The organism is Streptomyces curacoi (genome assembly GCF_001513975.1).
GTDB lineage: Bacteria > Actinomycetota > Actinomycetes > Streptomycetales > Streptomycetaceae > Streptomyces > Streptomyces curacoi.
In genome coordinates, this window is sequence record NZ_KQ947985.1 from 744,018 (window position 1) to 801,688 (window position 57,671).

Annotated in this window: 45 protein-coding genes, 1 tRNA gene and 3 pseudogenes (2 of these 49 cut by a window edge); 23 read left to right on the forward strand and 26 right to left on the reverse strand. The window is 71.0% G+C overall.

The genetic code is table 11. The features are described 5' to 3' along the window. The 4 genes from AQI70_RS08935 to AQI70_RS08950 form a co-directional block, all read left to right on the forward strand. On the forward strand, positions 1 to 958 hold the 3' portion of the coding sequence (locus AQI70_RS08935) for a permease (RefSeq protein WP_374195760.1). It extends 62 nt beyond the left edge of the window; only the last 958 of its 1,020 coding nucleotides appear in the window; its start codon lies off the left edge, out of view; the stop codon is at positions 956 to 958. Beyond that, positions 955 to 1,704, forward strand: coding sequence for a TIGR03943 family putative permease subunit (locus AQI70_RS08940; RefSeq protein ID WP_062146196.1), 750 nt, complete (start codon positions 955 to 957; stop codon positions 1,702 to 1,704). The genes AQI70_RS08935 and AQI70_RS08940 overlap by 4 nt, the downstream gene beginning before the upstream one ends. 148 nt (positions 1,705 to 1,852) lie before the next feature. Further along, on the forward strand, positions 1,853 to 3,073 hold the full coding sequence (locus tag AQI70_RS08945; protein WP_062146197.1) for an amidohydrolase family protein: 1,221 nt from the start codon (positions 1,853 to 1,855) through the stop codon (positions 3,071 to 3,073). Between the two features lie 68 nt (positions 3,074 to 3,141). Next, a complete protein-coding gene (locus AQI70_RS08950; RefSeq protein ID WP_062146199.1) occupies positions 3,142 to 3,330 on the forward strand; it encodes a ferredoxin in 189 nt (62 codons plus the stop codon). Between the two features lie 3 nt (positions 3,331 to 3,333). On the opposite strand, the gene AQI70_RS08955 is transcribed toward AQI70_RS08950, so the two are convergent. The 3 genes from AQI70_RS08955 to AQI70_RS08965 all read right to left on the reverse strand — a co-directional run bounded on the left by AQI70_RS08955 (position 3,334) and on the right by AQI70_RS08965 (position 9,177). Then, positions 3,334 to 4,104 carry a glycosyltransferase family 2 protein gene (locus AQI70_RS08955; RefSeq protein WP_208607315.1) on the reverse strand — a complete coding sequence of 257 codons (771 nt, stop codon included), beginning with the start codon at positions 4,102 to 4,104 and terminating at the stop codon, positions 3,334 to 3,336. Beyond that, on the reverse strand, positions 4,101 to 4,706 hold the full coding sequence (locus AQI70_RS08960; RefSeq protein ID WP_425264608.1) for a UTRA domain-containing protein: 606 nt from the start codon (positions 4,704 to 4,706) through the stop codon (positions 4,101 to 4,103). The genes AQI70_RS08955 and AQI70_RS08960 overlap by 4 nt, the downstream gene beginning before the upstream one ends. A 349-nt stretch (positions 4,707 to 5,055) precedes the next feature. Next, positions 5,056 to 9,177: a WD40 repeat domain-containing protein gene (locus tag AQI70_RS08965; protein WP_062146203.1), complete on the reverse strand. Its 4,122-nt coding sequence runs from the start codon at positions 9,175 to 9,177 to the stop codon at positions 5,056 to 5,058. Positions 9,178 to 10,012: 835 nt separating this feature from the next. On the opposite strand from AQI70_RS08965, the gene AQI70_RS08970 reads away from it, so the two are divergent. Further along, positions 10,013 to 10,303, forward strand: coding sequence for a DUF3040 domain-containing protein (locus AQI70_RS08970; RefSeq protein WP_062146205.1), 291 nt, complete (start codon positions 10,013 to 10,015; stop codon positions 10,301 to 10,303). 786 nt (positions 10,304 to 11,089) lie between these two features. After that, a complete protein-coding gene (locus tag AQI70_RS08975) occupies positions 11,090 to 12,307 on the forward strand; it encodes a cation:proton antiporter (RefSeq protein ID WP_062146207.1) in 1,218 nt (405 codons plus the stop codon). Between the two features lie 355 nt (positions 12,308 to 12,662). Here the strand turns inward: AQI70_RS08975 and AQI70_RS08980 are convergent, their stop codons facing one another. Together AQI70_RS08980 and AQI70_RS08985 are read right to left on the reverse strand one after the other, a co-directional pair. Beyond that, entirely contained in the window at positions 12,663 to 13,922 is a 1,260-nt protein-coding gene (locus AQI70_RS08980; RefSeq protein WP_062146209.1) for a cation:proton antiporter, read from the reverse strand. A gap of 6 nt (positions 13,923 to 13,928) precedes the next feature. Beyond that, positions 13,929 to 14,414: a cation:proton antiporter regulatory subunit gene (locus AQI70_RS08985; RefSeq protein WP_107116935.1), complete on the reverse strand. Its 486-nt coding sequence runs from the start codon at positions 14,412 to 14,414 to the stop codon at positions 13,929 to 13,931. 176 nt (positions 14,415 to 14,590) lie between these two features. Between AQI70_RS08985 and AQI70_RS08990 the strand changes: the two genes are divergently transcribed. After that, complete coding sequence (locus AQI70_RS08990; RefSeq protein WP_062146211.1) at positions 14,591 to 15,034, forward strand: hypothetical protein; 444 nt, start codon at positions 14,591 to 14,593, stop codon at positions 15,032 to 15,034. 39 nt (positions 15,035 to 15,073) lie between these two features. Here the strand turns inward: AQI70_RS08990 and AQI70_RS08995 are convergent, their stop codons facing one another. From AQI70_RS08995 to AQI70_RS39065, 3 genes are all read right to left on the reverse strand, one after another. After that, positions 15,074 to 15,325, reverse strand: coding sequence for a hypothetical protein (locus tag AQI70_RS08995; protein WP_062146213.1), 252 nt, complete (start codon positions 15,323 to 15,325; stop codon positions 15,074 to 15,076). A 383-nt stretch (positions 15,326 to 15,708) separates the two neighbouring features. Continuing rightward, the gene (locus AQI70_RS09000) at positions 15,709 to 16,677 is read right to left on the reverse strand and encodes a hypothetical protein (protein WP_062146215.1); all 969 of its coding nucleotides are present in this window, start codon (positions 16,675 to 16,677) and stop codon (positions 15,709 to 15,711) included. A gap of 193 nt (positions 16,678 to 16,870) precedes the next feature. Then, positions 16,871 to 17,353, reverse strand: coding sequence for a hypothetical protein (locus AQI70_RS39065; RefSeq protein ID WP_159042638.1), 483 nt, complete (start codon positions 17,351 to 17,353; stop codon positions 16,871 to 16,873). A 74-nt stretch (positions 17,354 to 17,427) separates the two neighbouring features. On the opposite strand from AQI70_RS39065, the gene AQI70_RS40615 reads away from it, so the two are divergent. Together AQI70_RS40615 and AQI70_RS09015 are read left to right on the forward strand one after the other, a co-directional pair. Beyond that, complete coding sequence (locus AQI70_RS40615) at positions 17,428 to 20,130, forward strand: AAA family ATPase (protein ID WP_279616748.1); 2,703 nt, start codon at positions 17,428 to 17,430, stop codon at positions 20,128 to 20,130. A 55-nt stretch (positions 20,131 to 20,185) separates the two neighbouring features. After that, positions 20,186 to 20,559: pseudogene (locus AQI70_RS09015) on the forward strand (6-pyruvoyl trahydropterin synthase family protein). A gap of 412 nt (positions 20,560 to 20,971) precedes the next feature. Here AQI70_RS09015 and AQI70_RS37175 read toward each other — a convergent pair. The 4 genes and pseudogenes from AQI70_RS37175 to AQI70_RS09030 form a co-directional block, all read right to left on the reverse strand. Continuing rightward, positions 20,972 to 21,600, reverse strand: a pseudogene (locus AQI70_RS37175) (serine hydrolase domain-containing protein); the annotation flags it as partial. 863 nt (positions 21,601 to 22,463) lie between these two features. Beyond that, positions 22,464 to 22,537, reverse strand: a tRNA-Pro gene (locus AQI70_RS09020). A 33-nt stretch (positions 22,538 to 22,570) separates the two neighbouring features. After that, positions 22,571 to 23,380 (reverse strand): Pr6Pr family membrane protein, encoded by an 810-nt coding sequence (locus AQI70_RS09025; protein ID WP_062146220.1) that lies wholly within the window; start codon positions 23,378 to 23,380, stop codon positions 22,571 to 22,573. 232 nt (positions 23,381 to 23,612) lie between these two features. Next, on the reverse strand, positions 23,613 to 24,539 hold the full coding sequence (locus AQI70_RS09030; RefSeq protein WP_062146222.1) for a metallophosphoesterase: 927 nt from the start codon (positions 24,537 to 24,539) through the stop codon (positions 23,613 to 23,615). 155 nt (positions 24,540 to 24,694) lie between these two features. Here AQI70_RS09030 and AQI70_RS09035 point away from each other — a divergent pair, with 155 nt between their 5' ends. Then, entirely contained in the window at positions 24,695 to 25,159 is a 465-nt protein-coding gene (locus AQI70_RS09035) for a GatB/YqeY domain-containing protein (RefSeq protein WP_062146224.1), read from the forward strand. Between the two features lie 187 nt (positions 25,160 to 25,346). Here AQI70_RS09035 and AQI70_RS09040 read toward each other — a convergent pair whose 3' ends face one another. Continuing rightward, positions 25,347 to 27,620, reverse strand: a complete 2,274-nt coding sequence (locus tag AQI70_RS09040) for a transglycosylase domain-containing protein (protein ID WP_062146226.1) — start codon at positions 27,618 to 27,620, stop codon at positions 25,347 to 25,349. 499 nt (positions 27,621 to 28,119) lie between these two features. Here AQI70_RS09040 and wblA point away from each other — a divergent pair, with 499 nt between their 5' ends. Continuing rightward, positions 28,120 to 28,458, forward strand: a complete 339-nt coding sequence (gene wblA, locus AQI70_RS39585) for a transcriptional regulator WblA (protein WP_063608098.1) — start codon at positions 28,120 to 28,122, stop codon at positions 28,456 to 28,458. Positions 28,459 to 28,479: 21 nt separating this feature from the next. Here the strand turns inward: wblA and bagB are convergent, their stop codons facing one another. After that, a complete protein-coding gene (gene bagB / locus AQI70_RS09050) occupies positions 28,480 to 29,883 on the reverse strand; it encodes an ATPase BagB (RefSeq protein WP_062146228.1) in 1,404 nt (467 codons plus the stop codon). Between the two features lie 52 nt (positions 29,884 to 29,935). Beyond that, on the reverse strand, positions 29,936 to 30,913 hold the full coding sequence (gene bagA, locus AQI70_RS09055; protein ID WP_062146230.1) for an ATPase BagA: 978 nt from the start codon (positions 30,911 to 30,913) through the stop codon (positions 29,936 to 29,938). Positions 30,914 to 31,030: 117 nt separating this feature from the next. Between bagA and sp36 the strand changes: the two genes are divergently transcribed. From sp36 to AQI70_RS09065, 3 genes and pseudogenes are all read left to right on the forward strand, one after another. Continuing rightward, positions 31,031 to 31,192 carry a Sp36 family protein gene (sp36, locus tag AQI70_RS38425; protein ID WP_003975360.1) on the forward strand — a complete coding sequence of 54 codons (162 nt, stop codon included), beginning with the start codon at positions 31,031 to 31,033 and terminating at the stop codon, positions 31,190 to 31,192. Next, a complete protein-coding gene (locus AQI70_RS09060; protein WP_003999198.1) occupies positions 31,189 to 31,656 on the forward strand; it encodes a RidA family protein in 468 nt (155 codons plus the stop codon). Before sp36 ends, AQI70_RS09060 begins: the two co-directional genes overlap by 4 nt. Before the next feature lie 221 nt (positions 31,657 to 31,877). Beyond that, a pseudogene (locus AQI70_RS09065) lies at positions 31,878 to 32,743 on the forward strand (nucleotidyltransferase domain-containing protein). Positions 32,744 to 32,777: 34 nt separating this feature from the next. Here the strand turns inward: AQI70_RS09065 and AQI70_RS09070 are convergent. From AQI70_RS09070 to AQI70_RS09080, 3 genes are all read right to left on the reverse strand, one after another. Further along, the gene (locus AQI70_RS09070) at positions 32,778 to 33,608 is read right to left on the reverse strand and encodes an MBL fold metallo-hydrolase (protein WP_062146232.1); all 831 of its coding nucleotides are present in this window, start codon (positions 33,606 to 33,608) and stop codon (positions 32,778 to 32,780) included. A 49-nt stretch (positions 33,609 to 33,657) separates the two neighbouring features. Continuing rightward, the gene (locus AQI70_RS09075; RefSeq protein ID WP_062146234.1) at positions 33,658 to 34,524 is read right to left on the reverse strand and encodes an NUDIX hydrolase; all 867 of its coding nucleotides are present in this window, start codon (positions 34,522 to 34,524) and stop codon (positions 33,658 to 33,660) included. Between the two features lie 515 nt (positions 34,525 to 35,039). Next, a complete protein-coding gene (locus tag AQI70_RS09080; protein WP_030668030.1) occupies positions 35,040 to 35,714 on the reverse strand; it encodes a Crp/Fnr family transcriptional regulator in 675 nt (224 codons plus the stop codon). Positions 35,715 to 36,055: 341 nt separating this feature from the next. Between AQI70_RS09080 and nth the strand changes: the two genes are divergently transcribed. From nth to AQI70_RS09095, 3 genes are all read left to right on the forward strand, one after another. Beyond that, the gene (gene nth / locus AQI70_RS09085; protein ID WP_279616749.1) at positions 36,056 to 37,096 is read left to right on the forward strand and encodes an endonuclease III; all 1,041 of its coding nucleotides are present in this window, start codon (positions 36,056 to 36,058) and stop codon (positions 37,094 to 37,096) included. 241 nt (positions 37,097 to 37,337) lie between these two features. Then, positions 37,338 to 38,033, forward strand: coding sequence for an NUDIX hydrolase (locus AQI70_RS09090; protein WP_062146576.1), 696 nt, complete (start codon positions 37,338 to 37,340; stop codon positions 38,031 to 38,033). 99 nt (positions 38,034 to 38,132) lie between these two features. Beyond that, the gene (locus AQI70_RS09095) at positions 38,133 to 39,332 is read left to right on the forward strand and encodes a MarP family serine protease (protein ID WP_062146236.1); all 1,200 of its coding nucleotides are present in this window, start codon (positions 38,133 to 38,135) and stop codon (positions 39,330 to 39,332) included. Between the two features lie 69 nt (positions 39,333 to 39,401). On the opposite strand, the gene AQI70_RS40080 is transcribed toward AQI70_RS09095, so the two are convergent. The 6 genes from AQI70_RS40080 to AQI70_RS09120 all read right to left on the reverse strand — a co-directional run bounded on the left by AQI70_RS40080 (position 39,402) and on the right by AQI70_RS09120 (position 47,912). Continuing rightward, the gene (locus AQI70_RS40080) at positions 39,402 to 39,584 is read right to left on the reverse strand and encodes a hypothetical protein (protein WP_078504115.1); all 183 of its coding nucleotides are present in this window, start codon (positions 39,582 to 39,584) and stop codon (positions 39,402 to 39,404) included. Between the two features lie 203 nt (positions 39,585 to 39,787). Continuing rightward, positions 39,788 to 40,726 carry an alpha/beta fold hydrolase gene (locus AQI70_RS09100; protein ID WP_062146238.1) on the reverse strand — a complete coding sequence of 313 codons (939 nt, stop codon included), beginning with the start codon at positions 40,724 to 40,726 and terminating at the stop codon, positions 39,788 to 39,790. Then, positions 40,723 to 41,220, reverse strand: coding sequence for a phage holin family protein (locus tag AQI70_RS09105; RefSeq protein WP_062146240.1), 498 nt, complete (start codon positions 41,218 to 41,220; stop codon positions 40,723 to 40,725). Before AQI70_RS09105 ends, AQI70_RS09100 begins: the two co-directional genes overlap by 4 nt. 77 nt (positions 41,221 to 41,297) lie before the next feature. After that, positions 41,298 to 42,737, reverse strand: coding sequence for a Na+/H+ antiporter NhaA (gene nhaA / locus AQI70_RS09110; protein ID WP_062146242.1), 1,440 nt, complete (start codon positions 42,735 to 42,737; stop codon positions 41,298 to 41,300). Positions 42,738 to 43,036: 299 nt separating this feature from the next. Then, entirely contained in the window at positions 43,037 to 44,992 is a 1,956-nt protein-coding gene (gene acs / locus AQI70_RS09115; RefSeq protein WP_062146245.1) for an acetate--CoA ligase, read from the reverse strand. A gap of 370 nt (positions 44,993 to 45,362) precedes the next feature. Then, the gene (locus AQI70_RS09120; protein WP_062146247.1) at positions 45,363 to 47,912 is read right to left on the reverse strand and encodes a bifunctional SulP family inorganic anion transporter/carbonic anhydrase; all 2,550 of its coding nucleotides are present in this window, start codon (positions 47,910 to 47,912) and stop codon (positions 45,363 to 45,365) included. A 297-nt stretch (positions 47,913 to 48,209) separates the two neighbouring features. On the opposite strand from AQI70_RS09120, the gene AQI70_RS09125 reads away from it, so the two are divergent. After that, on the forward strand, positions 48,210 to 49,490 hold the full coding sequence (locus tag AQI70_RS09125) for a polysaccharide deacetylase family protein (RefSeq protein WP_062146248.1): 1,281 nt from the start codon (positions 48,210 to 48,212) through the stop codon (positions 49,488 to 49,490). Here AQI70_RS09125 and AQI70_RS09130 read toward each other — a convergent pair. After that, a complete protein-coding gene (locus AQI70_RS09130) occupies positions 49,480 to 50,490 on the reverse strand; it encodes an ATP-binding protein (protein WP_062146250.1) in 1,011 nt (336 codons plus the stop codon). The genes AQI70_RS09125 and AQI70_RS09130 overlap by 11 nt on opposite strands. Before the next feature lie 101 nt (positions 50,491 to 50,591). Here AQI70_RS09130 and AQI70_RS09135 point away from each other — a divergent pair, with 101 nt between their 5' ends. Then, a complete protein-coding gene (locus AQI70_RS09135) occupies positions 50,592 to 51,416 on the forward strand; it encodes a Fic family protein (RefSeq protein WP_062146251.1) in 825 nt (274 codons plus the stop codon). A 405-nt stretch (positions 51,417 to 51,821) separates the two neighbouring features. Here AQI70_RS09135 and AQI70_RS09140 read toward each other — a convergent pair whose 3' ends face one another. Then, positions 51,822 to 52,655 carry an HAD family hydrolase gene (locus tag AQI70_RS09140; RefSeq protein WP_062146253.1) on the reverse strand — a complete coding sequence of 278 codons (834 nt, stop codon included), beginning with the start codon at positions 52,653 to 52,655 and terminating at the stop codon, positions 51,822 to 51,824. 583 nt (positions 52,656 to 53,238) lie between these two features. Here AQI70_RS09140 and ssd point away from each other — a divergent pair. From ssd to AQI70_RS09160, 4 genes are all read left to right on the forward strand, one after another. After that, positions 53,239 to 54,342 carry a septum site-determining protein Ssd gene (gene ssd / locus AQI70_RS09145; RefSeq protein WP_208607317.1) on the forward strand — a complete coding sequence of 368 codons (1,104 nt, stop codon included), beginning with the start codon at positions 53,239 to 53,241 and terminating at the stop codon, positions 54,340 to 54,342. A gap of 590 nt (positions 54,343 to 54,932) precedes the next feature. Next, a complete protein-coding gene (locus AQI70_RS09150) occupies positions 54,933 to 56,090 on the forward strand; it encodes a TadA family conjugal transfer-associated ATPase (protein ID WP_062146255.1) in 1,158 nt (385 codons plus the stop codon). Between the two features lie 145 nt (positions 56,091 to 56,235). Next, positions 56,236 to 57,096 carry a type II secretion system F family protein gene (locus tag AQI70_RS09155; RefSeq protein ID WP_062146257.1) on the forward strand — a complete coding sequence of 287 codons (861 nt, stop codon included), beginning with the start codon at positions 56,236 to 56,238 and terminating at the stop codon, positions 57,094 to 57,096. Between the two features lie 40 nt (positions 57,097 to 57,136). Beyond that, positions 57,137 to 57,671, forward strand: the 5' portion of a protein-coding gene (locus AQI70_RS09160) for a type II secretion system F family protein (RefSeq protein WP_062146259.1). The gene runs 254 nt beyond the window's last position; the window shows 535 of its 789 coding nt (coding positions 1-535); it begins with the start codon at positions 57,137 to 57,139; its stop codon lies beyond the right edge, outside the window.

The following is a 57,671-nucleotide window of genomic DNA, read 5'->3' on the forward strand; positions in this document are numbered from 1 at the left end:
GGAGGAGGGCCGGCACCTCAACTCCCCTCTGCTGCTGACCATGCTGCTGCTGACGCTGGTGCTGCTGCAGAGCCCGATCCGCCGCGCGCTGTCCGCTCCGGTGATGCAGAGCTGGACGACGGTGTTCGTCGCGGTGATGGTCCAGGCGCTGCCCTTCCTGGTCCTGGGCGTGCTGCTCTCGGCGGCGATCGCGGTGTTCGTGCCGCCGTCCTTCTTCGCCCGCGCCCTGCCCCGTCGCCCTGCCCTCGCCGTCCCGGTCGCCGGGGCGGCGGGCGCGGTGCTGCCCGGCTGTGAGTGCGCGTCCGTGCCGGTGGCCGGGGCGCTGGTCCGGCGGGGCGTCACTCCGGCGGCGGCGCTGGCGTTCCTGCTGTCCGCCCCGGCGATCAACCCGATCGTGCTGACGGCGACGGCAGTGGCCTTCCCCGGCGACCCGGAGATGGTGCTGGCCCGCCTGGTCGCCAGCCTGCTGGTGGCGTGCGCGATGGGCTGGCTGTGGCTGCGCCTCGGCCGTACCGAATGGCTGCGCCCCCAGTCCCGCGCGTCCCACGACGGCCAGAGCAAGGGCGAGGCCTTCTGGGGCTCGGTTCGGCACGACGTGATGCACGCGGGCGGCTTCCTGGTGGTCGGCGCGATGGCGGCGGCGACCCTCAAGGCGGTGGCCCCGGAGAGCTGGCTGAGCGCGGCGGCCGACAACCCGGTGCTGTCGGTGCTCGCCCTGGCGATCCTCGCCGTGGTGCTGTCGATCTGCTCGGAGGCGGACGCGTTCGTGGCGGCGTCGCTCACACAGTTCTCGCTCACGGCCCGCCTCACCTTCCTCGTCGTGGGCCCGATGATCGACCTGAAGCTGTTCGCGATGCAGGCGGGCACCTTCGGCCGCGCCTTCGCCCTGCGCTTCGCCCCCGCGACCTTCGCGCTGGCCGTGGTCGTGTCGGTGCTCACCGGGACGGTGATCCTGTGAACCGCCAGGCCCAGGCGGCCGTCCTGTTCCTGCTCGGCGCGTCCCTGCTGCACGCCGCCACCACCGACCTCTACCTGCGGTACGTCAAGCAGGGCCTGCGCCCGCTGGTGCTGCTCTCCGGCGCGGTGCTGATCGCGGCGGCGGTGGCGACGGTGTGGTACGAGCGGAAGCGGGCGCGGGGACGGGGGCGGGGGCGGAAGCACGATGACGAACCGGGTGACGGGCCAGGCCACGCCCACCACGAACCCCGTGTCTCCTGGCTCCTCGTCCTGCCCCTGTTCGCGCTGATCCTGGTCGCCCCGCCGGCCCTCGGTTCCTACAGCGCGACCCGCGCCGGTACCGCCCTCCAGGAACCCCTCGCCTACCCCGCCCTCCCGTCCGCCGACCCCCTGCGGCTCGGCGTCGTCGACTACGCGGGCCGCGCCGTCTACGACCACGGCCGCACCCTCCAGGGCCGCCGCGTGCAGCTCACCGGCTTCCTGGCCCTGGACCGCGACGGCACCCCCTACCTCGTCCGCATGGCCCTCAACTGCTGTGCCGCCGACGCCCAGCCGGTCAAGGTCGCCCTCGCCGGCCGGATCCCGCCCGTCCTCCAGCCGGACACCTGGCTGCGGATCACCGGCACCTACAGCCCGCGCCGCGCGAAGGACCCGGTCAACGGCGGCCCGATCCCGTTCATCGAGGTCACGGAGGCGAAACCGGTGGCGGCGCCGAAGGACCCGTACGACGAGAGCTGGAACGGCTGACGCCGAACGCCGACCCCGGTGAGCCCTTGGCGCAACTCCGGCCGGAGCACTACCCTGAACCCGAACCCAAATCTGATGGACCGTCAGATACTGCGACTCAGCGCTTCAAGGCACCGGCAGGCAGCAGCGCAGCAGCCAGGAGGTAGGCGTGGCCAGTACCGAGAGCGGCATCAAGGACCTGCCCAAGGTCATCAGCGTGGACGATCACGTGATCGAGCCCGCGCACCTCTTCGAGACCTGGCTCCCGGCCAAGTACCGGGACCGGGGCCCGAAGCCCCTCACCGCCGGGATCGGTGAACTGGAGTACGTCGGCGGGAGGTACCGCTTCACCACGGACCCGGAGGGCCAGCTCACCGACTGGTGGGAGTACGAGGGCGACCTCTTCCCGTACAAGCGCATCATCGCGGCCGTCGGCTTCTCCCGGGACGAGATGACGCTCGACGGCATCACCCGCGAGCAGATGCGGCGCGGCTGCTGGGACCCGAAGGCCCGGCTGGCGGACATGGACATCAACCATGTCGAGGCCTCGCTCTGCTTCCCGACCTTCCCGCGCTTCTGCGGCCAGACCTTCGCGGAGGCCAAGGACAAGGAGGTCGGGCTGGCCTGTGTGCGCGCCTACAACGACTGGATGGTCGAGGAGTGGTGCGGCGACAGCGGCGGCCGGCTGATCCCGCTGTGCCTCATCCCGCTGTGGGACATCGACCTCGCGGTCGCGGAGATCCACCGCAACGCGGCGCGCGGGGTGCGCGCGGTGACGTTCAGCGAGATCCCGACGTATCTGGGGCTGCCGTCGATCCACTCCGGCTACTGGGACCCGTTCTTCGCGGCCTGCGAGGAGACCGGCACGGTCGTCAACATGCACATCGGGTCCTCCTCCCAGATGCCGGCCGCGTCCCCCGACGCCCCGCCCGCCGTCCAGGCCTCGCTCAGCTTCAACAACGCCATGGCGTCGATGATGGACTTCCTCTTCTCCGGGGTCCTGGTGAAGTTCCCGCGCCTGAAACTCGCCTACAGCGAGGGCCAGATGGGCTGGATCCCGTACGCCCTGGAGCGCGCGGACGACGTCTGGGAGGAGCACCGGGCCTGGGGCGGGGTGAAGGACCTGATCCCTGAGCCGCCGTCGACGTACTACTACCGGCAGATCTTCTGCTGCTTCTTCCGCGACAAGCACGGTATCGAGGCGATCGAGACGGTCGGCGTCGACAACGCGACCTTCGAGACGGACTATCCGCACGTCGACTCCACATGGCCGGAGACCAGGCGGGTCGCCGAGGAGCACGTCGGGGGACTCTCCGACGAGGTGGCCTACAAGCTGCTGCGCGGGAACGCGATCCGGATGCTTGAACTCCCCTTTGATCAGGAGGGTTGAGCGGGCTCACCGGCTGGGCAGTCCAGTCATGAAGGTCCATGGCGGGAGTGCGTGCGACGGGAGCGCGGATGAGGGTGTCGATCGACCAGAACCTGTGTTACGGCTCCGCCGAGTGTGTCCACCGCGCCCCGTCGGTCTTCGAGTTCGTGGACGACTTCGGCGTCGTGCGACCGGGACGGGAGGACAGCGGCGACGACCCAGAGGTGCGGGAGGCCGTCGAGAAGTGCCCGTCCCAGGCCATCACCCTCACCGAGTAGCGGTCACCGGCCGGACGGATACCGCCACCCGAAGGCGGCCAGCGCACGCGCCCTCGCCTCCACCACAGCCATCCGCGCGGCCCGCTCCACCGGGTCGACATGGGCCGGCTGACCCGTCACCTGCCCCTCCCACTTCCGGTAGTAGAGCCCCACCTCCGCCGAGAACCAGCCCCGGCTCACGGAGTTGAGCGCGAGCAGCAGGCCCGTGTCCTCGGACGCCGGGAGCGCCATCCAGCCGCCGAGGGCGTGCAGCAGCTCCCGGCGGACGCAGAGGGTCGCCGGGTGGACCTGGGCGCGGAAGTCGTTCGCCGCCCAGAAGTCGAGGACGGCACCCCGCTCGATCGGCCCGTCGTCGGGGTCGCCGGGGAACCCGGCCGTGGAGCCGTCCGGCAGGAGGTCCAGGACCCGGGAGGTCGTCCAGCCGATGGTGCGGTCGGCTTCCAGAACGGCCAGGTCACGGGCGAGCGCCCCCGGGGTGAGCTGGTCGTCGGCATCGAGGATCTTCACGTACTCGCCCTCGGCGTGCGCGAGCGCGATGGTGCGGGCCACGCCCGGGCCACCTGGGCGGCCCTGACCGAAGGTCACGCGCGCGTCGTCGGGGACGTAGGGGGCGACCTCGTCCGTCCTGCCGTCCTCCTGGATCACCCAGTGCCACTCCCAGCCCGCCGGCAACTCCTGTGCGCGCAGCGACTTGTGGGCCTGGGGCAGGAAGGCCGCCGAAGGGCCGTGGACAGCGGTGACGACGAGGACGCGCCGGGGCACGGCGGCACTCACCACCTTTCCAGTGACGTGGTGAAGAGCAGTTCCGTACGGTCGCCGGGCAGCGTGACCTCGCAGATCTCCACGGCGCGGTCGGTGATGTCGTACGACGTCTTGCGCAGCAGGATCACCGACGCTCCCGGCGGCAGGTCCAGCTCCCGCGTCTCCTCGGGCGTCGGCGGCCGTGCGGTGATCCGCTCCTCGACCCGGTCCACCTCGATGCCGACCGTGTAGAGCTGGTTCTGGGTGCCGCCCGGCCAGGGCTCCCGGCTGTCGTCCAGGAGTTCGGGGTTCGCGGCGATCATGTAGCGGACCAGGTAGGACGTCACGAGGCTGAACGGGGCGCTCTCGGTGGAGCAGCGCGTCCGGTAGGTGCGCTCCAGCAGCGGGGTCCCGTCCGGCACGCGGAAGCGGGCCGCGAGCTCCGGGGGCGCGGCGACCTCGCGATAGCGCGCGTGGAAGACGAGGTCCCGCGGCTCCAGGCCGGTCTCGTGCTCCGTGGCCCCGGTCGCGGCCCGGGTCGCGAGCGGGCGGCGCGCCCGGTCCTTCTCCCACTGGTGCCGGTGGTTGTCGCGGACCATCGGGGTGCGGGGGCGGCGCAAATCGTCCGCGATCACTTCGTACGCCTTCGGCACTGGCGGTCACCGGTCCGTCGTCCGGGGTCAGACACGATCAGCGTACGACTCCTCAAGGGGATCTGCCGGTTCGTGCCCCCACCGGAGGGCCGCCCCGGACATGCGAACGCCCGATCGCTGGCGACGGGGGATGCACCAGCGATCGGGCTGTGCCCACAGTAACAAGGCTGCCTGCCTGGCGGGAGCCGCCTCATCGGCTGCGGGGACGGGTTGTGATCGGGATCACGGAAACCGCTGTCCGCCGAGCCCCCGTCATATCACTTGCGTCTCCGCTCCGTCACTGAGCGCAGGGAGCCCCTGTCGCGCCCCCGGCCACCGCTCGCGCACCGGGCTACTGCCCGCACGGCGGCTCGTACGAAAGCCGGGGCAGATACTCGTGCCACTTCTCCCGCGTCAGGACGCCCCGCGTGGTCGAGCAGACGCGGCGGATGGCCTCCTCGACGTCCAGGTTCCACAGCCGGACCGTGTCGGTGCCGCTGGAGACGCCGAGCATGTGGCCGACGGGGCTGAACGACAGGAAGTTGCCCGTCGTGGCGTTGGGGCTCATCGCCTGGCCGATGGGCGAGGCGTCGGAGGGGCGGGTGACGTTCCACAGCCGGACGGTGTTGTCGTTGCCACCGCTGGCCAGATAGTGCCCGTCCGCGCCGAACGTCAGTGACACGACCGCCTCGGTGTGGCCGGTGAGGGGAGAGCCCAGCGGGGTCGCCCGGCCGGGGTCGGTGACGTCCCACAGCCGTACGGTGTCGTCGTCGCTGCCGCTGGTCAGCGTATGGCCGTCCGGGCTGTACTCCAGCGCGTTGACGGGGCCGGTGTGACCGGTGAGCGCGCCGAGCCGGGTGGCGCGGCGCCGGTCGGTCACGTTCCACAGCCGGATCGTGCTGTCCGCGCTGCCGCTGGCGAGTGTGCGGCCGTCCGGGCTGAACGCCAGGGAGTTGATGTAACCGGCGTGCCCGGTGATCGGTGCGCCGAGCGGGACGACATGGGCGGGGTCGCCGACGTTCCAGAGCTGGATGGTGCGGTCGTCGTAGGCGGTGGCCAGGGTGCGCCCGTCCGGGCTGAACGCCAGCGCGTCGGGTCCCATGAACCGGGTGCGCAGGGTGAGGGGCGCCCCGAGGGCGACCGGCCGGGCCGGGTCGCGGACGTCCCACAGGTACACCGCGCGGCTGCCGGTCAGCACCGCGAGGGTACGGCCATCGGGCGAGAACAGCAGAGAGCGCTCGCCACCGTCGCCGGGCATGAACGGTTCGTTCAGCAGCACGGGCCGGGCGGGCTCCGCCACGTTCCACAGCCGCACGCTCCCGTCGCGCGCGGCCGTGGCCAGCACCCGCCCGTCCGGCCGGAACGCCCCGCTGCGGCCGATCATGTCCGACGTCGGGATCGACCACAGCCGGACCTTGCTGTCGCCGCTGCCGGTGGCGAGCGTACGGCCGTCGGGGCTGAACCCCAGCGCGTACATCTCCCCGCTGGCGCCCGCGAGCGGCTCGCCGACCTGCGAGGGATACGCCGGATCGCTGACGTTCCACAGGCTCGCGGTGCTGTCCGCGCTGGCGGCGGCGAGCATGTTGCCGTCCGGGTTGAAGGCCACCGACCAGATGGGGCCGGTGTGCCCCGTGAGCGGTGCGCCGAGGGAGGTGGCGTGGCGCGGGTCGGAGACGTTCCACAGCCGGATGCTGTCGTCCGCGCTGCCGCTGGCGAGGGTGCGGCCGTCCGGGCTGAAGGCCACGGAGTGCACCAGGTCGGTGTGCCCGGTCAGCGTGGCCAGTGCCTTCGGCCGGCCCGGTGCGGTCACGTTCCACAGCCGGATGGTGTCGTCGTCGCCCCCGGCCGCCAGCGTGCGCCCGTCCGGGCTGAACGCCACCGACCGCACGGCGGCCTTGGCACCGGTCAGCGTGGCGAGCGCCTTCGGCCGCTCGGGATCGGCCACGTCCCACAGCCGTACGGTCCGGTCCTCGCTGACGGAGGCGAGCGTACGGCCGTCCGGGCTGAAGGCGACCAGGTAGATCGTGCCCTCGTGCCCGGTCAGGGGCGCCCCGAGCGGACGCGGCCGGCTCGGGTGCCGTACGTCCCACAGCCGGACCGTGCCGTCGTCCGCGGCGCTGGCCAGGGTGCGGCCGTCCGGGCTGAAGACCGCGCTGCTCACCCAGCTCGTGTGACCGGACAGGGGCTTGCCCAAGGGCCTGGGCCGCTCGGGGTCGGCCACGTCCCACAGGCGTACGGTCCGGTCGTAGCTGGCGGTGGCCAGGAGCCGTCCGTTCGGGCTGAAGGTGGTGAGGTAGACGGCGCCGGTGTGGCCGAGCAGGGGGGTGGCCAGCGGGGCGTTCACGATCGAGATCAGCCGGCTGTTGGTGTCCTCGTCGTCCGGGCGCAGCCGGTGCGCCACCAGGTCGAGCTGGGCGGACAGCGACGGGTCGCTGTACTGGAAGCGGTCGGCCTCGGCGAGCACCTGCGCGAACACGGCGTCGTCCCGCTGCTGCCAGGCCACCACCGCCGAACCCACGGCCAGCAACGCCAGCGCGACCAGCGCCGCCACCGCACCCCGGCTGATCCAGACCGTGCGCCGGCGCAGCCGCACCGAGGCGGCGAGGAACTGCACCGCGCTGCGGGTCAGCGCCGTGTCCCCGACGGACCGCGCCCAGCTGTGGGCCTGCTCCAGCCGGGAGCCCCGGTACAGCAGCGACGAGTCCCGGCCTGACCCCTCCCAGGCCCGGCCGTCCTCCTCCAGCCGCTGGCGCAGCAGATGGCCCTGCCGGTCGTCGTCGATCCAGTCCCGCAGCCGGGGCCAGGCATGCAGCAGCGCCTCGTGCGTGATCTCCACGGTCTCCGAGTCCAGCGTCACCAGCCGGGCCCGCACCAGCGCCTCCAGCGACTCCTCCGTCTTGCCGGGGTCCGTCGACTCCGCCGCCAGCTGCCGCCGCGTCCCGCGCCGCCGGGTCGCCTGCGTGTCCTCGCCCAGCCGGACCAGCCTGAGCAGCAGCAGTCGCGCGGCCGTACGCGCCGCCGGATCCAGGCCGGACCAGGCCCGCTCGGCGGTGGCCGCCACGGCGCCCTGAATCCCGCCGGCCGCCCGGTACCCCGCCACCGTCAGCCGCCCCGCCTTGCGCCGCTGCCAGGTGGCGAGCAGCGCGTGCGACAGCAGCGGCAGCGCCCCCGCGTCATGCGTCCCGCGGGGCCCGTCCGCGCTCACCTCCCGCACGATCAGCTCCGCCAGCCCCGGCTCCAGCTCCAGCCCCACGGCCTTGGCCGGCCCGGTCACCGCCTCCCGCAGCTCCGAGGTCGTCAACGGCCCGAGCACCATGTGCCGGTGCTGCAGCGCGTCGGCCAGCTCCGGGTGGGCCAGGCACTGCTCGTAGAAGTCGGCGCGGATACCGAGGACGACGACCGCGGGGGCCGGGGCGCCGGGCTCGGGGGGTGTGCAGGCGGCGTGGAGGAGCTGGACGAAGGTACGGCGGTCCGCTTCGTCGGGGCAGAGGGTGAAGGTCTCCTCGAACTGGTCGACGATCAGGACGGGAGGGGCGGTGGTGGTGGGAGGGGCGGTGGTGGACGGAGGGGCGGTGGTGGATGGAGGGGCGCCGGTGAATGGAGGGGCGGGGGCGACGGAGGACGCTTCGCGTTCGGCCCAGGCGCGGAAGGCGTGGCGTGCGCCGTGCCCGAAGCCTGCGCCGCCCGCCGCTGTCTGCTCGTCCGCCGCCTCTTGAGCCGCCTCTTCCGGAGTCCCTCCCGAGCCCTCCGGCTCTCCTTCCGGCTCTCCTTCCGACTCTCCTGAGGAAGAGACGAGGTCCGCGAGTTCCGGAATGCTGCGGGTCAGCTCGCCGAGCGGATCGCTGCCCGGCACGAGCTGTACGACCGCACTCGCGTGGCCGCTTTCGCCCCCCAGGGCGCCGTTGCGCAGGGCGGGCACGAGACCGGCGTTCAACAGGGAGGACTTCCCGGCCCCCGACGCACCCACGAGCATGACCAGGCCCCCGGTCTTCGCCGCCGCGCGAAGCTGGGCGACGAGGGCGTCGGTACTCCGCTCCCGGCCGAAGAACCACCGGGCGTCCTGCTGCCGGTACGAGGCCAGCCCCCGATACGGACACACCCCGCCGGACATCGCGGGGGCCTCGACCGGAGCCTGCTCCTCCTCTTCCCCGGCCGTCGCCCGCTCCCACAGCCGCTGCCAGTGGCCGACGTCGTACAGCCCAGCGGACACCGGGGTGGGCCGCGCGCGCCGTGCCTGGGGGATGAGGACGTGCAGTACGGCGGACAGGGCGGCGAACTGGGCTGGCACGTTCTTCGCCCGCCGCCAGTCACTGATCCGCTGAGCGGACACGCGTACGGGGCGCCCGCGCTCATCGACCCGCTGAAGCCGGACGACCGCGTCGGCGACGCTCTTGAGCGGAGGGTTGCCGGCCTCCTTGTAGAGCAGCGCGAGCCGTTCCGCGAAGGCTGTGCGTGCCCCCGAGTCGGAACTCAAGCCTCCACTCCCTTACTCCCCCCGCCGCCAGGACGTCCGGACCGGAAAACTCACTTTATATGGCTGACCTGCGGTAAAGGCGCCGTCCGCAGACCGGAAGCTCCTCGCCGGCGCGCTGCGACTGGCAGGATCACGACGCAAATGCGCAGCCCTCGCGCGTCGCCCAGGCAGGCCACCAGCCAAGAGCTCGGAGAGACCACTCATGGCGCCGCATGTTCTCGGTCACCGTTCGCAGGATCCAAATCCGCAGGATCAACGTCCGCGGGATCAACATCCACTGGTTCTACGTCCGCAGGATCAACATTCGCTGGTTCTACGTCCGCAGGAGCTATGAGCACCTAGCGCCGCTCTCGCCCTGGCTCCGGCCTCGGCCCTCGACTCGCTCGATCCTCACTGACCCGCCGCCCCACCACAACGGCACGTCACGGATCGACCCCGCCCCCGCCGTCCGGCACCGGTCCCCACGAGGGGAGGGACCGGTGCCGGACGGCGCGGTATTCACCCGTATTCACCCGTATTCACCCGGCCCGTCGGCAGGGTTTGTGGAGGTCCACCCGGCAAGCGTTTGTGCGGGTCCGCCACCAGGAAAGATGACTGTGGGGCCTGCAGTGGGGCGCGAGTTCCGGGCTGTGCGCGGAACCAGCGGTACGCCCTCGCCTCCCAGAAGTGTCGTACGCCGACGGACTGCCGGACTGCTGTACTGCCGGCCTGCCGCGGCTGTTCTCACCGCCCTTTTCGTGCACGACGCCTGCCCAAGAGGACCACCCATGGCGCCGGCCGCCCACCGTCTCATCCCGTTCCGGGACGGCGACAGGGTTTCCGGGAAGGAGGAGCCATGCCCCAGTCCGACGATGAACGTCTGGTCGCTCTCGAAGCACGTATGAGGCGTGATGACCCCCGCTTCGCCCGGGCACTCGGCGCAGGACGCCCCGCCCGGCCCAGGGAGTACCGGCGCAGCGGCGTCTGGTGCATGCTGGCGGTCGCCGTGGCCGTGCTGGTCACCGGCATCGTTCTCGCCGACGGACTGCTCATCGCCACGGGCCTGGTCCTCGCCGGTATCGCCGTGGAACTGTGCGACCCGCATCGCGTGCGGAGGGCTGGGCGCCGCGGACCTCCCTTACCCTGACGCCCCGAGGGCGGCGGCTGAGTGCCTGTCAGGAGAGCGGGCCGAGCCGCCGGTACGGCCGGTACGGCCCTGTCGCTCGGGCGACGATGGAACGACTGTGCGCCCGCTTCGTATCGATACGTCAATTTCCGTATGATTTTCGGCCTTTGGGGTGCGCTAGAATTCTTTACCGAGCCCTTACGCTCTACTGAGCGAGGGTTCGCTCAGTCGTTGGGGTGGTGGTCGCTGAATTTCGGGCCGTACGGGATGGGGGCGTGACATGGGTCGAGTCATCCGCGTACGCAACAGCATCCCCGCGCGCGTCGAGAACGCCGCCCGCGACGGCGTCCCTGATACCGACAGCGCCACCGGCTCGAACGGCCGTTCGGCGCGCTGACGTAGCGCCCCGCCCGAGGGGACAAGAGGCCACGGCACGGTCGGCTGTATGCCGCCGCGCGGTCGGGGTCTCTGGCCGGCGGGACCTCTCGGCCGGCCGCAGGTCACGCCGCGGTCCGGATCTCCGGATCTCCGGATCTCCGGCCCGCCAGCCGGCCGGCCCGAGCCCGCTACCCGTACACGGCCTCGCCTCGCTTCTCGCTGAGCGTGCCGTGCGTGCCGCGCCGCTCAGCCCCGCACACGATGCTCAGCGCCCCCGCCCGGGACACGGCACGAAGCCGACCGGCCCGAGCGATCACCCGTTTCAGCGACAGCACCCAAGGCCGTCCCGTCCGGAGCTCAAGCCCGACCGCCGGCACCCGCCAAGGCACAGACGCCGCCACCGAACCGATCCACGGAGGTCAGACGCCCGTGCACGACACCACCGCCATGCTCATCGAGCTCGGGGCGATCATCCTCGCCCTCGGGTTGCTGGGGCGCCTCGCCGGACGGGTGGGCTTCTCACCCATACCCCTGTACCTGCTCGCCGGGCTGGCCTTCGGCCAGGGCGGCATCCTGCCCCTGCAGGCCAGTGAGGAGTTCGTCGCCACCGGGGCCGAGATCGGCGTCATACTCCTGTTGCTCCTGCTCGGGCTGGAGTACAGCGCCTCCGAGCTCGTCACCACTCTCAAGACCCAGTACCCCTCCGGCGCGGTCGACTTCGTCCTCAACGCCGCGCCCGGCGCCGCCATGGCCCTGCTGCTCGGCTGGGGCCCGGTGGCCGCCGTCGCACTGGCCGGTGTCACCTGGATCTCCTCCTCCGGCGTCATCGCCAAGGTGCTCGGCGACCTGCGCCGGCTCGGCAACCGGGAGACGCCGGTCGTGCTCGGCGTGCTGGTCCTGGAGGACCTCGCCATGGCCGTCTACCTGCCGATCCTCACCGCCCTGCTGGCCGGGGTGAGCCTGGCCGGCGGCGCGGTCACCCTGGTGATCGCGCTGGGCACCGTCGGCGCCGTGCTGTATGTGGCGCTGCGCCACGGCCGCCTGGTCAGCCGTGCGGTCTCCTCGGACAGCGCGGAGATGCTGCTGTTGGTCGTCTTCGGCCTCACCCTGCTCGTCGCGGGCATCGCCCAGCAGCTCCAGGTGTCGGCGGCGGTCGGCGCGTTCCTGGTCGGCATCGCCCTGTCCGGCGAGGTCGCCGAGGGCGCCGGAAACCTCCTCACCCCGCTGCGGGACCTGTTCGCCGCGGTGTTCTTCGTCTTCTTCGGCCTGCACACCGACCCCGCGGACATCCCGCCCGTACTGGCGCCCGCTCTCGCGCTGGCCGCCGTCACCGTCCTGACGAAGATCGCCACCGGCTACTGGGCGGCCCGTCGGGCCGGGATCTCGGTCAAGGGCCGCTGGCGCGCGGGCGGAACCCTGGTGGCGCGGGGCGAGTTCTCCATCGTCATCGCCGGACTCGCGGTCGGCGTCGAACCTCGCATCGGCCCCCTGGCCACCGCCTACGTGCTGATCCTGGTCGTCCTCGGCCCGCTCGCCGCCCGCTGGACCGAGCCCCTGGCCCGCCGCCTCACCCGCCGCCGCGCACACGAGTCGACGGCCCCGACGGCGGTGACCGAGCCGGCCGAGGCCGCCCATGCGAACAGCTGAGCACGGCGGGACCGGTCAGGCGGGCGCGGCATCGGACGTATCCGGGCCGCCGGTGGGACGGCGCCGGAACGCGGGGCCGACGGCGACGGCCGTTCGGAAGAGGGGGACTTGACCACCGCAACGCCCCCGAGGTGTTCCTCGACGGTGTCGAACAGATCCTGGCCACCGCCACCGCCACCGCCACCGCCACTGCCACGACCCCCACCATCGGCGCCCGCCTGCTCAAGTGGCCCGCCAGACCCCTGTTCTGCCCGCCAGACAGACGGTCGGAGCGGGGACCAGCGGCACCCGTCCCGCGGCACCCGCCCCGGCACCCGTCCCGCTTCGCCGACGCGCCCCCGGCCGCCGGCATCGGTCATGACCGCCCGAGCGCGTCGCGATCGTCCAGCGCGTCCTGGGGCTCCGAGCCCCGACTCCCGGCCGGCACCGGGGCCGCGGCCTGCGCGGTCTTCCGCACGCCGCCGCCCGTGAGACGCATGGCCACGGGCTCGGTCCAGCGGGCGGTGAGTGGGCCGAGGATGACCAGGATCAGCACATACGCGGTGGCCAGGGGGCCAAGCGACGGCTCGATTCCGGCGGTCACGGCGAGTCCGGCGATGACGATGGAGAACTCGCCGCGGGCGACCAGGGTTCCACCGGCCCGCCAGCGGCCCTTGGCGGATATGCCTGCTCGCCGGGCGGCCCAGTAGCCGGTGGCGATCTTCGTGCCGGCGGTGACGACCGCCAGGACGAGCGCCGGGAGGAGCACCGGCGGGATGCTGGCCGGGTCGGTGTGCAGGCCGAAGAAGACGAAGAAGACGGCGGCGAACAGGTCCCGCAGCGGAGCGAGCAGATTGTGCGCGCCCTCGGCCACCTCGCCGGAGAGCGCGATGCCGACCAGGAAGGCGCCGACGGCGGCGGAGACCTGGAGCTGCTGGGCGAGTCCGGCGACGAGGAGGGTGAGGCCGAGCACGACCAGCAACAGCTTCTCGGGATCGTCACTGGAGACGAACCGCGAGATGTGGCGGCCGTAACGCACCGCCAGCAGGAGGACCAGCCCGGCGACGCCGAGCGCGACGGCCAGGGTGACACTGCCCGCCGCCAGACCCGTCCCGGCCAGCAAGGCGGTGATGATCGGCAGGTAGACGGCCATGGAGAGGTCCTCCAGGACCAGGATGCTCAGAATGACCGGGGTCTCCCGGTTGCCGAGCCGCCCGAGGTCGCCGAGCACCTTCGCGATGACGCCGGAGGAGGAGATCCAGGTGACCCCGGCGAGTACGACGGCGGCCACCGGACCCCAGCCGAGCAGCAGCGCCATCGCGGCGCCGGGCAGGGCGTTGAGCGCCGCGTCCACCAGTCCGGCCGGGTACTGGGTCTTGAGGTTGGTGACCAGGTCGCTGGCCGTGTACTCCAGGCCGAGCATGAGCAGCAGCAGGATCACGCCGATCTCGGCGCCGATCGCCACGAACTCCTCGCTGGTGCCCAGCGGCAGCAGCCCGCCCTCCCCGAAGGCCAGCCCGGCCAGCAGATACAGGGGGATCGGCGAGAACTGGAAACGTCCGGCGAACCGGCCCAGCAGCCCCAGACCGAGAATGATCGCGCCGAACTCGATCAGGAAGACCGCGGACGAGTGCACCGCGTATCACTCCCGCCCGAGTATCGCGGCAGCCGCCTCGACGCCCTCACGCGTGCCGATCACGATCAGCGTGTCCCCGCCGGCCAGCCGGAAGTCCGGCCCCGGGGAAGGGATCGCCTCGGCCCGGCGCAGTACGGCCACGATGGACACGCCGGTCTCGGTGCGCATCCGCGTGTCGCCGAGCAGCCGCCCGTTCCAGTGCGAGGTGGCCGACAGCTCGACCCGCTCCGCCACGAGTCCCAGTTCGGTCGTCGACAGCAGGTTCGGGCTGTGGTGCGCCGGCATCAGCGCGTCGATGAGCGCCTCCGCCTCCCCCGAGCTGAGCCGCACCGACAGCGCGCAGGCGTCCGGGTCGTCCTCCTGGTAAGCGTTCAGCGTCCGTGACCCGTCCCGGTGGGCCACGACCGACAGACGGCGTTGCTCCCGCGTGGTCAGGTCGTAGCGAACCCCGATCCCCGGCAATGGCGTACTGCTCACACGTGCGGCGCCCACGGTGGTCCCCCTGTCCGACTGTCTGGTTTGGCTGTTTCTCTGGAAAACCGTCGATGCCACCCTAACGAGACCCCCGAAAACCGGCCGCCAGGCCGCAGGGGCACCACAGAGATCAGTGGGACAATCCCCCATCCCTGCTCGGGGCCGGCAGGGGAGGACCGGAAGGAAGCACGCGCGTGATCGAATGGGTGTCCCTCGGCACCGGAGCCAGGCCCGTCCCGCAGCCCATGGCCACACCGCTCGTGTGGGCCGGGGCCTTCGGCGGCGCGCTGGGACTGGTGGCACTCATCAACGCCGTCGCGGGCACGGGCCGCCCCTCACTCGCCCTGACCGCGCTGTCCCTGCTGGCCGCCCTCCTGGGCCTGTGCGCACGCTTCAGCGCCGCCCCCGGCACGGCCGTACTCTGCTGGCTGTTCCTCAACGGTTTCGCCATCCCACCCGCAGGCACCCTCACCTGGACCGGCCCCCGCGACACCTTCTGGCTCGCCTGCCTGCTCACCGCCGCCCTCATCGGCACGGCACTGGCCCGCGTCGTCCACGCTCGCGCCGCTTACCGACGTATGAGCACGGGCCTCACCACCAGCACGACAGAACCAGCCGACGACATCCGGGCCCCCTGACAACCTGACAACTCACGACGACCATGTGACGTGAATTCCTCACCTCAGGGGCTTCGCGCTCAAGGAGTTCAGCAGAGCCGCGCCCCGTTCGGCGTCGTCCACACTTACGGCGAAGTCCTTGCCCTTGGCACGGACCACGAGGATCAGCGCCGGAAGCGGATCGACCAGACCTCCTACGGCGGCCACGGCGGCGGCGAGAGCCACGAACCCCGTGACGCCGGAGGCCATATGAAGCCACGGGTTGGATGTACGGGAGAGCCACACCAGCCGCTGGCCGTCAGGGATGTCCATGCTCGCCGCCGGCCTGGCCCCCCACCTGTTCTGACTCAACCCGGCGCAGTGACCGGACGGGAGTCCGCCGGATCCAGGTCATTCCTCTGGCACTCCGAGATCGCCGTGACGATGGAGGTCCACACCCACGTGCATTCGGCGGATCCTCGGAAGGCACTCCGAAAGCACTCCGAAAGCTGGGCAACGCCTTGGGCGGCAGCATTCCTGCCACTCCACTGCGTACAGACGCTCAGAGGCCCATTCACGATCACGCGAATGGGCCTCTGAGCTGTGTCGGGGGGCGGGACATGAACCCACGACCTTTCATCCCGAACGGAGGTCGCAGAGGTCCGGTGCCTGCCGGTATTTCGTTTATCCAGCAGCAAGTTTGCGTGTACCGGGCCTTATCTGGTGTTGGGTGGCTTCGGCCACTCCTCGCCCTTTGCAGCGGCCTGCAGGACATCCCCCAGCCGCAACCATGCGGTCGGACCGGAGTAGGACGCCGGGCTGGTGGCAAAGCGGGACCACGCATCGTCGTCGTTGCTGAGCGCGATGAGGACGGTTGAGGCGACGGTGGTGTGGGCGGTTCCGTGGCGGGCTCCTCCGACCGTGAGGGCGCTCCACGCCGGCAGGGCCCGTACAAGCTCCGGCGTGCAGTTCGGGAGTGCCAGAACCTCTCGTGTCCAGGTCTCCCTCAGGTTGGGGCCGCCGCCTAGTCGCCGACGGAGGTCCATCGTGATCTGGAGCAGGGCCGCTTCCGGCGCGGAATGACGTGCCAGGACATCGGAGAAGGAGAGCCCCGACCGGTACGAGCGCCAGGCGAAAGAGAGCAGCGTCTTCTCGACGAGATCGTCGTCGGCATGGCGATTCAAGTAGTCGCGTAGGGCCTCGTCGGGAGCGTTGGCCAGATCCCGTACGGTGACCTGCTTGGGGTCTCCGAGTGCTGACTCGCGGGACGCCGTGGAGGGATCCGCCAAGATCCGCTCGACGGCGGCGCGCAGCTCGGCCAGCCGCTTGTCGTTCTGCTGTGTGCGGAAGTCTGCGTAGTCCCATCGGCTACGAGTGCGCGGCCGGACGTGCCGGACGACGGCCCTCGCCTTCTCCTTCACCTCGTCCGTCAGGTGCGGGAGGTGTAGAAGCATGGCGTGGACCCACTGCAGTTGTCGGGGGCCCGGATCGCCGCCGGGCTCCGGGTCGAGCTCCCACAGGCGCAGAGCCTTGATCGCCGTGTCCGCGAAGCGTTGACCGAGCCTGACGAGAAGTTCTTCCGACGCGAGCCACGTATGTGGTTCCCCGTAGCGGGTCTTCGCCTGTGAGGCATCCTCACTCCTGCCGGGCTCCGCATGCTGGACTTCGGGCATCGCCTGCGCCACCGACGCCTGAACTCCTGCAGGATGCCCGAGACCCGGGCATCCTGGGTCGCGGCCTCGCCGGGACATTAGCTCTATGGGGAGGAGCGGAACTGATCACGGCGCTGCTTGCGCCTCGCGCAATGCGGCACGTTGTTCGGGGTGCACGTAGACGAGGACGACCGCCTCCTCGATGAGTGAGGCGACATCCCTCACTTCATCGTGGGACCACGAACCGAACCTTCGACTTCTTGCTCCGAAGCGCGGCGGCGAAGGCTTCGCTGTCATCGCCTTGGGGCAGATCCGGGCCCCACTGCTGGTGGAGCACGGAAGTCTTGCGGTACCGCTGGCACGACAGAACGTGTTCCACCACACGCCACATATACGGCTCGGCGGCAGGCGCCACGGAAGCGGCGCTGCCAGCAGTGACGTCGGCGCCACTCCTCCCGGTACCGACTGGCATGTCGATCAGCTCGGGCCAGACCTCGGGCCGGCTCAGGTGGTCGAACGCCACGTTCAGCTTGAAGTTCGGGCACTCACCTGCGGATACGCCTCCCCTGCTGCGTGCGCCGCCCAGTTTCGATGTCACCAACTCGACGTCGTCGCCTCGCTGACGTGGTGCTCGTGGGCGACCGCACATCCCGGCGCGTGAGACGCGCACTGCCAACATGGCTGAGGCCGAGTCGGCGACGCGTTTCACATGATCTACCGTGGGCGGCAAGTAACGCTGTGGGTACGGAAGTTCCGTGACGGATGACGGAGACGGGGGCTGTGGTGCGGACCGAGTTTGTCGACCGCGTGGAGCACATGGACGAGCTGCGCTCGCTGATGGCGGACGTGGCCGAAGGCCGCGACGGCCGGGCGCTTGTGATCGACGGTCCCTCGGGCATGGGGAAGTCGGCGCTGCTGCGGGCGTTCGAGGCGGAGGTCGCAGCCTCTCCAGGGAGTCTTCGATCGATGGACAGCTGTCGCGTCGTGTCCGTGCGGTGCCGCCCGTCGATCGGATCGCAGCTTCACTACGGCGCCATCATCGACGTGCTCCTGCAGCTGGCCGAAGAGCAGGAGATCAGGCAACCTGGCGTCTTCCGCAGGTTCCTGGGCTACACCCGGCAGGGCGTCGTCCGCTCCGCGCCGGAGGTGCTGTCCGCCATGGTGCCCGGACTGGGCGCCCTGTTCACCCTGGGCAAGGAGGTCGCGGAGGCTTCGCTCGCCTCGGGATCGATGCCGTTCGACAGCTTGCTGCCCTTCCAGCAGGGAGCAGCCGCGCAGATCGCGGACGCCGTGCTGGATCTCGTTCGGCAGGGTCCGCCCACGGTCGTCCTCATCGACGACATCCAGTACGGCGATCCGAGCAGCCTGCTGATCCTCGACCGATTGCTGCGCAGGTTGCCCGACGAACCGCTCGGCTTGGTGCTCAGCCACACGACTGACGGGGCGTACGCCGACGGCCCGGGAGCCATGGTCGAGGAGCTGCTGCACGACTGGGCGAAGGACGGCCTGCTGCGCCGGCGGGCGCTGGACGGCCTGCCACGGGAGGCGGTCGCCGAGCTGGTGCGCTCTCGGCACCCGGAGGCTCCCTCAGCCCTGTCGGAGCAGCTGAGCCGGCTGACCGCAGGCCATGCCGTGTTCGTCACGCTCTGCCTGGAGGACTGGCGTCCGGACATGGGCCCAGGCGTCGATCTGCCCGACAGCCTGAAGCGGATCGTGGAGGACCGTCTGCGGCTGCTCACCGAGCACGAACGTGAACTGCTCATGATCGGAGCGACCCAGGGCGAGACGTTCCTGTCCCGTACGGTCGCCGAGGTCAAGGGAGAGCCGCACGACGACGTGATGGAGCGGCTGCGGCTCATCGCCGACCGGCACCGGCTGATCCTGCCGGCACAGCTTCCCGGGTGGGCCCGGGGGGAGGCATCCGACTGCTACCGGTTCGAGCACGCTGCCCTGTGGGGTGTGGCGTACGACCGGCAGACCCCCCAGCAGATGCGGTCCCGGCATGCCCGTATCGCGGCGGCGCTCACGTCCGGTCCGCTGGACGGGATGCCGCTGGAGCGCCGGCTGGAAATCGCCCGCCATCTCCGCAACGGCGGATCCGAGTGCCTCCTCACATCGGCCGAGGCACATTATGGGCTGGCCCGGGACGCCGCGATGGAGGGGCTGTCCTTCGCCGAGGCTGAGCGGCACTGCGAAGAAGTGATCAAGGCGGTCCGCGACCTGCCGGAGCACGAGGAGAGCCGCGACCGGTGGCTCATCCAGGCCGTTGAACTGCTGCTGTCCCTGACCGAGGTGCGTTGGCGAGGCCAGCACCGGCCGGCCGGCGGCCCGGACATCGACGCCCTGGCCGCCGAGGCCGAAGCCGCGGCCAGACGCTGTGGCACCCCGGAACTGGCGATCCGTACGACGCTGCTGCGCGGCAAGACCCTGCTGGCGACCCAGGGCCTGGTGCCTTCCCTGGACAAGCTCCGCTCGGCTGTGGAACTGGCTGAGGAACACGACGATCCGGTCCCGCTCTTCGTGGCCCGGGTGGAGTACGGACGGCAGGTCTCCAAGCGACGGCTGGCCGACGGCCTGGCCCAGCTGCGGGAGGCCGAGCGCCTGTACGCCTCCGATCCACGCCTCGGTGGCACCGGTGATCCGGTTCTCCAGCACGCGCGCAACCTCGGCGAGATGCAGCTCGGCATCACCCTCTACGACAGCGGGCACCTCAGCGAGGCGCTGACCCGGCTGAGCCGCTGCGTCCAGCGGCTGCGCGACGAACCGCTCAAGGCCGAGCTACCGATCGCGCTCAACTACCTGGCACAGGTGCACACGGGCCTCGGCGCCTACGAGGACGCCGAGCAGGTCCTGCGGGAGGCTCTGGACTTCGAGGCCGGCCGCGGAGGCGACAGCGGCTGGCACGCCTACAACAAGGCGCTGCTCGCCCACCTCCTCGTCCAGCGGCCGGAAGGGCGGGACCAGGCCCTGGAACTGATCGCCGACGCATGGGCGGAGACAGAGCGGACCTGGCTGGCCAACCTCGTTCCCATCGTCCGCAACCTGTACGCCGAGATCCTGCTGCTCGCCGCCGGCGGCCCCGGTGAACTCCTGGACCAGGCCGACCGGCTCGCGGTCGCCACCTGCGTCGAGACCCAGCGCAGCGGCATGATCCGCAGTGAGATCGCGGCCCACTCGCTGCGTAGCCGCATCCTGCTCCGGCAAGGCGACACGGTCGCAGCCCAGGATCAGGCCCGCCAGGCTGTTCGCATCCTGGACGAGGTCGGGGACATGCCAGCACTCCGTACGGAGGAGGTGCTGTACCACTCCGCCGTGGTGCTGGCCGCAGGGGGCGTACGGGAGGAAGCGCACGCGCTCCTTGAACGGGCTCGACGCGAGGTCGCTCGCAAGGCGGACCTGGTCACCGACGATCCGCTGCGCGACCGCTTCCTCACGCGAGTCCCGCTCAACAAGTCGATCCGTGAGGGCGAAGGGATCGGTCAATGACCAGGGCTGATGGCCGGCGGGGTGCCTTGACAGCGGCTGGCAGACTGGAGCCGTCATGCTGAGGATCACCAAGGAGTTCCACTTCTCGGCCAGCCACGTACTCGACCGGCTGCCGAGCTGGCACCCCTGCGCCCGCATGCACGGCCACAACTACGTCGTTGTGCTGGAGCTCTCCGCCCGCCGCGAGGACCTCACCGACGCGGGGTTCGTCCGTGACTACCGAGAGCTCGATGCCTTCAAGAAATGGATGGATGAGACCCTCGACCACCGTCACTTGAACGAGGCAATGGGGGGGGGGGTATCTCCCCGTCAGCGGAGAATTTGGCTGCATGGATCTTCGACCTCTGGATCGATCGGTATCCTGAGTTGACCGCAGTCAAGGTCTCGGAGACGCCCAAGACGTGGGCTGAATACCGGCCGTCGCGGTGAACGGTGACGGCCACGCCCTGCGGCTTGGGGCATTCGCGTAGTGCTCCCGAATAGGGCTGCCTCTTGTCGGCCGTGAGTGGCGCCGGCAACGGGTCAAGACGGCCGCTATGCCCGGCTGGATTCCTGCGTCATGCCAGTGCAGCGCAACCGGCGTCCGTGGGTTCGACGAGGTGGGGTGACTTCCGTCGGCGGGAGTGACGACGTGGACGAGGCCCTTCTTCCACAGCTCTGCAGAGACGCCGTACCAGGCCAGCTGCCGCTCGACCCATGCCTCGTGGCCGGGGTCGGCTGCAGCAGGTCGCGTTCTTCGCTGCTCAAGACCAGGTGGCCAGGCTATGGCAGGGCTTCCGGCAGGACAGCAGCTTGGAGCGGTGCAGTGTAAGGACGTAGCTGCACCACTTGGCTCGCTGCCTCACGTGAAGGCGAGTTCACGGAAGGCGTTGCGGCCGTCGGCCAGAGACCGCGGTCGCGGGTGTACTAGAGCTTGTTGGTGAGAAGCACCGTCCATCGGTCCTCGCTGGGCGAAATCCACATCCCCGTGCCGGTGAAGCCGTAGTGGACCCACACGTTCTGTTCGGTGGCGGTACTTGGGGCGGATGCCAGAACCGCCTACGGGCTGGCTGGAGTCCGCCGGTCTGGATGGTCAGGGAGCAAGCGGTCCACTCGGTCCCGAAGCCAGCACGGGTGCGGGATGTGGAGGCGTCGAGGTTGGGGCGCAGCGGGCAGTTGGTCCAAGGTCTGGGCTGGAGAGGTGTTCGGCGAGGTAGCCGAGGATGACGGCGGTCCGGTCGCTGTACTCGACCGCTTCGCCGAGGGCCGGTGGAGCTGCTCGTGCAGTACGCCGCTGCGGATGTCCTCCGTACTGGTGCCGTAGAGGTTCTTCCACTGGGCCCGCAGCGGGACGCCGGCCGTGTGCGTCAGCAGTTGCCCGGCGGTTACGGCACCAAGCGGGTGGCCGGTGGCCTCGGGCCAGATGGTTCCGAGCGGCTGGTCGAGGCCGAGGCTGCCGTCCTCCCAGAGGGCGCCGATGGACGACCACACTTCCGTTGCCTCGCCCCTCCCGGCCAACCACCCCGACGGCCGCAGCCCGACAACCGACGCGCTGTCTCCGAAAGAGAACAAGGAGGAACTGATCTGATGCGCACGCGCACTTCGTGGGCTCCGCCGCAGGGATACGTCTACGAGGCCGCATGGCTGGCAACCTCGAACTCGAAGGCTTACTGCGAATCCCAGGGAGAAAAGGGAATCTCGGAGGGGCCTGGACCGCCTATGTGTGCCAAGAGGAATATCGCGGGGGCGCGAACATTCCTCTCCTCTTCCAGGTGCTGTACGTGAAGAAATGAACCGAGGGCGACACACACCGGGACCGATGCACGACCCTGCCGGTTCTGGCTCAACGAGCCGTGCCCAGGTGATCGCGACGTGTCGTAATCACGGTGCGCCATCGTGCACGTGTCCGCCGGGAGTCTGATGCGCGGGCTGACCGATCAGTGGACGCATCCCTCGCTGTTCGTCGAGTCATGCTCGATCGGCTGCTCCGGGCTCGCGGGTAAGACGTACGGAGAGCGGCGGAATCCCCGGTACGGCACCGTACTGGGATTCCGCGTGTGCCCCGACCTCATAGGTCAGGGCGCGGAGTCGGTGGCCGTAGTCGGAGGCCGCCGGTTACAGGCTTACTGGTCTGCGGTCTTGCTGAGGTCGAGGCTCCGGCTCCGCGCCGCCTCGGATTCGCGGACGCGTAGGGCGCGAGCCGGCCTATGGCACGTCTCCGGACGAGGCGCCGGGCCGCCACTTGGGAGACGCCGACCAAGAGCTTCTCTCAGTTTTCTCCCAAACGATCACCGGAGACGCAGGAAGGGCCTGATCCTCAGTGAGGATCAGGCCCTTGACCTGGTGTTTCTGTGTCGGGGTGGCGGGATTTGAACCCACGACCTCTTCGTCCCGAACGAAGCGCGCTGCCAAGCTGCGCTACACCCCGATGTCACTGCTTGTCGCGGCGACGACGTTTACTTTAGCCCACTGGCGGCTGGAGACGAAATCCGGTTTTCGCGCGGTGGTGAGCGCGGTAGCGGAGTGTGTGGGGGCGGGTGTGGTCGAGGGCTACCAGGAGGATGGCCAGGGCGTACATGGCGAGGCCGAGGAGGAGGGCGTTGCCGAGGACGCTCTTGTAGCCGTGCTGGTCGACGTCGAGGAAGGGGTAGAGGTAGCGGGCCGGTGTGCCGGGGAGGAGGAGTTCGCCCCGGATGAAGGTGAAGGCCAGGTAGGTGAGGGGGTAGAGGAGCCAGCTCGCCGCCTGGCGTAGGTGCAGGTGGCCGGGGGCGGTCAGGAGCAGCCAGTCCAGCAGGGCTGCGATGGGGATCGCCGTGTGCAGGACGTGGGTGGTGATCGCGTGCCAGCCGGTCGGGGCGGCGGGCTCGCTGGTGAGGACGCCGGGGAGGGTGAAGGGGCTCGCGGCGTTCGCCAGGAGTAGGTGGTAGACGAGGCCCGTGGTCATGGCGTAGAGCAGCGCGGCACCCGTCAGGGCCGAGGGGAGGGGGCGGCGGGCCGTCCAGGCGCGGCGGGCGGAGGCGGTGAGGACCAGGGCCAGCAGGATGTTGCTCTGGATCGCGAAGTGGCTCAGGGTGCGCAGGGGGCTGCCGAGGGCCAGTTCGACCGTGACGGCGGCGGCCGCGGCCAGTGCGACCAGCAGGCGGTATACGGCGACCAAGGGGCGGTGCGCGGGGGCCCTCACCGCCGAGGCGGGGACATGGGAGGGCAGCAGTGTGGGCATGCCCGGTATCGCGGGGAGGTTCGGCATGTCCCTGGGTATCGGGGCGGTCATGCCCTCACGCTAGGCAGGGTGGGCAAAAGGGGCGATATGGGTGGTCCGGGCGGGTGATGTCGGGTGGCCGTCGCCGCGTCGCCGTTGCCGTCGTCGCGTCGCCGTTCGCCGTCGCCGTCGCCGTTCGCCGTCGCCGTCGTCACGTCGTCGTGGCCGGCCGCCCGTCTCCTTCCCGCCCGGCCCCCGTCTCCTCCCCACCCGGGCCCCACCCGGGCTCCGCCCCTCCTCGCCTCTAGTCCCGCGCCACCAGCGTCAGCAGCGTCGCCTCCGGAGGGCATGCGAAGCGGAACGGGGTGTAGCGGTTCGCGCCGCAGCCCGCCGAGACGTGCAGGTAGGCCGTACGGCCCTGCGCCGTGTGCGTGGACAGGCCCTTGACGCGGTCCGTGTCCAGGTCGCAGTTGGTGACCAGGGCGCCGTAGAAGGGGATGCAGACCTGGCCGCCGTGGGTGTGGCCGGCCAGGATCAGGGGGTAGTCGTCGGCCGTGTACGCGTCCAGCACCCGCAGATACGGCGCGTGGACCACGCCCATCGCGAAGTCGGCGGCGCCCGACGGGCCGCCGGCCACCTGCTCGTAGCGGTCCTTCTTGATGTGCGGGTCGTCGAGGCCGGTGAGCTCCACCGAGAGGCCCTCGATCTTCAGCGTCCCCCGCGTGTTCGTCAGGTTGAGCCAGCCCGCGGCGTCGAAGCCGTCGCGCAGGTCCTCCCAGGGGTTGTGGATCGCGCCGACGACGGGCGGGTTGCCGTTCAGGCCGTGGCGGCCCTGGACCTTCTCCAGCAGGTAGCGGGCGGGGTTGCGGGGCTTGGGGCCGTAGTAGTCGTTCGAGCCGAAGACGTACGCGCCCGGGAACTCCATCAACGGGCCCAGCGCGTCCAGGACCTCCGGCACGCCCTCCGGGTCGGACAGGTTGTCGCCCGTGTTGATCACGAAGTCGGGGCGCAGGCCGGCCAGGGAGCGCAGCCAGCGCTGCTTCTTGCGCTGGCCGCCGACCATGTGGATGTCGGAGACCTGGAGCACGCGCAGCGGGCGCATGCCGGCCGGCAGGACGGGGACCGTCACCCGTCGGAGGCGGAAGGAACGGGCCTCGAAACCCGCCGAATACAGCAGACCGGCGGCACCAACCGCCGTGATTCCCAGGGGTACTCCGTATCGCGCGCGCATACGACCCATCGTGTCAGACCGCGGGGAGTGCCCCGGACCCGCCGGTCCCGCCGGTCGTCCCCGCCCGCACTCGACCTCCTCCGATACGGCGCCTCCATGCAGGCCCCTTGAAATCAACGGGCGTTCCGCTCCCCACACCTGCGACAATCAACCCCATGACCACGCTCAAGTCGAAGCTGCAGGAAGACCTCAACGCCGCGATCAAGGAGCGCGACGAGCTCCGCTCCTCGACGCTCCGGCTGACGCTCGCCGCGATCACCAAGGAGGAGGTCGCGGGCAAGGAGAAGCGCGAGCTCTCCGACGACGAGGTGCAGAAGGTGATCACCCGCGAGGCGAAGAAGCGCCGTGAGGCGGCCGAGGCCTTCGCGCAGGGTGGTCGTGGGGAGCAGGCCGAGCGGGAGAAGGCGGAGGGCGAGGTGCTCGCCGCGTACCTGCCGAAGCAGCTCAGCGACGACGAGCTGAACCAGATCGTCGCCCAGGCCGTCGAGGAGGCCAAGGCGGCCGGCGCCGAGGGTCCGCGGGCCATGGGTGCCGTCATGAAGATCGTGAACCCGAAGGTCGCTGGTCAGGCGGAGGGCGGTCGCGTGGCGGCGGCGGTCAAGAAGCTGCTGGCCGGCTGACGCCCACAGGCACGCGGCGCGGGCCCCGGCCCACGGCCCCGGGCCCGTATGACTTACGGCCCCTCTCCCTTCGTACGACACGAAAACCTCGTACGAAGGGAGAGGGGCCGCCTCTGTCTCAAGCGCCGTCTCTGTCCCAAGGGCCCTCGGCGTCCCCAAGCGCCCTCGGTCGGCCCGGCCGGCCGCGTCAGTCGCGGCCCCCGTTGCCGTTGCCGTTGCTCTGGCCCTGCCACCAGCCCTCCGGGATCGAGAAGGTCGGTGTCGGGAAGGCGCCGCCGTCCGTGCCGCCGGTGTTGCCGCCGTTGACCAGGCCGCCGATGACGTTGTCGCCGTTGTCCCCGTCGTTGTCGCCGTTCCCGTTGCCGTCCTCGTCGCCGCGGTCCCGGGGGTCGGCCCGCGGGATGTCGACGAGGTTGAAGCTGTCCACGGGCTTGCCCTCCAGGGCGCCGGCCATGGCGTCCCGCCAGATCGGGCCGGGGACCCGGCCACCGAAGACCAGCTCGTTGTACTGGCCGCCGATGTAGATGTTGCGCATCTTGACCTTCTGGGTGGCGCTGCCGACCCAGACGGCGCCCGAGAGGTTCGGGGTGTAGCCGACGAACCAGGCGTTGCGGCGCTCGTCCGTCGTACCCGTCTTACCGGCGCTCTGGCGGTCGGTGAGACCGGCCTCCTGGCCCGTACCGGAGTCGACCACACCGCGCAGCAGGGTGTTGATGGTGTCCGCGGTCTTCTCGGACATCGCGCGCGAGCAGGTCGACTTGGGCACCTCCAGGGACTTCTGCTGGCCGCCGATCTTCTGCGTGATCGACTCGATGGCGATCGGCGTGCAGTACATGCCGCGGGAGGCGAAGGCCGCGTACGCGCTCGCCATGGTGAGCGGCGAGATACCGGTCGAGCCGAGCGTCATCGACGACGGCACCTCGGGGATCTTGTCGCCGTTGCCCTGCCGGACGTGCAGCTTGTCGGTGATGTTGACCACCGGGCACATGCCGATGTCCTCGATCATCTGCACGAAGTAGGTGTTGACCGACTTGGCCATGGCGTCCTCGAGCCGGTAGGGGCCGACCTCGGACTCGTTCTCGTTCTCCAGCTTGTAGCCGCCGTCGTTGACCCAGGGCTTCTCGCAGCCCCGCACCGTCTTCGGATACGGCATCTCGTACGGGGCGGGGTACTCCTGCGTCGGGGGCCGCCCCTCCTCCAGCGCGGCCGCCGCCACGAACGGCTTGAACGTCGAACCGGTCGGGAAGCCGAAGTTGGAGCCGCCGTACGCCTTGTCGACCGAGAAGTTCAGCTCGGTCTCGTTCTTGCCGTAGCCGAACGGCTTCGACTGGCCCATGCCGAGGATCTTGCCCGTGCCGGGCTCGACGAGGGTGGCCGCGGCGGCGACCTTGTCCGACTGGTAGACGTGGTCCTTCAGCGAGGACTGGACCGACTCCTGGGCCTGCGGGTCGAGGGTCGTCCTGATGGTCAGGCCGCCCTGGTTCCAGATCTTGGCGCGCGCCTCGCGGTCCTTGCCGAAGACCGGGTCGCTCTTGAAGACCTTCTCGACGTACTTGCAGAAGAAGCTCGCGCCCTTCACGGCGGTGATGCAGCCGTTCTTGGGCTTGCTGACCTTCAGCTCCAGCAGCGTCCCCTTGGCCTTGTCGGCCTCCGCCTGGGAGATGTCGCCGACGTCGGCCATGCGCTGCAGCACGACGTTGCGCCGCTTGGTGGCCTCGGCCTCGTCGTTGACCGGGTCGTAGCGGCTGGGCGACTGCACGATGCCGGCCAGCAGCGCGGCTTCCTGGAGCTTGAGGTCCTTGGCGGACTTGGAGAAGTAGCGCTGGGCGGCGGCCTCGACGCCGTACGCCTGCTGGCCGAAGAACGTGATGTTCAGGTAGTTCTCGAGGATCTTCTTCTTGCCGAGCTCCTCCTCGACCTGGATCGCGTACTTCAGTTCGCGGATCTTGCGGCCGAGGGTCTGCTGGGTGGCCTGCGCGACCTTCGTCGCGTCGTCGCCGGCCTCCTCGACGAAGACGTTCTTCACGTACTGCTGCGTGAGCGTGGAGGCGCCCTCGGTCACTCCGCCGCTCTGGGCGTTGCGGTTGAGGGCGCGCAGGACGCCCTTCAGGTCGACCGCGCCGTGCTGGTAGAAGCGGGCGTCCTCGATCGCGACGATCGCCTGCTGCATGTACGGCGAGATGTCCTTGAGGTCGACCACCGTGCGGTCGCGCGAGTAGACCGTGGCGATCGTGCCGCCGTTGGCGTCCAGGATCGTGGTGCGCTGGCTCAGCGGCGGGGTCTTGAGGTTGGCCGGGAGCTCGTCGAAACTCTCGACGGATCCCTTGGCCGCGAGTCCCAGCGCGCCGACGGCGGGCAACGCGATGCCGGCCAGTACGGCTCCCGCGAGCACACTGACACCGAGGAACTTGGCGGCCTGCTGCGTTGGCGACAGACCACCGCCCGAGCGCTTCTTTGGCATGGGGGCAGCCTAAACCGTAGAGATGAGCGAACCGAGAGCCGACGGTGTGAGCACGGCACAGGTCTGCCCGCTCTGCGCCGCCAGGCGCAGCTCGCTGATGGATGCAGCCCATTCGCCGGACAGGCGTGCAGGCCTTGGCCTAAGCTGCTCTCGACTGTCACAGCAGTGCGGCCACGTATCTATACGTCCGGCGACCCCGAATCGTTCCGGAGGTTCCCCAACTTTTTTGGTGGGGGCGTGTCCGAATCCGCCTTGTGTGTCATCCGGCGTCCGTTGTGACTCAACAGAACTGTCCCGGTTTGCCGGGAAGGTCGCGCATGTCGCCAGCTCACTCCCCCGGGTGATCTGCCGCTTACCCATAGTCCGTTCGGGCCATTCAAGATTGGGCCCGCTGGGGGTGTTGCGCTGTGCCCACCTTCCGTAACGTCCTCAACTGGCGGCGGTGAATATGCCGCTGCCGCCGTGGGGGAGCCTCGATTCGGGAGAGGACGGCGCCGGTATGGGCTGGGTAACCGACTGGAGTGCGCAGGCTGCCTGCCGCACTACCGATCCGGATGAACTGTTCGTTCAGGGAGCAGCGCAGAACAGGGCCAAGGCGGTGTGCACGGGATGCCCGGTGCGCACGGAGTGCCTGGCGGACGCGCTCGACAACCGCGTCGAGTTCGGCGTGTGGGGAGGCATGACGGAGCGGGAGCGCCGCGCACTGCTGCGCAGGCGACCCACCGTCACCTCGTGGCGCCGGCTGCTGGAGACGGCTCGTACGGAGTACGAGCGCGGGGCAGGCCTGGTGCCCCTCGACGACGACCAGGTGTACGAGAACTACGCGGCGGTGAGCTGAGGCGGCCCACGAGGTCTCCCCTCAGGCGCCGGCCGCGGGGTCGGGCAGTTCCGGCCGGTTGGCCGCGAGCCGGTTTCCGATGTCCCGCAGTCCCGCGAGGTCATGCACATCGCCGGGCAGCGCGGCCACTTCGGCCACCGCCACCTCGGGGTGGAGCGCGGTGAAGCGGTCACGGGTGCGCTGCTCGCGGGAGAGCAGCTGCATACGGTCGGCGTGCAGCCTCAACAGGCCTGCCGTGAGCTGGTCGACGGACCGCTCCAGATGCGGGGCGACGGGCTGCGGCTCGTCCGTGGCCGCGAGTCGCTCCAAGTCCGTGACGGCGGGGGAGCCTTCGTCAGGAGCCGATGCTTCGGGAGCGGGCGATTCTGAACTGTCGTATGTCTCGGGGGAGTTACGAAGTCCAGCTTTCCCGCCCTCCTGATCCACAATGCGAGGCTCTTCAAGATTTTCCGCGGCGGCGAGCGCCCGCTCGGCCGACAGCCGGTCGGCGCCGCTGCCGTGGACCCGGTTGAGCACCAGACCGGCGAGCGGCATGTCCTCGGCCGCCAGCCGCTCCACGAAGTACGCGGCCTCCCGCAGCGCGTCCCGCTCCGGCGCCGCCACCACCAGGAACGCCGTGCCGGGCGCCTGCAGCAGCTTGTACGTCGCGTCCGCGCGCGTACGGAACCCGCCGAACATCGAGTCCATCGCGGCCACGAACGTCTGGACGTCCTTCAGCAGCTGCCCGCCGAGCAGCTTGCCGAGCGCCCCCGTCATCATCGACATGCCGACGTTCAGGAACTTCATCCCCGCCCGCCCGCCGACCTTCGCCGGGGCCAGCAGTACGCGGATCAGCTTGCCGTCCAGGAACGAGCCGAGCCGCTTGGGGGCGTCCAGGAAGTCCAGCGCCGAGCGGGACGGCGGCGTGTCCACGACGATGAGATCCCACTCGTCCCTCGCCCGCAGCTGCCCCAGCTTCTCCATCGCCATGTACTCCTGCGTGCCCGCGAAGCCCGCCGAGAGCGACTGGTAGAAGGGGTTGCCCAGAATCGCGGCGGCCCGCTCGGGGTCCGCGTGCGCCTCGACGATCTCGTCGAAGGTGCGCTTCATGTCGAGCATCATCGCGTGCAGCTCGCCGTCGCCCTCGACGCCCTTCACCCGGCGTGGGGTGTTGTCGAGGGAGTCGATGCCCATCGACTGGGCGAGCCGGCGGGCCGGGTCGATGGTGAGCACGACGACCTTCCGGCCCCGCTCGGCGGCTCTGAGCCCGAGCGCCGCCGCGGTTGTGGTCTTGCCCACACCGCCCGAGCCGCAGCACACCACGATGCGGGTCTTCGGGTCGTCGAGCAGCGGGTCCAGGTCGAGTACGCGCGCGGGGGAGAGGTGCTGGGGGTGGTGCGGCTGGCGAGCGGTGTCGTGCGTGTGGGCCGGTTCCGGACGACTCATGACATCCCCTGCTTCCGACGTACGGCGTACCGCTCGCACCTGGTCAACGAACTCATGTCAGACCCTGTTCCCGCAGCTCGCGTGCGAGTTCGTACAGGCCCGCCAGGTCCATGCCCTCGGCCAGCAAGGGCAGCTCGTGCACGGGCAGACCCAACTCCTCCAGCACCGCCCGCTGTTCCTGCTCCAGCGCATACCGCTCGGCGTACTCGTCGGCCTGCGCCAGCAGCGGGTCCACCAGCCGCTCGGCGTTCCCGCCGCGCCGCGCCCCACCGAGCCCGGCCGAGGAGAGCGACTTGGCCACGGCGGCGCGCGGAACGGTTCGTACGAGTTCCAGATCGCCGGCGTCCAACACCTCGGGCCGCACCATGTTCACGATGGTCCGCCCCACCGGCAGCCGCGCCCCGCGCAGCTCGGCGATCCCGTCCGCGGTCTCCTGGACCGGCATCTCCTCCAGCAGGGTCACCAGATGCACGGCCGTCTCCGCCGACTTCAGCACCCGCATCACGGCCTGCGCCTGATTGTGTATCGGCCCGATCCTGGCGAGCCCGGCGACCTCGTCGTTGACGTTGAGGAAGCGGGTGATGCGCCCGGTGGGTGGCGCGTCCATGACGACGTAGTCGTACGCGAACCGCCCGCTCTTGTCCTTGCGCCGCACCGCCTCGCATGCCTTGCCGGTCAGGAGTACGTCCCTGAGCCCCGGCGCGATGGTGGTGGCGAAGTCGATGGCGCCGAGCTTCTTCAGCGCCCGGCCCGCCCCGCCCATCTTGTAGAACATCTGGAGGTAGTCCAGAAGGGCCAGTTCGGGGTCGATGGCGAGGGCGTACACCTCCCCGCCCCCTGGAGCGACGGCGATCTTCCGCTCCTCATAGGGCAGCGCCTCTGTCTCGAAGAGCTGCGCGATGCCCTGCCTGCCCTCGACCTCGACGAGAAGCGTCCGCTTCCCCTCGGTCGCGAGGGCGAGCGCGAGCGCGGCGGCGACCGTGGTCTTTCCGGTCCCGCCCTTGCCGCTGACGACCTGGAGCCTGCTCACGTCTTCGAGCCTAACCAGTCGGTGCGCCGACTACGCGACAGCCTGTGGACAACGTGACCGCGGCCGGCCGCTCGGCCGCCGCTCGACCCCCGCCGGGCAGCGGATAAAGTCGGCCACATGACCAAGTGGGAATACGCAACCGTGCCGCTGCTCGTCCACGCCACGAAGCAGATTCTGGACACCTGGGGCGAGGACGGCTGGGAGCTCGTCCAGGTCGTGCCCGGGCCGAACAACCCCGAGCAGCTCGTGGCCTACCTGAAGCGGGAGAAGCAGGCGTGAGCGCCGTCGAGGCGAAGCTCGCCGAGCTGGGCCTGACGCTCCCGGAGGTGGTGCCTCCGCTGGCCGCCTACCAGCCGGCGGTCCAGTCGGGCGTGTACGTCTACACCGCCGGCCAGCTCCCCATGGTGGAGGGCAAGCTGCCGGTCACCGGCAAGGTGGGCGCCGAGGTCACCCCCGAGGAGGCCAAGGAACTCGCCCGCACCTGCGCCCTGAACGCCCTCGCGGCCGTGAAGTCGGTGGCGGGCGACCTGGACCGTATCGCGCGGGTGGTGAAGGTGGTGGGCTTCGTGGCTTCGGCCTCGGACTTCACCGGCCAGCCGGGCGTCATCAACGGCGCCAGCGAACTCCTCGGCGAGGTCCTCGGCGACAAGGGCGTCCACGCGCGCAGCGCGGTGGGCGTGGCCGTGCTTCCGCTGGACGCGCCGGTGGAGGTCGAGGTGCAGGTGGAGCTGACGGAGGCGTAGGCCTTCGGCGGTGGGGGCCGGTTCGGGGCCGGTTCGGGGTATGTCCGGGGCCGGGCTGGGGCCGGGCCGGGACAGGCTGAGCGGCGGTGAGCGGCGGTGAGCGGTGCTCAGGAGCGCTGAGCAGTGCTGAGCAGTGCTGAGCAGTGCTGAGCAGTGCTGAAGAGCGCTGAGCGGCGCCGAAACAGCCGCCGCTCGGACTCCTGGCAGGGCACAGTGACCCCATGGCCGAAAACGTTCCCGGCAGAGGGCTCGACGCTCAGGGGTACATCGCGCGCGAAGGGTCCCTCGGGCGTGTCGCGCCTGCGTTCGGCCCTGTCGTCGCCGCCGCGCGGGAACGCCTGCCGACCGTGTTCGGGGCACGGCTGCACAGCGCCTACCTCTACGGGTCGATTCCGCGCGGCACCGCGCGCGTGGGGCGCAGCGACCTGGATCTGCTGGTCGCCCTGCACGAGGAGCCGACTGAGGCGGACCGGGCGGCCGCGCGCGGCCTCGGCGAGGGGCTGGACAAGGAGTTCGGGCAGATCGACGGGGCCGGGACGCTGCTGTACAGCCGCGGGCGGCTGCTGAGCGACCTGGAGAGGTACGACCTCGGGTGGTTCGTCGCCTGCCTCTGTACGCCCCTGCTGGGGGCCGATCTCGCCGAGTCTCTGCCCCGCTATCGGCCCGACACGCTGCTCGCGCGGGAGACCAACGGTGACCTCGGCCGCCTGCTGCCCCGCTGGCGGGAGCGGATCGCCGGCGCCGGCGTCGGCGTCGGCGTCGACGTCGACGCCGGCGCCGGTGACAGCGATGACGCCCGGCGGCCGCTCGTGCGGTTCATGTCGCGGCACCTGGTGCGCACGGGGTTCACGCTGGTCATGCCTCGCTGGGGCGGGTGGACCAGCGATCTGAGGAAGATGGCGGAAGCCTTCGGGGCGTACTACCCCGCGCGGCCGAGCAGATGCGGACGGCGGCCGTGCTCGGGTACGAGCCGACGGGGGACGTGGGTGTTCTTCGGTCGTATGTCGAGGATTTCGGGCCGTGGCTGGCGGGGGAGTACGCGCGCGTGCACGGGGTGAAAGCGCCTCGCCCCGATGCGTGGACGTAGCCCCGATGCGTGGACAAGAGGACCTGGACGTGGGTCAGATGAGGCCGTGCTCCTCCAGGTAGTCCATCTGAGCCCGCACCGACAGCTCGGCCGCCGGCCACAGGGAGCGATCCACGTCCGCGTACACGTGGGCCACGACCTCGGCCGGAGTGCGGTAACCGTCCTCGACCGCCGTCTCGACCTGGGCGAGGCGGTGGGCGCGGTGGGCGAGGTAGAACTCCACGGCGCCCTGGGCGTCCTCCAGGACGGGGCCGTGGCCCGGGAGGACGGTGTGCACGCCGTCGTCCACCGCGAGGGACCTGAGCCGCCGTAGCGAGTCCAGGTAGTCGCCCAGGCGGCCCTCGGGGTGCGCCACGACCGTCGTACCGCGGCCCAGGATCGTGTCGCCGGTCAGGACGGCGCGGTCGGCCGGGAGGTGGAAGGAGAGCGAGTCGGCGGTGTGGCCGGGCGTCGGTACGACGCGCAGCTCCAGCCCGCCGACGGTGACGACGTTCCCGGCAGCCAGGCCCTCGTCGCCGAGCCGGAGCGCCGGGTCGAGCGCACGCACGCGCGTGCCGGTCAGTTCGGCGAAGCGGGCGGCGCCCTCGGCGTGGTCAGGGTGGCCGTGGGTGAGCAGGGTCAGGGCGATGCGCTTGCCGGACTTCTCGGCCGTGTCGACGACGTTGCGCAGGTGGCGCTCCTCCAGGGGGCCCGGGTCGACGACGACGGCCAGGTCGGAGTCCGGCTCGGAGAGGATCCAGGTGTTGGTGCCGTCCAGGGTCATCGCGGAGGGGTTGGGCGCGAGGACGTTGACGGCGCGGGGGGTGGCGGGGCCGGAGAGGACTCCGCCTCGGGGCTGGCCGGGGAGGGCGGCTGCGTCCGTCATACGAAGGGGCCTTCCAGGGCTGCGGGCACTGCGGGTACTGCGTGGACGGTCATGCGGGGGCTCCGCCGGTCGGGATGTGCTTGGTGAACTCGTCGTGCCCCGGCCAGGAGAGCACGATCTCGCCGTCCACGAGGCGGGCCTGCGCCAGGACCGGGGTGAGGTCGCGGTCGGGGGCGGCGGCGAGGGCCTGGGCGGCGCTGTCGTACGGCGTCAGCTGGCGCAGGGTCGCGATCGTGGGCGGCATCATCAGCAGTTCGCCCTTGTCGTACGAGGCGGCGGCGTCCGTGGGCCGGATCCAGACCGTGCGGTCGGCCTCGGTGGAGGCGTTGCGGGTGCGTTGGCCCTCAGGGAGCGCGGCGACGAAGAACCACGTGTCGTAGCGGCGGGGTTCGAACTCCGGGGTGATCCAGCGGGTCCAGGCGCCCAGGAGGTCCGAACGGAGGACCAGTCCGCGGCGGTCCAGGAACTCGGCGAACGACACGTCGCGGGCCACCAGGGCGGCGCGGTCCGCCTCCCAGTCGTCGCCCGTGGTGTCGCGGACGACGGAATCGGGGGTGGGGCCGGCGAGGAGCACCCCTGCCTCCTCGTACGTCTCCCGTACGGCCGCGCAGACGATCGCCTGTGCTGCCCCCTCGTCGACGCCGAGCCGGTGCGCCCACCACGCGCGCGTGGGGCCCGCCCAGCGGATCTGGTGCTCGTCGCGCGGGTCGACGCCGCCGCCCGGGTAGGCGTACGCCCCGCCGGCGAAGGCCATGGACGTACGGCGGCGCAGCATGTGCACGGCGGGGCCGGCGTCAGCGTCTCTGAGCAGCATGACGGTGGCCGCGCGCTTGGGAACGACAGGCTTGAGGCTTCCTTCCGCGAGCGCACGGATACGGTCCGGCCACTCCGGTGGGTACCACTGCCCGTTTGCCATGGGCGGAGGCTATCTCTTGGGGCGCGGATGTTCGAGGGGGGCCTGTGGGGGTGCGCGTGTGAATGCCTGCGGCGGCCTGTGGGGGTGGGGTGGGGGTGCGCGTAGCGCCTGCGGTGGGTTTGTGGGTCGGGGCCGCGCCGGGGGGTGTCCGTCCTCGGACCGGCGGCCCCCTTGGGCCAAGAGGTGCCGCGTGTTGACGCCGGTCACTGCGGGCGGACACCCCCCGGCACGTCCCCTTCCCGCCGTGGGCGACTGCGGGCCCGTGGGGGGTACGCCGCTGCCCCTCTGCATGCCGGTCGGCGTCTTTCAGCCCGTCCGGCGTTTGAGGACGAGGCCCTTTCAGGGCCGAAGCGGGGGTCCAGGGGGCGGCAGCCCCCTGGCGGGGTCGAAGGGGCGGAGCCCCTGGAGGTGGGACGGGTAGGGGCGGCGGGGGCGAGGAAAGGCCGGGGCGGCAACCACAACGGGGCCCCGCCTCGCAGTGAGACGGGACCCCGGTGTCGTAGGACTCGGCGTGACTACCGCGACCGCTTCGCCAGCCGCTCCACGTCCAGGAGGATCACCGCACGGGCCTCCAGTCGCAGCCAGCCACGCTGGGCGAAGTCGGCCAGCGCCTTGTTCACGGTCTCGCGGGACGCGCCGACCAGCTGCGCCAGTTCCTCCTGCGTCAGGTCGTGCACGACGTGGATGCCCTCCTCGGACTGCACGCCGAAGCGGCGGGAGAGGTCCAGGAGCGCACGGGCCACGCGGCCGGGGACGTCCGAGAAGACGAGGTCGGACATCGCGTCGTTGGTGCGCCGCAGGCGGCGTGCGACGGCGCGCAGCAGGGCGCCGGCCACCTCGGGGCGGGCGTTCAGCCAGGGCTGAAGGTCACCGTGGCCGAGCCCCAGCAGCTTGACCTCGGTCAGCGCGGTCGCCGTCGCCGTACGCGGACCCGGGTCGAAGAGGGACAGCTCACCGATGAGCTCACCGGGACCGACGACGGCCAGCATGTTCTCGCGGCCATCGGGTGAGGTGCGGTGGAGTTTGACCTTGCCCTCGGTGACGACATACAGCCGGTCACCTGGGTCGCCCTCGTGGAACAGGGAGTCACCACGTGCGAGGGTCACCTCACTCATGGAGGCGCGGAGCTCCGCGGCCTGCTCGTCGTCGAGAGCCGCGAAGAGCGGGTTGCGCCGCAGAACGTCGTCCACGAGTTCTCTCCTTGTCGACCTGCTCAGGGGATCTTGCTCCCCCGTGTACCAGGGGACCGTGGTGCCCATTCTGCCGGACGGTCCAAACAGTGTGATCTGTCACAAGGATGCCGCACAGGTGTCCCGGGGTACGCGGCAGGGGTCCAATTGGGCGCCGATCTTCAGGGTCCGGGGCGGATGTCGGTGTCGGGCTTTAGGCTGGCCGGGTGTCCAAATCGCCGGTGAGAGCACAGGCCAAGGGGGCTGGGCGGGTGGTTGTACGTCGCGATTCCGCTGTGGGCGAACAGGACCCTGGTGGCGGAAGGAAAACGGCAGAAGCGGCGAAAACGGCGCCGGAGGAGGTGGCGGCCGGTGGCGAGAAAGCGGCGGTGAAGAAGGCCGCGCCCACCAAGAAGGCCGCGCCCACCAAGAAGGCCACGCCCGCGAAGAGGGCGACGGCGAAGAAGGTGTCGGGCAAGAAGGCCGCGCCCGCGAAGAAGGCAACGGCGAAGAAGGCATCGCCCGCCAAGAAGGTGATCGCCAAGAAACCCGTCGTCGCCCCCGAGAAGGCCACCGCCGCGGTGAAGGGTGCCTCTCCCGTCAGGACCGTCACCCCGAAGCCCCCTACGGCCGAGTCCCGTACCGCCCTCGTCCGCCGGGCCCGCCGTATCAACCGCGAACTCGCCGAGGTCTACCCGTACGCCCACCCCGAGCTGGACTTCGACAACCCCTTCCAGCTCCTGGTCGCCACGGTCCTGTCCGCTCAGACCACCGACCTGCGCGTCAACCAGACGACCCCCACGCTTTTCGCCAAGTACCCCACGCCCGAGGACCTGGCCGCCGCCAATCCCGAGGAGGTCGAGGAGATCCTCCGTCCGTGCGGCTTCTTCCGGGCCAAGACCAAGTCGGTCATGGGTCTGTCGAAGGCACTGGTGGAGAACCACGGCGGTGAGGTTCCGGGCCGGCTCGAGGATCTCGTCAAACTGCCCGGGGTGGGGCGCAAGACGGCCTTCGTCGTGCTCGGCAACGCCTTCGGCCGCCCCGGCATCACCGTGGACACGCACTTCCAGCGGCTGGTGCGGCGCTGGCAGTGGACCGAGCAGACGGACCCCGACAAGATCGAGGCCGAGATCGGCGCGCTGTTCCCCAAGAGCGACTGGACGGACCTCTCGCACCATGTGATCTGGCACGGGCGCCGTATCTGTCACGCCCGCAAGCCCGCCTGCGGAGCCTGCCCCATAGCGCCGCTCTGCCCGGCGTACGGCGAGGGCGAGACGGATCCGGAGAAGGCGAAGAAGCTCCTGAAGTACGAGAAGGGCGGCTTCCCGGGCCAGCGACTGAAGCCCCCGCAGGCTTATTTGGACGCCGGCGGCAAACCGGCCCCGCCGCTGGGGGCGGGATGACGCAGCGAACCGGACGAGTCGGGGCACCTCCGTGCGGTCGTACGGCAGCACCGGAGCGGGCCGGGTGGCGGCAGGCGGGCGGCCGTAGGGATGGGCTGGAGTGGTTCGGGTACCGGCAGGTGTGTCGCCGTGAGACAAGCCCGGAGCGGGCCGGGTGCGGGCACGCGGGTGGTCGTACGGCCCGGCTGGAACGATCTACGTGCCGTCAGGCGTTGGACTCGGCAGGACGACGGGGGTGGCGATGACGCGCGCGAGCGGTACGCAGGACGGGCCGGTGGTGCTCAGCAAGGACGGGCTGCCGCACTGGCTGGATCCGGTGGTCCGGGTGGTCGAGACGGTCGAGCCGGTGCAGCTGAGCCGCTTCCTGCCGCCGGAGAACGGCGCGGGGCGCCAGTCCGCCGTACTGATCCTCTTCGGCGAGGGCGAACGCGGGCCCGAACTGCTGCTCATGGAGCGGGCCAGTTCCCTGCGGTCGCACGCCGGGCAGCCGTCCTTCCCCGGCGGCGCCCTCGACCCCGAGGACGGTGACCCGAAGGCCGACGGGCCGTTGCGGGCCGCTCTGCGGGAGGCCGAGGAGGAGACCGGGCTCGATCCGAGCGGCGTTCAGCTCTTCGGCGTCCTGCCCAAGCTGTACATCCCGGTCAGCGGTTTCGTCGTGACGCCCGTGCTGGGCTGGTGGCGCGAGCCGAGCCCGGTCGGCGTCGTCGATCCGAACGAGACCGCCCGGGTCTTCACCGTCCCCGTGGCGGATCTCACGAATCCGGACAACCGCGCCACGGCCGTCCACCCCAGCGGCCACCGAGGTCCGGCATTTCTGGTCGAATCGGCCCTGGTCTGGGGCTTCACGGCCGGAATCATCGACCGTCTGCTCCATTTCTCGGGCTGGGAGCAGCCCTGGGACCGGGACAAGCAGGTCCCGCTCGACTGGCGGTCATGACAGGGTGTCTGCCGTGCCGTGTTGCCCGGGGCGCCCCTGTGCCGGGTCCTCCCGGCCGTTCTGTGGTGATCGGAAAGTGATGAGGCGAGGCCTGAAGCAGTGAACGTGGTGGACATCCTGTTGCTGGTCGCCGCCGTCTGGTTCGCGATCGTGGGCTATCGCCAGGGCTTCGTCGTCGGCATCCTGTCGGTGATCGGCTTCCTCGGCGGCGGCCTCGTGGCCGTGTACCTCCTCCCGGTCATCTGGGACGCGCTGACCGACAACGCCGAGGTGAGCACGACCGCCGCCGTGGTCGCGGTCGTCGTCGTGATCGTCTGTGCGTCCGTCGGCCAGGCCCTGACCACCCACCTCGGCAACAAGCTGCGCCGATACATCACCTGGTCCCCGGCCCGCGCCCTGGACGCGACCGGCGGCGCCCTGGTCAACGTCGTCGCCATGCTCCTGGTGGCCTGGCTGATCGGCTCCGCCCTCGGGCAGACCACGCTGCCGGGGCTGGGCAAGGAGGTCCGCAGCTCCAAGGTGCTGCTGGGCGTCTCCGAGTCGCTGCCCGACCAGGCCGACACCTGGTTCAAGGACTTCACCTCGGTCCTCGCGCAGAACGGCTTCCCCCAGGTCTTCAGCCCGTTCGCCAACGAGCCGATCAAGGAGGTCGCGCCGCCCGACCCGGCCCTCGCCAACAGCGCGGTGGCCACCCGGGCCCAGCGCTCCATCGTCAAGGTCATGGGTACGGCGACGAGTTGCGGCAAGGTCCTGGAGGGCACCGGATTCGTCTTCGCCGACCGCCGCGTGATGACCAACGCGCATGTCGTCGGCGGCGTCGACGAACCCACCGTCCAGATAGGCGGCGAGGGCAGGAAGTACGACGCGACGGTCGTCCTCTACGACTGGGAGCGCGACATCGCGGTCCTCGACGTGCCGGACATGAAGGCGCCCGTGCTGCAGTTCACGACCTCCGACGCCGAGAGCGGCGACAGCGCGATCATCGCGGGCTTCCCGGAGAACGGGGCGTACGACGTGCGCGCCGCGCGCGTGCGCGGGCGCCTGCCGGCCAACGGCCCGGACATCTACCACCGCGGCACCGTGCGCCGTGATGTCTACTCGCTGTACGCGACCGTCCGCCAGGGCAACTCCGGCGGTCCGCTGCTCACGCCCGAGGGCAAGGTGTACGGCGTGGTCTTCGCCAAGTCCCTCGACGACGCCGACACCGGTTACGCCCTCACCGCGGACGAGATCCAGGAGGACATCGTCAAGGGCCGTACCGCCAACCAGCAGGTGGACAGCGACAGCTGCGCGCTGTAGCCCGTGCGGAAAGGCTGTACCGGGTCGGGAGAGGCGGCTGTTGAGGCCGATCGCGGAGCGGGCGGCTGCTCAGCCGCGCGGGTGGCGCAGGCGTACCGAGACCCAGCGGGCCCGGCGGCGCAGAATGCGCGGAATGCCCACCCGGAGGTCCGAGCCCGGCATCTGCGGGGCGCTGTCTCGCTCGTGGGAGCTCAGCCCACCGGCCGAGCGGCGATTGCGTGCTGCGTCACTGTAGTCGTGCGTCCAGCCCATACCCCGACGTCTGCCCCTGCCGCATGGTCGATAACCGCCTCCGGCGCCCCCAATTGGCCTATGCGCCGGGCAATTGGCTGTTCGTAGGACAGGTGTTCAGCTCCGGATACCGGGCGCATCGGCGCGGTCACCGAACGGGTTCGGGGTCTTTCCGCCAATCGGCCGGACCGCCGACCGCCCCGCCGTGCTCACCGCGGCGGGCCTCAGCGGTCGGGCTCGGGGTCCTTCAGCCAGTTGATGAGCTCCGCGGAGAACGCCACCGGGTCCTCCTCGTGCGGGAAGTGCCCGAGCCCGTCGAACAGCCGCCAGCGGTACGGCGCTTCGACGTACTCGCCGGAGCCGGCCGCGCTGCGGGTGCGCATCACCGGGTCGAGCGAGCCGTGCAGATGCAGTGTCGGCACCCGGACCGGCCGCTTCATACGCCGGTTGAACTGGATGCCGTCGGGGCGGGCCAGTGAGCGCACCATCCAGCGGTACGGCTCGATGGAGCAGTGGGCCGTCGACGGGATGCAGATCGCGCGGCGGTACGTCTCCACCGCCTCGTCGTCCGGCAGGCGCGGGCCCGACCAGTCCCGGATCAGGCGGCCGACGAGTGCCCCGTCGTCGGCCGTCAGCTGACGTTCGGGAATCCAGGGCCGCTGGAACCCCCAGATGTAGGAACTCGCACTCGTCTGCTTGACGTCCGAGAGCATCGCCGAGCGCCAGCGCCGGGGATGCGGCATGGAGGCGACCGCGAGCCGCCGTACGAGCTTGGGGCGCATCACGGCCGCCGTCCAGGCCAGGTATCCGCCCAGGTCGTGGCCGACCAGCGCGGCGTCGGGCTCGCCGAGGGAGCGGATCACGCCGGTGATGTCGAGGGCGAGGTTGGCCGGGTCGTAGCCGCGCGGCGTACGGTCGCTGCCGCCGACGCCCCTGAGGTCCATCGCCACGGCCCGGAACCCCGCGTCGGCGAGGGCGACGAGCTGATGCCGCCAGGTCCACCAGAACTGCGGGAAGCCGTGCAGCAGCAGTACCAGCGGCCCGTCACCCAGCTCGGCGATGTGGAAGCGCGCGCCGTTCGCCGCGACGTCCCGGTGCGTCCAGGGACCGTCGAGACGTACGACTGAGGCAGGTTGCGCCGAAGGGGCGGCGGGATCCGTCATGACGACGAGCGTGCCACAGCCTCGATGGCGGCGGGCGCCCGGTCCTCCAGCTCAGGCGTCCGGGCCGGACGCGGATGCGGCTTGGCCTTCTGCAGCACGCCCGCCGTCTCCTTCACCGAGGCGGCGACCTTCTGCGGGCCCTTGCTCTTCTTGGCCTTCTTCGCGAAGACCACGCCGATCAGCGCGAGGGCCCCGGCGATGAGGACGTTCGCCGCGAAGGACAGCAGGAAGCAGATCGCGAGGTTCCAGTTGCTCCAGGTCCGAATGCCGTACGCCAGGGCGAAGTTCAGCATCGGCAGCGAGAAGACCAGCACGGCGCCGGCCACCATGAACGCGCCGCCGCTCGTCGCGCCGCGCTTGACGTCCCTCTTGAGCTGCGCCTTCGCCAGCGCGATCTCGTCGTGCACCAGCGCGGACATCTCGGTCGTCGCTGAGGCGAACAGCTGGCCGATGCTGCGTTCGGCGCCGACCGGGCTGCCGTCGGGTGCGCTCATCGCGGTCTCCCTCGTGTGTACGGTTCCGTCTTCTGCCTGAGTGCGTACGGTTCCGTCTTTTGTACCGTCCCGTCAGATCATGCCCGACGGTGCTCCTCCTCGCCTGCCCCGCCCGCCACTTCGGCAAGCGCGTGGCGCGCCGCGGCCTTCTCCTCGGCGATACGGCGGTGCTCGGCGGCCTTGCGGTCGTAGAGGGCGGCCATGCGCAGGTGGTACTCCGGCTCGTCCTGCTCGTAGATGTCCGGGATGCCGCTCGCGTCGTCGTCGCGCTCCTCCTCTTCGACCATCCGGCGGTACTTGGTGTTCCGTATCTTCAGCAGCACCGTCGCCAGGGCCGCCGCGATGAGGGAGCCGATGAGTACGGCGGCCTTGACCTCGTCGGTCAGTGCGGCGTCCCCCTCGAAGGCGAGCTCGCCGATGAGCAGGGAGACGGTGAAGCCGATGCCGGCGAGGGTCGCGACGGCGAACACGTCGGCCCACTCCAGGTCGTCGCTGAGCGAGGCCCTGGTGAAACGCGCCGTCAGCCACGTACCGCCGAAGATGCCGATCGTCTTGCCGACGACGAGCCCGAGGACCACACCGAGCGTCTCCGGCTGGGTGAACACATCGCCGAGCGCGCCGCCGGAGACCACGACCCCGGCGCTGAAGAGCGCGAACAGCGGCACGGCCAGCCCCGCCGAGAGGGGGCGTACGAGATGCTCGATGCGCTCGCCCGGGGAGTGCTCCTCGCCCTCGTGGCGGTGGCAGCGCAGCATCAGGCCCATCGCGACGCCGGCGATGGTGGCGTGGACGCCGCTGTTGTACATCAGCCCCCAGATGACCAGGGCGAGCGGGACGTACAGGTACCACCCGCGGACGCCCTTGCGCAGCAGCAGCCAGAAGACGGCCAGGCCGGCGGCGGCGCCGCCGAGCGCGGCGAAGTTGATCTCCGAGGTGAAGAAGACCGCGATGATCAGGATCGCGAAGAGGTCGTCGACGACGGCGAGGGTGAGCAGGAAGGCGCGCAGCGCGCTCGGCAGGGAGGTGCCGATGACGGCGAGCACGGCCAGCGCGAAGGCGATGTCCGTGGCGGTCGGGACCGCCCAGCCGTCTGTCGAGCCGCCCCCGGTGAGATTGGTCAGCGTGTAGACGAGCGCGGGCACCACCATGCCGCAGAGCGCGGCGACAACCGGCAGTACGGCCGCCTTGGGGTCCCGGAGATCACCGGCGACCAGTTCTCGCTTGAGCTCGATGCCGGCGACGAAGAAGAAGATCGCGAGGAGTCCGTCGGCGGCCCAGTGCTCGATGGAGAGGTTCAGGCCGAGGGCCTCGGGGCCGAGGTGGAAGTGGCCGACGGTCTCGTAGCTGTCGTGCAGCATCGGCACGTTCGCCCAGAGCAGCGCGGTGAGCGCGGCGACGAGCAGGAGCACGCCACCGACGGTTTCGGTGCGCAGCGCGTCCGCCACGAAGTTCCGCTCGGGGAGGGACAGCTGTCCGAAGACCTTGCGGGCGGGGGCGGGGGTGCGGGGCGCGGCCACGGGGGAGACCTCCGGTCGGTGGGCAGGACTGAGCACATGCCGACCAGACTTCCCGGCGCACCTGAGAGTGAGACTGTTTTGGTTAGTTTAACTAAGGGTGCACCGGAGTGCATCCGTGGACGTCCACCGTACGTACACGAAGGGCACCCGGCGCGCTTGTCACCGGGTGCCCTCGCCGGCCGTGCTCATTCCTCGGCCGGGCTCCGACGGGCTTGATCCTCGGCCGGGCTCCGACGGGCTTGATCCTCGGCCGGGCTCCGACGGGCTTGTTCCTCGGCCTGCTCGTTCCTCGGCCGGGCTCAGTCCTCGCTAGGCGCCGCCGGGAGCTTCGCCTGGATGAGGTCCATGACGGTCGAGTCGGTCAGCGTCGTCACGTCACCGAGCTGGCGGTTCTCGGCTACGTCCCGCAGCAGTCGGCGCATGATCTTGCCGGAGCGGGTCTTGGGCAGCTCGGCCACCGGCAGGATCCGCTTGGGCTTGGCGATCGGGCCGAGGGTGGCGCCGACGTGGTTGCGCAGCTCGGCGACCAGGCCCTCGGTCTCGGCGGCCGTACCGCGCAGGATGACGAAGGCGACGATGGCCTGCCCGGTGGTCTCGTCCGCGGCGCCGACGACGGCCGCCTCGGCGACAGACGGGTGGGAGACCAGGGCGGACTCGACCTCCGTGGTGGAGATGTTGTGGCCGGAGACGAGCATGACGTCGTCGACGCGGCCGAGGAGCCAGATGTCCCCGTCGTCGTCCTTCTTCGCCCCGTCACCGGCGAAGTACTTGCCCTCGAACCGCGACCAGTACGTGTCGATGAACCGCTGGTCGTCGCCCCAGATGGTGCGCAGCATCGACGGCCACGGCTCGGTGAGGACCAGGTAACCGCCACCGCCGTTGGGCACCTCGTTCGCCTCGTCGTCGACGACGGTCGCGGAGATACCGGGCAGCGGCGTCTGGGCGGAGCCGGGCTTGGTGTGCGTGACGCCCGGCAGCGGGGAGATCATCATCGCGCCGGTCTCGGTCTGCCACCAGGTGTCCACGATCGGGGTGCGGTCCCCGCCGATGTTCTTGCGGTACCAGATCCACGCCTCGGGGTTGATCGGCTCACCGACCGAGCCGAGGATGCGCAGGCTGCTGAGGTCGAACTTCGCGGGGATGTCGTCGCCCCACTTCATGAACGTACGGATCGCCGTGGGCGCCGTGTACAGGATGGTCACCCCGTACTTCTGCACGATCTCCCAGAAGCGGCCCTGGTGCGGGGTGTCCGGGGTGCCCTCGTACATGACCTGGGTCGCGCCGTTGGCCAGCGGCCCGTACACGATGTACGAGTGCCCGGTGACCCAGCCGACGTCGGCGGTGCACCAGTACACGTCCGTCTCCGGCTTGAGGTCGAAGACGGCGTGATGGGTGTACGACGCCTGCGTGAGGTAGCCGCCGGAGGTGTGCAGGATGCCCTTCGGCTTACCCGTCGTACCGGACGTGTAGAGGATGAAGAGCGGCTGCTCGGCGTTGAAGGCCTCGGGGGTGTGCTCGGCGGACTGCCGCTCGACGATCTCGTGCCACCAGACGTCGCGGCTGTCGTCCCAGGCGACGTCCTGGCCCGTACGGCGGACGACGAGCACGTGCTCCACGTTGTCGACCTTGCCGATCGCCTCGTCGACGGCCGGCTTGAGCGCGGACGGCTTGCCGCGCCGGTAGCCGCCGTCGGAGGTGATGACGACCTTGGCGTCCGCGTCCTGGATACGGGTCGCGAGCGCGTCCGCCGAGAACCCGCCGAAGACGACCGAGTGGGCCGCGCCGATCCGGGCGCAGGCCAGCATCGCGACCGCCGTCTCCGGGATCATCGGCATGTAGACGGCGACCCGGTCGCCCTTCTGAACACCCAGCTCCAGCAGGGCGTTTGCGGCCTTGGAGACCTCGTCCTTGAGCTCGGCGTAGGTGAGGGCGCGGCTGTCGCCGGGCTCGCCCTCGAAGTGGATGGCGACCCGGTCACCGAGCCCGGCCTCCACATGCCGGTCCACGCAGTTGTACGCGACGTTGAGCTCGCCGTCCTTGAACCACTTCGCGAACGGCGGGTTCGACCAGTCCAGCGTCTCGGTCGGCTCCTTGGCCCAGGTCAGCCGACGGGCCTGCTCGGCCCAGAAGCCGAGCCTGTCAGCCTTGGCCTGTTCATACGCCTCCGCGGTGACATTGGCGCCTGCGGCCAGGTCGGCGGGGGGTGCGAACCTGCGCTCTTCCTTGAGCAGGTTGGCCAGGCTTTCGTTGCTCACGACATCTCCCTTTCCCAGGGTGTCCGTTGTGTCCCAGGCCACAGCTCATCAGACCCAGGGGCCCGGTGACAAGGGTCGACGGGGAATTGGTTTAGACCTGTGTCCGGTGTTTCTGTGCTGCTGGTGCGGCTGTCTCCCCCACCGCGTTCGGCAGCCGGGGAGTCATCCGTACCCACGGACGCCGACCTGGCAGAGTTCAGCCGCTGTAACGCCTTTCACATTCCGGCCCAGGTGCAGGTGAAGCGCGCGGCGTGTCGTGAACCCCCGCCCGGTCGCGGACCTGTCGGCCGAGATCTTCCCCGCGGACGCTGAACGCAGGGTGTGGGTGTGCGGCCCGGGCCGAGCCGCACACCCATGTCGGGCGCCGGGATCACGCCGACAAATCCGCCACCCCCACGTGGTCGAACACCTTGTCCTCGCTCCCCTCGGTGAGCAGGTACGCCTGTGCCTCGCCGACGTGGAAGTACATGCCGTGCAGCTCCAGTGCCCCGGCCCGCAGGGCCCGGGCCACCGACTCATGGGCGCGCAGATGCTCCAACTGCTGGACCACGTTCGTCAGTGAGAGCTGCTCGACCGGGTCGGCCGGTGCCCGCCCGGCGAGTCTGGCCCACGGCCGGCTCTCGTCGGACATCCGCTCCAGGCTCGGCCGCCCGTGCCGCAGCCACCGCCTGAGCGGGGTCTGTTCACCGCCGGGCGCGGAGTTGAGCAGCGCCTGCATGGCCCCGCATCCGGAGTGCCCGCACACCGTGATGGACCGCACCCGCAGGACGTCAACCGCGTACTCGATCGCGGCCGCCACCGAGTCGTCCCCGCTCTCCTGTCCGGGCGGCGGTACGAGGTTGCCCACGTTGCGCACCACGAACAGGTCACCGGGACCACTGGAGGTGATCATCGATGTGACCAGCCGCGAGTCGGCGCAGGTGAGGAAGAGCTGGGAGGGCTGCTGCCCCTCCCGCGCCAGCCGCGCCAGCTCACTCCGCACCAGGGGCGCGGTGTTGCGCTGGAACGCGCTGATGCCACGGGCGAGTTGGTGCGCGCTCGGTCGGTTCCCGTCGGCTCCGCCGGACGCGTCGGACCTGCTCTCACCGCGCCGGCCGGAGCCGGTGGGCCCGTCGGCACCGCTGGACCCGCCGACCGTGTCGAGCTCGCCGGTGGGGGAGGCGCCGGTGCCACGCGGCTCGTCCGGCCCGTCGGTGTCGCTGGTCCCGGGCGCCTGCGCTGCTCCGGTGGGCGCGTCGTGGGACGCGACGGACTCCGGGATCTCGCACTGGTGGTTGCGCCAGGGCGTCCAGGGGTGGCAACGGCAGTCGGCCGACTCGGCGGCGGCCGTCCCCGCGTCGAGATGGAGGCCGACCGGTCCCGTCGGCTCGCCGATCCGGACCCCGGCCCTGCGGCCGGTCAGCTCGACGGAGCCGCCGTGCGCGGTGTGCGTGTTCTGCCAGTCCTGCAGTGACTCGTACGCCGCGTGGTCCATGAAGGAGCCGTCCAACTCGACGACCACGTGGACGCCTTGGGGTACGAGGTGCAGGACCCGGCTGAGCCGGGGCACCGCGAGGAACGTCAACTGGCCTCGTACGTGTACGTAATGGACTCCTTCCTTCTCGTCATGGGTGATCCGGGTGCGGGTGAGGCGGTGCAGGGCGACGGCGACGGCCATGGCGATCCCGAGTGCCACGCCCTCCAGGACGCCGAAGAAGACCACGCCGAGGGTGGTGACGGCGTACACCAGCACCTCTCGGTGGCGGGTCACCGTGCGGATGTGGTGCAGGGACACCATCTGGATGCCGACGGCCATCACCAGGGCGGCGAGCGAGGCGAGCGGGATGAACTCCAGGATCGGGACCATCAGCAGCGCGGCGACTACTACGAGAACGCCGTGCAGCATGGTGGAGTTCCGGCTGACGGCACCGGCTTGCACATTCGCGGAGGTGCGCACGGCGACCCCGGCGACGGGCAGTCCGCCGAGGGCGCCGGAGACGATGTTGGAGGCTCCCTGGCCGAGCAGTTCGCGGTCCAGGTCGGAGCGCCCGACGCGGGCGGACAGCTCCGGCCGGGCGGCCACCAGCTTGTCCACGGCGACGGCGCCCAGGAGCGACTGCACGCTGCACACCAGCGTGATGGTCAGCACGGCGGCGACCAGCCCGAGCGCCGGGCCCTCGGGCAGTCCGGCCAGGGCGTGACTGCGCCAGGACGGCAGGTCGACCTTGGGCAGGCTGAGCCCGGCGAGTGACGCGGTGACGGTGGCTCCGGCCACGGCGACGAGTGCGGCCGGCACCTTGCGCAGAAGGCGTCCGGCCCGGCCGGGAAGGCGCGGCCAGAGCAGCAGCGCGGCGAGGGTGAGCGCGCTGACCGAGAGGGCGGCCGGGTGCAGACGGGCCAACTGCGCGGGCAGTTCGCGCACGTTGTCCATGACGGAGCTGTGCGGGGTGCCGCCGAGGACGATGTGCAGCTGGGCGACGGCGATCGTCACGCCGATACCGGCGAGCATGCCGTGCACGATGGCCGGGCTCACGGCGAGCGCGCCCCGCGCCACGCGCAGGAATCCCAGGCCGAGTTGGGCGACGCCGGCGACGACGGTGATGGCGCAGGTCGCACGCCATCCGTACTGCTGGATGACGTCGGCGGTGACGACGGTGAGTCCGGCGGCGGGGCCGCTGACCTGGAGCGGGGCGCCGCCGAGCCGTCCGGCGACGAGCCCTCCGACGGCGGCGGCGACGAGGCCGGCCTGGAGGGGGGCGCCGGTGGCGAGGGCGATGCCCAGGGACAGGGGCAGGGCGATCAGGAAGACCGCGATCGAGGCCGACACATCGGCGCTCGCGATGCGGTGGCGGCGGGGCCGGGTCGGGGGTGGGCTGTGGGGTTCGTGGGTGCGTTCCGCTCGACTCGGGTCGTCGGCGCGGGTGGGGACGCAGGCAGACATGTTTCCCGTCTCCTCCGGGGCAGCGCGGTCGCGGATCTGGTGGTCCCCCGCTTCGGGCGGGGGGTCGGTCGCGGCCGTGTGGTCACGGCATGCAGCGGCGGGATGCATCAACAGTCAGTAAACGGATCGTAATGCAGAGTAAAGGACCGGCATAGGTTTTCCGGGCAAATGGACTAATAAATCCCCCTGAAGGGTGAAGTGCCTGATTAGTCGGCTTGTCGTACTAATTCCTTTTCTGTCCCATGCGACCTTGGCGGCGCTGTCGGCACCCGAGAGAAGGAAGAAGGTGGACGGAACATGGCCGCGACCCACAGGATCGCCGCGGGCACCGCGCTCGCCGCGGTCTGCGCCGCGTCGCTCGCCGGTTGCGCGATCGGCACCGGCACCGGCACCACCCGGCAGGGGGCGTCCGGACCGCAGAAGGAGAAGCCGGCGGCGCCCGCGCCGAAGAGCGCGATCCGCCTGATCGGCGACGGGTCCACCGCGTACACCGGAGCGCAGCCGAATCTGCCCAGACCCGAACGCCTGAAGCCCGGTCAGAAGCCGCCGCAGTTCGTCGTGTTCTCCTGGGACGGCGCCGGCGAGGACGGCCAGAGGCTGTTCTCCCACTTCCGGGAGGTCGCCAAGGCGAACAACGCGACCATGACGTACTTCCTCAGCGGCGTGTACATGCTGCCCGACCACAGACGCGACCTGTACCGCCCGCCCCAGCACTCCCCGGGCCGCTCCGACATCGGCTTCAACGACCTGCAGGGCATCGCAGACACCGTGGAACAGCTGCGCCTCGCATGGCTGGAGGGCAACGAGATCGGCACCCACTTCAACGGCCACTTCTGCGGCAGGGGCGGCGGAGTCGGCGAATGGTCGGTGGAGGAGTGGAAGGACGAGATCGTCCAGGCGAAGCGGTTCGTGAAGTCCTGGAAGACCAACACCGGCATGACGCAGGCGCCGCCCCTGCCCTTCGACTACGACAAGGAGCTCATCGGTGCCCGCACGCCCTGTCTGGAGGGCCGGAAGAACTTTGTGAAGGCCGCAAGCGAGCTGGGCTTCCGCTATGACTCCAGCGGCGTCAACAACCAGGTCTGGCCCTCGAAGAAGGAAGGCCTGTGGGACTTGTCGATGCAGCTCGTGCCGTTCCCCGGGCACTCCTACGAGCAGCTCACCATGGACTACAACTTCATGGTCAACCAGTCGGGCACCAGGACCCAGGGCAACCCCGCCAAGCACGCCCTGTGGGGCGACCAGATGCGGGACGGCCTGCTCATGGGCTTCCACCGGGCCTACCACGGCAACCGCGCGCCCCTGATCATCGGCAACCACTTCGAGTCCTGGAACGGCGGCACCTACATGCGCGCCGTCGAGGAGGTCATCGAGGCCGTCTGCAACAGGCCGGACGTGCGCTGCGTCTCCTTCCGGCAGCTCGCCGACTGGCTGGACGCCCAGGACCCGGCGACCTTGGAGAAGCTGCGCACCCTGGGGGTGGGCGAGGCCCCGAAGCAGGGCTGGGCGCTCTTCCTGTCGGGGAGCCCGGCCCCGGCCCCCAGGGGTGCGCCCGGGGCGCCGGCGGTCAGGCCGTAGGGGTCAGGCGGGCGTCGCCCTCGGAGGGGGCGGTGACACGCTCACCGAGCACGAAACCGGGGTCGATCTGTGCCGCCAGGTCGGTCCCGGTGCGCTCGTTCCCCCAGGACCGGGCGTTCTTGAGGTGGAAGTGCACCATCTGGCGCGTGTAGCGCTCCCAGTCACGCAGCTCGTACGTCGCGTCCACGGCCGTCCGCAGGCGGCACAGGGCGAGGTGGTTGGCGTCCTCCAGGAGCTCGAACCGGGGCGGGCGGCCCTTCTCCATCGCGCGCACCCAGTCCGAGTGTCCGACCGTCACCAGCAGGTCGTCCCCGACCTCGGCGCGGAGGAAGTCGAGGTCGTCCTGACTCTGCACCTTGTTGCCGACGACCTTCAGGATGACTCCGAAGTCGCGGGCGTACTCCTTGTACTGGCGATAGACGGAAACCCCCTTCCGGGTCGGCTCGGCGACGAGGAACGTGATGTCGAAGCGGGTGAACATGCCGGAGGCGAAGGAGTCCGAGCCCGCCGTCATGTCGACCACGACGTACTCGCCGGGGCCGTCCACCAGGTGGTTCAGGAACAGCTCCACCGCCCCCGTCTTGGAGTGGTAGCAGGCGACCCCCAGATCGGAGTCCGTGAAGGGGCCGGTGACCATCAAACGGACGGTGCCGCCGTCGAGTTCCACCGGCCGGGCGCAGGCGTCGTACACCGGGTTGTTCTCGCACACCCGCAGCAACCGTGAACCCTCGCCGGGCGGCGTCGTCTTGATCATCGTCTGCGCGGAGGCGATCCGCGGGTTGGAGCCGCGCAGCCAGTCCTTGATCAGCTGCAGCCGCTCGCCCATGGCGGGCAGTGCGGCGGCCCTCGCCTCGTCGAGGCCGAGCGCGGCTCCCAGGTGCTGGTTGATGTCGGCGTCGACGGCGACGACCGGCGCGCCGGTCGTCGCGAGGTGGCGGATGAACAGGGACGACAGGGTCGTCTTGCCGCTGCCGCCCTTCCCGACGAAAGCAATTTTCATGTTCACGAAGGGTAGTCGCGCGATAGCTGTACGTGGCAGGGGGGCGTGAAGAAGGCCACTCGATCGTGGGGCGCGGGGCCAGGGTGCGTAGTGTCGTACTCATGAGTACGACAGGTGCGACCGCCGATCCGCTCGCGGCCCTCGGTTCCCTGCCCGGTGTGCCCGAGTCCGTGGAGTCCGTGCGCAAGGCAGTGGACCGGGTGTACGGGCACCGGATCATGCGGCGCCGCAGCAACGAGATCACCTCCGAGGCGGCCCTGCGCGGCGCCCGCGGCTCCGCGGCGCTGTCCGGTGCCGACTGGGCGCTCGAAGAGGTGCGTCGGCGCACCGACTTCAGCGGTGACGACGAGGCGCGCGTCATGGGCGCGGCCCTGCGGCTGACCGCCGAGGCGGGCCAACTGCTGTCCATCTGGCGGCAGTCGCCGCTTCGGGTGCTGGCCCGGCTGCACCTGGTGGCGGCGGCGAGCAAGGACGACCGGGTGGGGCGCCCGCGTCAGGAGGGCGAGCCGGTCGACGAGCCGCTGGTCGAGCTGGAGCCGCCGAGCGCGGCGGAGGTGCACGGCCGGCTGGAGGGCCTGTCCGAGCTGATCATCGCCGGCGGTTCGGCGCCCGCCCTGGTGACGGCCGCCGTCGTGCACGGCGAGCTCCTCGCGCTGCGCCCCTTCACCTCCCACAACGGCCTGGTCGCGCGCGCGGCCGAGCGCATCGTCCTGGTCGGCAGCGGCCTCGACCCCAAGTCCGTCTGCCCGGCCGAGGTCGGCCACGCCGAACTGGGCCGCGCGGCCTATCTGGCGGCGCTCGACGGCTACGTCTCCGGCACCCCCGAGGGCATGGCCGCCTGGATCGCCCACTGCGGCAAGGCGATCGAACTCGGGGCGCGTGAGTCGACGGCGGTGTGCGAGGCGCTGCAGCGCGGGGCGGCGTGACGCAGGCACCCGCAGGACGGCATCAAGAAAGCCCCCGCGGGGGCTCATACGAGTTGCGGCGGTACGAGGATTCGTACCGCCGCTGGCATGTCCACCGGGTTACCAAGCGTCCTCGATATGTTGCCCATCAGGTCGGGAACTCAGCCCGTCACCTGGTGCGGCTGGCCCGTAATCGACGGGTCGACGTCGCGTGGGTGCCCGGTGTCCATGCTCGGTCCGTGGGGCCAAATGCGTATTTAAGGTGATCCTCTCGGATGTCCTTGGTCTCGCGGGCCGTTGAGTCCTTTGTACTCCCAGACTCAACCAAGTGGAAGGCCTGGCTGCGGTTCTTTACTTGCACTCTCAAAAGGTGCCGAACGGGCGTCGACAGGCCGGTCGAGGCGCGCGGAATTCCGGAGGCGCAGGTCAGGCGAGCGCCGTACGGCGTCGGCTGGCGTACCAGACGAGGCCCGCGGTGGCCGCGGCGGCTCCTATGGCCGCCGCCGCGACAAGGGCGGGGCGCGGCGGTACGGAGAAGGAGGGCAGCCGCTGCTTGAGGCGGACCGGGCGGTGGAAGTCGAGAATCGGCCACCCGCGCGCGAGTGCCTCGCGGCGCAGCGCACGGTCCGGGTTGACGGCGTGCGGGTTGCCGACCGCCTCCAGCATCGGCAGGTCGGTCGCCGAGTCGCTGTAGGCGTAACAGCGGGAGAGGTCGTAGCCCTCGGACGCGGCCAGCTCCCGAATCGCCTCGGCCTTGGTCGGGCCGTAGGCGTAGTACTCCACCTCCCCGGTGAAGCAGCCGTCGTCGCCCACCACCATGCGGGTGGCCACCACGCGGTCGGCGCCGAGCAGCTCGCCGATCGGCTCGACCACCTCGGCGCCCGACGTGGACACGATCACCACGTCGCGGCCGGCGGTGTGGTGCTCCTCGATGAGGGAGGCGGCCTCGTCGTAGATGATCGGGTCGATCAGGTCGTGCAGGGTCTCGGCGACGATCTCCTTGACCTGTCGGACGTTCCAGCCGCGGCACAGCGCGGACAGGTACTGGCGCATGCGCTCCATCTGGTCATGGTCGGCGCCGCCCGCCAGGAAGACGAACTGGGCATATGCGGTACGCAAGACGGCCCGGCGGTTGATCAGACCGCCTTGGTAGAACGACTTGCTGAAGGTGAGCGTGCTCGACTTCGCAATGACCGTCTTGTCCAGGTCAAAGAAGGCCGCTGTGCGGGGCAAGGAGTGGTTTTCCACGACCCTGAGCATAGGGGCAGCCCATTCGGCGTAAGGTGGGCGCGTGGGTTTGCCTGAGAGGGCTCTCGGGTACACCATGGAAGTCACGGATCGTTCGCGACCGTGCTAACCCGGACCGACTCCTCCCCCCCCGAGTCGGCCGTGGAGACGACCCCCGCTCTCCCCCCCGGCGGGGGTCGTCGCATGTCCGGGCGGGTTTTCTTCTTCTGAGTGCGGCTGCGCGGCCGGCGTGATGCTGCTGCGGGCCCTCCTTCCTCCACGTCCATGATCCGTAACTGTGGGTAGTCGTCGCGCTGCTCTGCGGAAGTCGCACAGGGGTCGGTGCGAGGGTCACCGGTTTGGGTGATGGCGATATTCACAGCCCCCGAGTTGTCCACAGTTATCGACCAAGATCCACAAGATTTCCGGGATCGCTGCACCGTGATTCCAGCGCGTCCCGCTCGGGCCGACTTCATGGCTGGTTCCGGTTAGTCGGGCGTGTTTGGCCGGTTCGTATCGGCCGCTCATATGGAGGCCGGTTGCCGGTTCTTCACATCTTTGGGAATCGCGGGGCCGCAGGGCCGCGCGAGTGATCCAGCGAAGGGGGACGGAAACCGTGACCGCAGCCGTCACACACGATCCGCCGTCCGCCGCCTCCGGGCGGCCGGGCAAGCCGTTGATCGTCACCGAGGACGTCGAACTGCTCGACGACCTGCTGCGCCTGTGCGCGGCGGCCGGCGCCGCACCGGAGGTCCACCACTCAGTGCCCGAGCCCAGCGGGAGCTGGGAGGGCGCGCCGCTCGTCCTGGTCGGCGACGACGCCGCACGCCGCGTGCGCGGGGCGGCGCGCAGACGCGGAGTGGTGCTCGTCGGCCGGGACCAGGACGACTCCGGGGTCTGGCGCCGGGCCGTCGAGATCGGCGCCGATCACGTCCTGATGCTGCCCGACGGCGAGCAGTGGCTGATCGACCGCATCGCCGACGTCGCCGAAGGCGTCGGCAGGCCCGCCCTGACCGTCGGGGTCATCGGCGGACGCGGCGGTGCCGGAGCGTCCACGCTCGCCTGCGCCCTCGCCGTCACCGCCGCGCACGAGGGGCTGCGCACGCTTCTCGTGGACGCCGATCCGCTGGGCGGCGGACTCGACGTGCTCCTCGGCGGCGAGACAGCCGAGGGCCTGCGCTGGCCCGCCTTCGCCGGCTCGCGCGGGCGGCTCGGCAGCGGCGCCCTGGAGGAGTCGCTGCCGAAGCTGCACTCCCTGCGGGTCCTGAGCTGGGACCGGGGCGAGTGCGTCGCCGTCCCGCCGCAGGCGATGCGAGCGGTGCTCGCCGCCGCCCGGCGCCGGGGCGGCACGGTCGTCGTCGACCTGCCCCGCCGGATCGACGACGGTGTCGCGGAGGCGCTCGTCCAGCTCGACGTCGGGATCCTCGTCGTCCCCGCCGAACTGCGCGCCGTCGCCGCCGCCCGGCAGGTGGCCTCAGCGGTCCGGATGGTCCTGCGGGACCTGCGGGTGGCGGTACGCGGTCCCTACGCGGCCGGGCTCGACGACCGCGAAGTGGCCCGGCTGCTGGAGCTGCCGCTGGTGGGCGAGGTGCCGGTCGAGCCGGGGCTGCTGCGGCCACACGAGAGCGAGGCTCCGCCGGGGGCGATGGGACGGGGGCCGCTGGCGCGGTTCTGCCGGGAGTTCTGGGAGCGCGCGTTGCTTGAGGCGAGGGCGGCATGAGTACGACTTCGGGGCTTGACCGGGTGAGCGGTGGCGGGACTGGTTCCGTGCGGGCCTCGCCGGAGGGGCCGCGGACGGGTGGGCCGGCCGCCGGCAGCGTGCGCAGGGGCGCGCCGCGGTGGGCTTCGGACGACGGGGTCGGTTCGTCGGCTGTGCGGTGGGCGTCGGGTGATCGGGTCGGTTCGTCGGCTGTGCGGTGGGCGTCGGGTGATCGGGTCGGTTCGTCGGCGGTGCGGTGGGCGCCGGGTGGCTCGGAGAGCGGGGCTGCCGGGCGGCCGGGGGCGGAACGGGTGGCGGGTACGGACACTGCGGGGTGGGGGTCGGTCGAGCGGTCGCCCAGCCCGGAAGGGGCGGCTGTTCGGAGGGAGTTGGCCGACCGGGTCGGTTCGTTGGCTGTGCGGCGGGAGTCGGGCGACGGGGCCGGTTCGTCGGCGGTGCGGCGGGAGTCGGATGGCTCGGAGAGCGGGGCAGCTGCGCGCCGTGGGTCGGAGCAGGTGGCGGGTACGGCCACTGCGCGGTGGGAGCCGGCCGACCGGGTCGGTTCGTCGGCTGCGCGGTGGGCATCGGGCGGAACGGCGGCCGGGGCGGGCATGCCGCCGGGGCTGCTCGACGGGGTGCGGCAGTGGCTGGCCGAGAGCGGGGCCGAGCCGACGCCCGCGCGCGTGGCGCAGGCTCTGCGAGAGCAGGGCAGGGTGCTGGGGGACGCCGAGGTCCTCGGCGCGGCCGAGCAGTTGCGGTCCGAGCTGATCGGCAGTGGCCCGCTGGAGCCGCTCCTCGCCGATCCGTCGGTGACGGACGTGCTGGTGTCCGCGCCGGACCGGGTCTGGGTGGACCGGGGCGGCGGCCTGGAGCTGACCTCCGTCTCCTTCCCTGACGCGGCGGCCGTACGACGCCTCGCGCAGCGCCTCGCCGCGGTGGCCGGGCGACGGCTGGACGACGCGCGGCCCTGGGTCGACGCCCGGCTGCCCGACGGGACCCGGCTGCACGCGGTGCTGCCACCGGTCGCCGTCGGCTGCGCCTGCCTGTCGCTGCGGGTCGTACGGCCACGGGCGTTCACCCTCGACGAGCTGGTCGCGGCGGGCACGGTGCCGCCCGGCGGGGACCGGGTACTGCGGGCGCTGGTCGACGCGCGGCTGTCCTTCCTCATCAGCGGCGGGACCGGCAGCGGCAAGACGACGCTGCTGAGCGCGTTGCTCGGCCTGGTCGGGGCGGGCGAACGCATCGTGCTCGCGGAGGACTCGGCGGAGCTCAGGCCGGACCATCCGCATGTCGTACGGCTGGAGAGCAGACCCGCCAACCAGGAGGGCGCCGGGCTCGTCACCCTTGAGGACCTGGTGCGGCAGGCACTGCGGATGCGGCCGGACCGGCTGGTCGTGGGCGAGGTGCGCGGACCCGAAGTGGTCCATCTGCTGGCCGCGTTGAACACGGGCCACGAGGGAGGTTGCGGGACCGTCCACGCCAACGCGGCGGCCGACGTGCCGGCCCGGCTGGAGGCGCTCGGCACGGCGGCCGGGCTCGACCGGGCCGCGCTGCACAGCCAGTTGGCGGCCGCGCTGTCGGTCGTACTCCATCTCGTACGCGACCGGACCGGGCGTCGGCGGATCGCCGAGGTGCATGTGCTGGAGCGGGATCCGTCGGGGCTGGTGCGGACGGTTCCGGCGCTGCGGTGGGGCACGGAGGCGTTCGCGTACGAGCGGGGGTGGGAGCGGCTGCGGGGGCTGCTTCGGGGTGGGAGCGACGAGGGGTGAGGAGGCCGTGCGGGTGCCGGTGAAGCCGGTGGTGCCCTGGCGCGGTGGCGCGGTGGCGCGGTGGTGCCCTGGCGCGGTGGCGCGGTGGCGTGGCGGTGCGGCGGTGCGTGGGGTGGTCGGTGACGTGAGGGGTTCGGTGGTCTGAATGGGTGAGATGTCGTTGGGCGCGGCTGCGGTGTGCCTCGGCGCGGCGGTCTGCTTGCTGGGCGGGCCGGGGCCCGGGGCGCGGCGGGCGCAGCTTCTGCTCGCAGGCGGTGGGGTGGTGGGAGCAGGGCCGCCCGACTGGGGCCGGATGGCCGGGGAGCTGCGACGGCTGTGGGGGCGGCTGCGGGTCGAGTGGTGGGCGCCGGCCATCGGGTTGGTGCTGGCCGTGCTGGGGTCGTCGGTGCTGCCGGTCGTCGCGGGGGCGGCCGGGATGGCCTTGCTGCGGAGGGCGCGGCTGGCCCGGGAGGCGCGGCGGGTCCGGGAGCGCCGCGGGGACACGGTGATCGGCCTGTGCGGGGCGCTCGCCGGTGAGGTGCGGGCCGGGCGGCAGCCGGGTGAGGCGCTGCTGCGGGCGGCACGGGACTGCGGCGGGCTCGGCGAAGCACAGGCCGCGGTGCTGGCGGCGGCGCGGTTCGGCGGAGACGTGCCGGGCGCGCTCGCCTCCGCGGCCCGGCAACCGGGCGCCGAGGGCCTGTTGGGTCTGGCGGCGTGCTGGCGGGTGGCCGTGGATCAGGGCGCGGGGCTCGCGGCCGGACTCGAACGGCTGGAAGGGGCGTTGCGCGCCGAGCGGGACCAACGCGCCGACCTGCGCGCCCAGTTGGCGGGGGCCAGATCGACGGTGGTGATGCTCGCCGGGTTGCCGGTCCTCGGTCTGCTGCTCGGTGCCGTCATGGGGGCCGACCCGCTGCATGTCCTGCTGCACACCGGGGCGGGGTTCGGGTGCCTGGTGGTCGGCGGAGTGCTGGAGGGGCTGGGGATGTGGTGGGCGACGCGGATCGTACGGGGAGCGGAGGCGGCGTGAGGACTCGACTCGATCAGAGGCGTGAGAGGGAGGTGACGGGGTGAGCGGGGAGGTTGTCCACAGGCTGGGGACGGCCGTTGGGGCTGCGCTGGTCGTCGGTTGGCTGTTGCGGTGGCCGGCCGCGGCCCGGCGCGAGCGGAGGGCCCGGCGACGGCTGGCCGGGTTGATGGCGACCACTGACGTGACGTCGACTCGTCGGCGGTTCGACGTCCGGCAGGGCGTGCGACGAGGGCTGCCCATGGTGGCGGTCGTGGGCGCCGGCTGGGCGCTGGTCGGCGGTGTCGCCGGGCTGGTGGTGGGGCTGCTGGTTGCGGCTGGGCTGTGGCTGTGGTCGCGTCGGCAGGGAGCCGGTGGTGACCTGGACCAGGCCGATGCCGGTGACGTGGCTCGCCAACTTCCGGTCGCCGCCGATCTCTTGGCTGCCTGCATCGCGGCGGGAGCCGGCCCCGTGGTCGCCGCGCAGGCGGTGGGCGAGGCCCTGGGCGGTCCGTTCGGGAACGCGCTGGCGCGAGGTGCCGCGGAAGTGCGGCTGGGCGGTGAACCGGGCGAGGCGTGGCGCCGGTTGGCCTCGCTGC

Coding starts and splice junctions, on each gene's coding strand:
- AQI70_RS09025 (WP_062146220.1), bottom strand. CDS start 23,380: ATGACCGCCCCGATACCCAGGGACATGCCGAACCTCCCCGCGATACCG.
- AQI70_RS09090 (WP_062146576.1), top strand. CDS start 37,338: ATGACGCGCGCGAGCGGTACGCAGGACGGGCCGGTGGTGCTCAGCAAG.
- AQI70_RS09150 (WP_062146255.1), top strand. CDS start 54,933: ATGCCGCCGGGGCTGCTCGACGGGGTGCGGCAGTGGCTGGCCGAGAGC.
- AQI70_RS09040 (WP_062146226.1), bottom strand. CDS start 27,620: ATGCCAAAGAAGCGCTCGGGCGGTGGTCTGTCGCCAACGCAGCAGGCC.
- AQI70_RS09125 (WP_062146248.1), top strand. CDS start 48,210: ATGGCCGCGACCCACAGGATCGCCGCGGGCACCGCGCTCGCCGCGGTC.
- AQI70_RS08950 (WP_062146199.1), top strand. CDS start 3,142: ATGAGGGTGTCGATCGACCAGAACCTGTGTTACGGCTCCGCCGAGTGT.
- AQI70_RS09105 (WP_062146240.1), bottom strand. CDS start 41,220: ATGAGCGCACCCGACGGCAGCCCGGTCGGCGCCGAACGCAGCATCGGC.
- AQI70_RS09035 (WP_062146224.1), top strand. CDS start 24,695: ATGACCACGCTCAAGTCGAAGCTGCAGGAAGACCTCAACGCCGCGATC.
- AQI70_RS40080 (WP_078504115.1), bottom strand. CDS start 39,584: ATGGGCTGGACGCACGACTACAGTGACGCAGCACGCAATCGCCGCTCG.
- AQI70_RS09140 (WP_062146253.1), bottom strand. CDS start 52,655: ATGCTCAGGGTCGTGGAAAACCACTCCTTGCCCCGCACAGCGGCCTTC.
- AQI70_RS08995 (WP_062146213.1), bottom strand. CDS start 15,325: ATGGACATCCCTGACGGCCAGCGGCTGGTGTGGCTCTCCCGTACATCC.
- AQI70_RS09070 (WP_062146232.1), bottom strand. CDS start 33,608: ATGACGGACGCAGCCGCCCTCCCCGGCCAGCCCCGAGGCGGAGTCCTC.
- AQI70_RS09135 (WP_062146251.1), top strand. CDS start 50,592: ATGAGTACGACAGGTGCGACCGCCGATCCGCTCGCGGCCCTCGGTTCC.
- AQI70_RS09120 (WP_062146247.1), bottom strand. CDS start 47,912: ATGTCTGCCTGCGTCCCCACCCGCGCCGACGACCCGAGTCGAGCGGAA.
- AQI70_RS08970 (WP_062146205.1), top strand. CDS start 10,013: ATGCCCCAGTCCGACGATGAACGTCTGGTCGCTCTCGAAGCACGTATG.
- wblA (WP_063608098.1), top strand. CDS start 28,120: ATGGGCTGGGTAACCGACTGGAGTGCGCAGGCTGCCTGCCGCACTACC.
- AQI70_RS09100 (WP_062146238.1), bottom strand. CDS start 40,726: ATGACGGATCCCGCCGCCCCTTCGGCGCAACCTGCCTCAGTCGTACGT.
- AQI70_RS09030 (WP_062146222.1), bottom strand. CDS start 24,539: ATGCGCGCGCGATACGGAGTACCCCTGGGAATCACGGCGGTTGGTGCC.
- bagB (WP_062146228.1), bottom strand. CDS start 29,883: ATGAGTCGTCCGGAACCGGCCCACACGCACGACACCGCTCGCCAGCCG.
- AQI70_RS09075 (WP_062146234.1), bottom strand. CDS start 34,524: ATGGCAAACGGGCAGTGGTACCCACCGGAGTGGCCGGACCGTATCCGT.
- AQI70_RS09155 (WP_062146257.1), top strand. CDS start 56,236: ATGGGTGAGATGTCGTTGGGCGCGGCTGCGGTGTGCCTCGGCGCGGCG.
- AQI70_RS09130 (WP_062146250.1), bottom strand. CDS start 50,490: ATGAAAATTGCTTTCGTCGGGAAGGGCGGCAGCGGCAAGACGACCCTG.
- sp36 (WP_003975360.1), top strand. CDS start 31,031: ATGACCAAGTGGGAATACGCAACCGTGCCGCTGCTCGTCCACGCCACG.